Source organism: Ensifer sp. Root423, from assembly GCF_001426275.1.
Taxonomy (GTDB): Bacteria; Pseudomonadota; Alphaproteobacteria; order Rhizobiales; family Rhizobiaceae; genus Ensifer; species Ensifer adhaerens.
This window is the reverse complement of record NZ_LMEG01000006.1, coordinates 57672-114378: the sequence shown is the minus strand read 5'-3', so window position 1 is coordinate 114378 and position 56707 is coordinate 57672. Positions and strand designations below refer to the sequence as shown.

At 61.2% G+C, this 56707-nt stretch carries 50 protein-coding genes (2 of these 50 only partly in view); 28 read left to right on the top strand and 22 right to left on the bottom strand.

The window, feature by feature from the left end:
• The 3 genes in view from ASD01_RS09080 to ASD01_RS09070 are tightly spaced (at most 42 nt apart) and all read right to left on the bottom strand, a layout consistent with a single transcriptional unit that may run on beyond the window.
• Nucleotides 1–1014, bottom strand: the 5' portion of a protein-coding gene (locus tag ASD01_RS09080) for an ABC transporter substrate-binding protein (protein ID WP_060518003.1). Its footprint begins 126 nt before the window's first position; only the first 1014 of its 1140 coding nucleotides appear in the window; it begins with the start codon at nt 1012–1014; its stop codon lies beyond the left edge, outside the window.
• 42 nt (nt 1015–1056) lie between these two features.
• Entirely contained in the window at nt 1057–1893 is an 837-nt protein-coding gene (gene kynA / locus ASD01_RS09075) for a tryptophan 2,3-dioxygenase (RefSeq protein ID WP_060518000.1), read from the bottom strand.
• A 4-nt stretch (nt 1894–1897) separates the two neighbouring features.
• Nucleotides 1898–3517: a benzoate-CoA ligase family protein gene (locus ASD01_RS09070; protein WP_060643849.1), complete on the bottom strand. Its 1620-nt coding sequence runs from the start codon at nt 3515–3517 to the stop codon at nt 1898–1900.
• A gap of 328 nt (nt 3518–3845) precedes the next feature.
• Here ASD01_RS09070 and ASD01_RS09065 point away from each other — a divergent pair, with 328 nt between their 5' ends.
• A complete protein-coding gene (locus tag ASD01_RS09065) occupies nt 3846–4679 on the top strand; it encodes an alpha/beta hydrolase (protein WP_060643890.1) in 834 nt (277 codons plus the stop codon).
• Between the two features lie 159 nt (nt 4680–4838).
• Entirely contained in the window at nt 4839–5291 is a 453-nt protein-coding gene (locus ASD01_RS09060) for a DUF2721 domain-containing protein (RefSeq protein WP_060643889.1), read from the top strand.
• Between the two features lie 14 nt (nt 5292–5305).
• On the opposite strand, the gene ASD01_RS37540 is transcribed toward ASD01_RS09060, so the two are convergent.
• Nucleotides 5306–5656, bottom strand: a complete 351-nt coding sequence (locus tag ASD01_RS37540; protein WP_458574491.1) for an aldehyde dehydrogenase family protein — start codon at nt 5654–5656, stop codon at nt 5306–5308.
• On the opposite strand from ASD01_RS37540, the gene ASD01_RS36595 reads away from it, so the two are divergent.
• Together ASD01_RS36595 and ASD01_RS09055 are read left to right on the top strand one after the other, a co-directional pair.
• The gene (locus ASD01_RS36595; RefSeq protein ID WP_234824486.1) at nt 5619–5780 is read left to right on the top strand and encodes a hypothetical protein; all 162 of its coding nucleotides are present in this window, start codon (nt 5619–5621) and stop codon (nt 5778–5780) included. The two genes, ASD01_RS37540 and ASD01_RS36595, sit on opposite strands and share 38 nt — an antisense overlap.
• 238 nt (nt 5781–6018) lie before the next feature.
• Nucleotides 6019–6444: a DUF4168 domain-containing protein gene (locus ASD01_RS09055; RefSeq protein WP_156623633.1), complete on the top strand. Its 426-nt coding sequence runs from the start codon at nt 6019–6021 to the stop codon at nt 6442–6444.
• 362 nt (nt 6445–6806) lie between these two features.
• On the opposite strand, the gene gcvA is transcribed toward ASD01_RS09055, so the two are convergent.
• Nucleotides 6807–7736 carry a transcriptional regulator GcvA gene (gene gcvA / locus ASD01_RS09050; protein WP_060643847.1) on the bottom strand — a complete coding sequence of 310 codons (930 nt, stop codon included), beginning with the start codon at nt 7734–7736 and terminating at the stop codon, nt 6807–6809.
• Nucleotides 7737–7908: 172 nt separating this feature from the next.
• On the opposite strand from gcvA, the gene ASD01_RS09045 reads away from it, so the two are divergent.
• From ASD01_RS09045 to ASD01_RS34565, 4 genes are all read left to right on the top strand, one after another.
• Nucleotides 7909–9318, top strand: a complete 1410-nt coding sequence (locus ASD01_RS09045) for an amidase (RefSeq protein WP_060643846.1) — start codon at nt 7909–7911, stop codon at nt 9316–9318.
• 15 nt (nt 9319–9333) lie between these two features.
• Nucleotides 9334–10581 carry an MFS transporter gene (locus ASD01_RS09040; protein ID WP_060643845.1) on the top strand — a complete coding sequence of 416 codons (1248 nt, stop codon included), beginning with the start codon at nt 9334–9336 and terminating at the stop codon, nt 10579–10581.
• A gap of 289 nt (nt 10582–10870) precedes the next feature.
• Nucleotides 10871–11890: a phosphotransferase family protein gene (locus tag ASD01_RS34570; protein WP_082584599.1), complete on the top strand. Its 1020-nt coding sequence runs from the start codon at nt 10871–10873 to the stop codon at nt 11888–11890.
• Nucleotides 11891–12168: 278 nt separating this feature from the next.
• Nucleotides 12169–12999, top strand: a complete 831-nt coding sequence (locus ASD01_RS34565) for a hypothetical protein (protein WP_244495216.1) — start codon at nt 12169–12171, stop codon at nt 12997–12999.
• A gap of 23 nt (nt 13000–13022) precedes the next feature.
• Here ASD01_RS34565 and ASD01_RS09025 read toward each other — a convergent pair whose 3' ends face one another.
• Nucleotides 13023–14357 (bottom strand): PQQ-dependent sugar dehydrogenase, encoded by a 1335-nt coding sequence (locus tag ASD01_RS09025; protein WP_060643842.1) that lies wholly within the window; start codon nt 14355–14357, stop codon nt 13023–13025.
• Nucleotides 14358–14518: 161 nt separating this feature from the next.
• Between ASD01_RS09025 and ASD01_RS09020 the strand changes: the two genes are divergently transcribed.
• Nucleotides 14519–15811: a DUF763 domain-containing protein gene (locus ASD01_RS09020; protein WP_060643841.1), complete on the top strand. Its 1293-nt coding sequence runs from the start codon at nt 14519–14521 to the stop codon at nt 15809–15811.
• A gap of 82 nt (nt 15812–15893) precedes the next feature.
• Here ASD01_RS09020 and ASD01_RS09015 read toward each other — a convergent pair whose 3' ends face one another.
• From ASD01_RS09015 to ASD01_RS08990, 7 genes are all read right to left on the bottom strand, one after another.
• Nucleotides 15894–16391, bottom strand: a complete 498-nt coding sequence (locus ASD01_RS09015; RefSeq protein WP_034796517.1) for a hypothetical protein — start codon at nt 16389–16391, stop codon at nt 15894–15896.
• Between the two features lie 159 nt (nt 16392–16550).
• Entirely contained in the window at nt 16551–16799 is a 249-nt protein-coding gene (locus ASD01_RS34560) for a hypothetical protein (protein ID WP_082584597.1), read from the bottom strand.
• Nucleotides 16800–16928: 129 nt separating this feature from the next.
• Nucleotides 16929–17975 carry a glutathione synthetase gene (locus ASD01_RS09010; RefSeq protein WP_029742886.1) on the bottom strand — a complete coding sequence of 349 codons (1047 nt, stop codon included), beginning with the start codon at nt 17973–17975 and terminating at the stop codon, nt 16929–16931.
• 396 nt (nt 17976–18371) lie between these two features.
• Complete coding sequence (locus ASD01_RS09005; RefSeq protein ID WP_034796504.1) at nt 18372–20171, bottom strand: NAD(P)/FAD-dependent oxidoreductase; 1800 nt, start codon at nt 20169–20171, stop codon at nt 18372–18374.
• Between the two features lie 67 nt (nt 20172–20238).
• Nucleotides 20239–21312 (bottom strand): 2,3-butanediol dehydrogenase, encoded by a 1074-nt coding sequence (locus tag ASD01_RS09000; protein WP_029742884.1) that lies wholly within the window; start codon nt 21310–21312, stop codon nt 20239–20241.
• 163 nt (nt 21313–21475) lie between these two features.
• Complete coding sequence (locus tag ASD01_RS08995; RefSeq protein ID WP_060643840.1) at nt 21476–23347, bottom strand: sigma-54-dependent Fis family transcriptional regulator; 1872 nt, start codon at nt 23345–23347, stop codon at nt 21476–21478.
• A gap of 193 nt (nt 23348–23540) precedes the next feature.
• On the bottom strand, nt 23541–24206 hold the full coding sequence (locus ASD01_RS08990) for a TetR/AcrR family transcriptional regulator (protein WP_029742882.1): 666 nt from the start codon (nt 24204–24206) through the stop codon (nt 23541–23543).
• A 278-nt stretch (nt 24207–24484) separates the two neighbouring features.
• Between ASD01_RS08990 and ASD01_RS08985 the strand changes: the two genes are divergently transcribed.
• The 5 genes from ASD01_RS08985 (at nt 24485) to ASD01_RS08965 (ending at nt 30290) form a co-directional block, all read left to right on the top strand.
• Nucleotides 24485–25048, top strand: a complete 564-nt coding sequence (locus ASD01_RS08985) for a TRAP transporter small permease (protein WP_034796497.1) — start codon at nt 24485–24487, stop codon at nt 25046–25048.
• Between the two features lie 10 nt (nt 25049–25058).
• Nucleotides 25059–26339, top strand: a complete 1281-nt coding sequence (locus ASD01_RS08980; RefSeq protein WP_060517979.1) for a TRAP transporter large permease subunit — start codon at nt 25059–25061, stop codon at nt 26337–26339.
• Nucleotides 26340–26402: 63 nt separating this feature from the next.
• A complete protein-coding gene (locus ASD01_RS08975; RefSeq protein WP_034796493.1) occupies nt 26403–27419 on the top strand; it encodes a TRAP transporter substrate-binding protein in 1017 nt (338 codons plus the stop codon).
• A 91-nt stretch (nt 27420–27510) separates the two neighbouring features.
• The gene (locus tag ASD01_RS08970) at nt 27511–28371 is read left to right on the top strand and encodes a shikimate dehydrogenase (RefSeq protein ID WP_034796491.1); all 861 of its coding nucleotides are present in this window, start codon (nt 27511–27513) and stop codon (nt 28369–28371) included.
• A gap of 29 nt (nt 28372–28400) precedes the next feature.
• Entirely contained in the window at nt 28401–30290 is a 1890-nt protein-coding gene (locus ASD01_RS08965) for a bifunctional sugar phosphate isomerase/epimerase/4-hydroxyphenylpyruvate dioxygenase family protein (RefSeq protein ID WP_034796489.1), read from the top strand.
• Between the two features lie 332 nt (nt 30291–30622).
• Here ASD01_RS08965 and ASD01_RS08960 read toward each other — a convergent pair whose 3' ends face one another.
• The 3 genes from ASD01_RS08960 to ASD01_RS08950 form a co-directional block, all read right to left on the bottom strand.
• Nucleotides 30623–31696 (bottom strand): porin, encoded by a 1074-nt coding sequence (locus ASD01_RS08960; protein ID WP_034796486.1) that lies wholly within the window; start codon nt 31694–31696, stop codon nt 30623–30625.
• 149 nt (nt 31697–31845) lie between these two features.
• Complete coding sequence (locus tag ASD01_RS08955; protein WP_034796537.1) at nt 31846–33582, bottom strand: LVIVD repeat-containing protein; 1737 nt, start codon at nt 33580–33582, stop codon at nt 31846–31848.
• A 235-nt stretch (nt 33583–33817) separates the two neighbouring features.
• A complete protein-coding gene (locus tag ASD01_RS08950) occupies nt 33818–34603 on the bottom strand; it encodes a GntR family transcriptional regulator (RefSeq protein WP_060643839.1) in 786 nt (261 codons plus the stop codon).
• A gap of 165 nt (nt 34604–34768) precedes the next feature.
• Here ASD01_RS08950 and ASD01_RS08945 point away from each other — a divergent pair, with 165 nt between their 5' ends.
• The 5 genes from ASD01_RS08945 to ASD01_RS08925 all read left to right on the top strand — a co-directional run bounded on the left by ASD01_RS08945 (nt 34769) and on the right by ASD01_RS08925 (nt 40489).
• Nucleotides 34769–35755 carry an ABC transporter substrate-binding protein gene (locus ASD01_RS08945; RefSeq protein ID WP_034796482.1) on the top strand — a complete coding sequence of 329 codons (987 nt, stop codon included), beginning with the start codon at nt 34769–34771 and terminating at the stop codon, nt 35753–35755.
• Between the two features lie 139 nt (nt 35756–35894).
• Nucleotides 35895–36674, top strand: coding sequence for an ABC transporter ATP-binding protein (locus tag ASD01_RS08940; RefSeq protein WP_034796481.1), 780 nt, complete (start codon nt 35895–35897; stop codon nt 36672–36674).
• Between the two features lie 7 nt (nt 36675–36681).
• Nucleotides 36682–37605, top strand: coding sequence for an ABC transporter permease (locus tag ASD01_RS08935; RefSeq protein ID WP_034796480.1), 924 nt, complete (start codon nt 36682–36684; stop codon nt 37603–37605).
• 12 nt (nt 37606–37617) lie between these two features.
• On the top strand, nt 37618–38859 hold the full coding sequence (gene kynU, locus ASD01_RS08930; RefSeq protein WP_060643838.1) for a kynureninase: 1242 nt from the start codon (nt 37618–37620) through the stop codon (nt 38857–38859).
• A gap of 199 nt (nt 38860–39058) precedes the next feature.
• Nucleotides 39059–40489, top strand: a complete 1431-nt coding sequence (locus tag ASD01_RS08925) for an NAD-dependent succinate-semialdehyde dehydrogenase (RefSeq protein WP_034796477.1) — start codon at nt 39059–39061, stop codon at nt 40487–40489.
• 76 nt (nt 40490–40565) lie between these two features.
• Here ASD01_RS08925 and ASD01_RS08920 read toward each other — a convergent pair whose 3' ends face one another.
• Nucleotides 40566–41471 carry a LysR family transcriptional regulator gene (locus ASD01_RS08920; protein WP_060580828.1) on the bottom strand — a complete coding sequence of 302 codons (906 nt, stop codon included), beginning with the start codon at nt 41469–41471 and terminating at the stop codon, nt 40566–40568.
• Between the two features lie 143 nt (nt 41472–41614).
• Here ASD01_RS08920 and ASD01_RS08915 point away from each other — a divergent pair, with 143 nt between their 5' ends.
• The 6 genes from ASD01_RS08915 (at nt 41615) to ASD01_RS08895 (ending at nt 47638) form a co-directional block, all read left to right on the top strand.
• A complete protein-coding gene (locus ASD01_RS08915) occupies nt 41615–42571 on the top strand; it encodes a dihydrodipicolinate synthase family protein (RefSeq protein WP_034796473.1) in 957 nt (318 codons plus the stop codon).
• A 21-nt stretch (nt 42572–42592) separates the two neighbouring features.
• Complete coding sequence (locus ASD01_RS08910; RefSeq protein WP_034796471.1) at nt 42593–43135, top strand: 3-hydroxyanthranilate 3,4-dioxygenase; 543 nt, start codon at nt 42593–42595, stop codon at nt 43133–43135.
• Between the two features lie 29 nt (nt 43136–43164).
• Nucleotides 43165–43971 (top strand): aspartate dehydrogenase, encoded by an 807-nt coding sequence (locus ASD01_RS08905; protein ID WP_034796469.1) that lies wholly within the window; start codon nt 43165–43167, stop codon nt 43969–43971.
• A 779-nt stretch (nt 43972–44750) separates the two neighbouring features.
• Entirely contained in the window at nt 44751–44927 is a 177-nt protein-coding gene (locus ASD01_RS36160) for a hypothetical protein (RefSeq protein WP_167550733.1), read from the top strand.
• 102 nt (nt 44928–45029) lie between these two features.
• Nucleotides 45030–46937 (top strand): sensor domain-containing diguanylate cyclase, encoded by a 1908-nt coding sequence (locus ASD01_RS08900; RefSeq protein WP_244495214.1) that lies wholly within the window; start codon nt 45030–45032, stop codon nt 46935–46937.
• A gap of 398 nt (nt 46938–47335) precedes the next feature.
• Complete coding sequence (locus ASD01_RS08895; protein WP_034796466.1) at nt 47336–47638, top strand: alkylphosphonate utilization protein; 303 nt, start codon at nt 47336–47338, stop codon at nt 47636–47638.
• A gap of 353 nt (nt 47639–47991) precedes the next feature.
• Here the strand turns inward: ASD01_RS08895 and ASD01_RS08890 are convergent, their stop codons facing one another.
• Genes ASD01_RS08890 through mtnK form a run of 5 tightly spaced genes read right to left on the bottom strand, consistent with a single transcriptional unit; the run spans nt 47992 to nt 53416 of the window.
• Entirely contained in the window at nt 47992–49110 is a 1119-nt protein-coding gene (locus tag ASD01_RS08890) for a RuBisCO large subunit C-terminal-like domain-containing protein (RefSeq protein ID WP_060643837.1), read from the bottom strand.
• A complete protein-coding gene (locus ASD01_RS08885; protein ID WP_060643836.1) occupies nt 49110–50111 on the bottom strand; it encodes a transketolase family protein in 1002 nt (333 codons plus the stop codon). Before ASD01_RS08885 ends, ASD01_RS08890 begins: the two co-directional genes overlap by 1 nt.
• Nucleotides 50112–50113: 2 nt before the next feature.
• On the bottom strand, nt 50114–51049 hold the full coding sequence (locus ASD01_RS08880; protein ID WP_060643835.1) for a transketolase: 936 nt from the start codon (nt 51047–51049) through the stop codon (nt 50114–50116).
• Between the two features lie 4 nt (nt 51050–51053).
• The gene (gene mtnA, locus ASD01_RS08875) at nt 51054–52148 is read right to left on the bottom strand and encodes an S-methyl-5-thioribose-1-phosphate isomerase (protein ID WP_034796457.1); all 1095 of its coding nucleotides are present in this window, start codon (nt 52146–52148) and stop codon (nt 51054–51056) included.
• Nucleotides 52145–53416: an S-methyl-5-thioribose kinase gene (gene mtnK, locus ASD01_RS08870; RefSeq protein ID WP_060643887.1), complete on the bottom strand. Its 1272-nt coding sequence runs from the start codon at nt 53414–53416 to the stop codon at nt 52145–52147. The genes mtnA and mtnK overlap by 4 nt, the downstream gene beginning before the upstream one ends.
• 147 nt (nt 53417–53563) lie before the next feature.
• Between mtnK and ASD01_RS08865 the strand changes: the two genes are divergently transcribed.
• The 3 genes in view from ASD01_RS08865 to ASD01_RS08855 are tightly spaced (at most 51 nt apart) and all read left to right on the top strand, a layout consistent with a single transcriptional unit that may run on beyond the window.
• Nucleotides 53564–55081 carry a sugar ABC transporter ATP-binding protein gene (locus ASD01_RS08865; protein WP_060643834.1) on the top strand — a complete coding sequence of 506 codons (1518 nt, stop codon included), beginning with the start codon at nt 53564–53566 and terminating at the stop codon, nt 55079–55081.
• Complete coding sequence (locus ASD01_RS08860; RefSeq protein WP_051659349.1) at nt 55078–56127, top strand: ABC transporter permease; 1050 nt, start codon at nt 55078–55080, stop codon at nt 56125–56127. The genes ASD01_RS08865 and ASD01_RS08860 overlap by 4 nt, the downstream gene beginning before the upstream one ends.
• A 51-nt stretch (nt 56128–56178) precedes the next feature.
• A protein-coding gene (locus ASD01_RS08855) for a substrate-binding domain-containing protein (RefSeq protein WP_060517939.1) crosses the window boundary here: on the top strand, nt 56179–56707 show its 5' portion. It continues 515 nt past the right edge of the window; 529 of the gene's 1044 nt are visible here — the first part of the coding sequence; it begins with the start codon at nt 56179–56181; its stop codon lies off the right edge, out of view.

The following is a 56707-nucleotide window of genomic DNA, read 5'->3' as shown; positions in this document are numbered from 1 at the left end:
GTTGTTGTTGTTGAAGACGAATTTGCCGCGCACCGACTGGAAGTCTGCTGCCTTAAGTGCTGCGCGGAAGGCGTCCTTGTCTTTGACGCTTGCCTTGGACAGCGCGGCGAGGATCAGGTTTGCGGTATCCCAGCTCTGCGCCGCGTAGATCGAGGGCAGGCGCTTGTACTCGGCCTTGAAGGCTTCGACGAACTTCTTGTTGGCCTCGTTGTCGAGGTCCTTCGACCAGGTCGCCGAGTTCTTGACGCCAAGCGCCGCGTCGCCGATCGCCGGCAGGACGTCCTGGCTAAAGGAGAAGCCCGGGCCCATGACGGGGATGTTCACACCCGACTGGGCATATTGCTTCATGAAGGCGATGCCCATGCCGCCGGGCAGGAAGAAGTAGACGGTGTCGGCACCCGAGGCGCGGATCTGGGCGATTTCGGCAGCGTAGTCCGTCTGCCCGACCTGCGTGTAGATCTCGCCGGCAAGCGCGCCCTTGTAATAGCGCTTGAAGCCGGTCAGCGCGTCCTTGCCGGCGGGGTAGTTGGGGGCGAGGATGAAGGCGTTCTTATAGTCCTTGTTGGCGTATTGCCCCATCGCCTCATGGAAATTGTCGTTCTGGTAGGCGACGTTGAAATAGTTCGCATTGCAGTTCGCACCGGCAAGTGCCGAGGGACCGGCGTTCGGCGACAGATAGATCACGTCCTGTGCCACCGTGTTCGGCACGACGGCCATCGCAAGGTTCGACCAGATGATGCCCGTCATCAGGTCGACCTTGTCGCCCTGGATCATCTTCTCGGCGATCTGCACCGCAAGTTCCGGCTTCTGGGCATCGTCCTCGATCACCAGCTCGACGTCCTTGTTGCCCGACTGCTTGATCGCCAGCGTGAAGGCGTCGCGCATATCGATGCCGAGGCCGGCGCCGCCGCCCGACAGCGTGGTGATGACGCCGATCTTCACCGGCTCGGCATGGGCAAGGCTTGACGTTGCAAGTGAAAGGCCAAGAAGGCCTGCTGCCAGAATGCGGTTCATGCTGTTCTCCTCTTTGTTGGTTCCCTTTTGGGTTGTGTTCTATCAGAGACCCGTGCGCACGTGCCAGAGCTCGGGGAAAAGTTCCACTTCGAGCATCTTTTTCAGATAGGACGCGCCGGATGTGCCCCCGGTTCCGCGTTTCATGCCGATGATGCGCTCGACGGTCGTGACGTGGTTGAAGCGCCAGCGACGGAAGTAGTCCTCGAAATCGACCAGTTTCTCGGCGAGCTCGTAGAGCATCCAATAGCGCTCGGGATCGCGGTAGACGATCTGCCAGGCGGCGAAGACCTTTTCGCTTTCCGTGCGCGTCTCGCGCCAATCGCTCTTGTCCGCTTCCGCGCCGACATCGAAACCGTTGCGCGAAAGAAGCCGGATCGCCTCGTCGTAGAGCGACGGCGCTGCCAGGATCGCTTCCAGCTTTTCCATGATGTCGGGGCGGTGCGCATGCGGCCCGAGCATCGCGACATTGCGGTTGCCGGCGAGGAACTCGATCGCCCGGTACTGCCAGGACTGGAAGCCGGAGGATTGGCCGAGCGATTCACGGAACGTGGTGTATTCGCTGGGGGTCATCGTTCGCAGCACATCCCAGGCGCTGTTCAGCTGCTCGAAGATGCGGGCGACGCGCGTCAGCATCTTGAATGCGGGCTCCAGCCGGTCGTCGCGGATCGAGCGGACCGCCGCATTGATCTCGTGCAGCGCGAGCTTCATCCAGAGCTCGGACGTCTGATGCTGGATGATGAACAGCATCTCGTCATGGGCTTTGGAAAGCGGCTCCTGCGCATCCAGTACCTTTTCCAGCATCAGGTAGTCGCTATAGGACATGCGTCCCTCGAACGACATCTGGGCGCCTTCTTTCGAAGGGTCGTATGATTTGCTCATGTTTTCAGTTCTCCGACCGCAATCGGAACCGCTGGATCTTGCCCGTGGCTGTTTTCGGCAGGTTGTCCAGGAACTTTACCGATCGCGGATATTTGTAAGGCGCGATCGTCGCCTTCACATGATCCTGCAGACGCTTGATCGTTGCGTCGTCTGCCGACACGCCAGATATCAGAACGACATAGGCTTCGACAATCTGGCCGCGTTCCTGATCGGGCGCACCGACGACGGCGCATTCTGCGACCTCCGGGTGGGAAATCAGGGCAGCTTCGACCTCGGGACCGGCGATGTTGTAGCCGGCGGTGATGATCATGTCGTCCGAACGCGCGGCGAAATGGAAGAAGCCGTCCTCGTCCTGATAGAAGGCGTCGCCGGTCAGGTTCCAGCCATCGCGCACATAGTCGCGCTGTCGGCTGTCTGCCATGTAGCGGCAGCCGGTCGGGCCACGCACCGCAAGCCTGCCGATCGTGCCGCGGGGGACTTCCTGCATGTCGTCATTGACGATCCGCGCTTCGTAGCCGCCGACCGGCTTTCCGGTCGAGGCGGGCTTGCGGTCCTCGAAGCGGTTGGAAATGAAGATATGCAGCATCTCGGTCGCGCCGATCCCGTCGAGGATCGGCTTGCCGGTCTTGGCCGTCCACTCCTCGAAGACCGGACCGGGCAGGGTCTCGCCCGCCGAGATCGCGACGCGCAGTGATGAAAGATCGGCGCCGTTATCCATCGCCTTCATCATTGCCCGATAGGCGGTGGGGGCGGTAAACGAGATCGTCGCTTTGTACTTCTCGATGATCTCCACCATGTTGGCCGGCGTCGCATGCTCGAGCAGTGTCGCTGCGGCTCCAAAGCGCAAGGGGAAGATCGCAAGGCCGCCAAGGCCAAAGGTGAATGCGAGCGGCGGCGAGCCGACGAAGATATCGTCGGGCGTGACCCCGAGCACTTCGCGGGCATAGCCGTCGGCGATCGCCAGGAGATCGCGGTGAAAGTGCATGGTGGCCTTCGGAATCCCCGTCGTGCCAGAGGTGAAACCGAGCAACGCCACATCGTCGCGACCGGTATGCACCGCCTCGAAGACCACTGATTTGTCGAGCGCAATGCGGTCGAGTTCGGCGTCGTGGTTCGCGGTCCCGTCGAAACTCACGACCTGCTTCAGGAAGCGGCTGTCCTTGGCGCAGACGATCATTTCTTCCATCAGTCGCGTGTCGCAAAGTGCCAGGCTGACTTCGGCCTTGTCGACGATCTTGGCGAGTTCCCCGGCCCGGAGCATCGGCATGGTGTTGACGACGACGGCGCCGGCCTTGGTGGCTGCCAGCCAGCAGGCAACCATGGCCGGATTGTTGGCGGAGCGGATGAGCACGCGGTGCCCGGGCTTCACACCGTAATTCTCAACCAGCGCGTGGGCGAGACGGTTGGTCCAGTCGGACAGTTCCTTGTAAGTCCGGCGGCGGCCATTGCCGATCAACGCGGTATGATCGCCGAAACCCTTGGCAACCATGGCGTCCGTCAATTCGACGGCGGCGTTGAGGTGATCCGGGTAGTCAAAACCTTCGAGAAGAAACTCCGGCCATTCTTCGTGTGGCGGAAGATGGTCGCGGGTGAACGTATCGACGTGCGAAGTCGGTCCAAGCATGTGGCGGCTGTTCCCTAATTTCGTTCGTGCCTGTTGCCCAGGCATTGTTCAAAGCCGGCGGAAAGTCTTGCGGTGGTTCAAAGCCCTGGTCTGCGGACAAGCGGCAAGCGTCGCGGCACTATTCAAAGTGACACGGGCCGTCGCCGACGCGACTCCAGTTATGGCGATTGGCACAGCGAGACCTCCACTTCTCGGCTGAACATGGGGCAGCATCGCACCAGTCCAAAATTATTTCAAGCCTAAAGTTTTTTCGATTGCCGGCATTGCCTTTCCCGTTGGGGCAGGCGATTGCTATCTGTGAGGAGACATCAAAGGGAGGATGAAATCGATGCTGGAACACCGCATTTCCGACTGGGACGACGCCTATGCGAACGGCTCGAACATCGCGCGCGGCGATCGCTGGCCGGAAGCCTGGGTCAAACCGGCCGAGGCGTTCCGCAACGCCCTCTTGAGCGCCGGACGCGCCAAACTCGACCTTGCCTATGGCGATCGGCCGAGGAACCGCATGGATCTCTTTCTTCCCGACGGTTCGCCCAAGGGCCTGGTGGTCTTCGTCCACGGCGGGTACTGGCTACAGCTCGACAAGAGCTTCTGGTCGCACCTGGCGGCCGGAGCAGTGGAGCGCGGCTATGCCGTCGCGATGCCGTCCTACACGCTCTGCCCAAAGATTCGCATTGCCGGGATCGTCGAAGAGGTCGCCGCCGCTATCAGCGAGGCATCGAAACGCGTCGAGGGTCCGTTGATGCTGACCGGCCATTCGGCCGGCGGCCACCTCGTCAGCCGAATGATCACGACGACCGCGCCGCTTCCGCCTGATGTCCAGGGCCGGATCCGCAACGTCGTCTCGATCTCCGGCGTGCATGACCTGCGCCCGATCATGTCGACTGCCATGAACGAGAAGCTCGCGATCGACGAGGCCGAGGCACTTTCACAGAGCCCGGCACTGCTGCGGCCGATGCCAGACGCCCGCATCACCTGCTGGGTCGGAGGCGGCGAGCGTGCGGAATTCCTGCGTCAGAACGCGCTTCTTGCCAATATCTGGACCGGATTGGGTGCAACGACGGCTGCTGTCGCGGAGCCGGACCGGCACCACTTCAACGTCGTCGACGGCCTTGCCGACGCCAAGCATCCCCTGGTGCGGACGTTGCTGTTGGGCGTGTGAACGTCGGGCTGGGTCGCTCCCGTATTCCCTTGATAAGGGTATGAAGCGCTTCTATCTGCGCCATATCTTGGTGTTTGTATCTCTACTATATCCGTCAAAACTGACTAGAGTGCTCCTCCCGGTCTCGCCGGAAGCGAGCGACGCAAAATGAAGGCAAGCATGCAGACGCCGTCGACGGTCATCGATCTCGCTTCGATCGTCCAAACCTCGCTGGCGCCCGTCTTTCTTCTCGCCGGCACTGCCGGCTTCGTCAGTGTCTATGCCTCCCGGCTTGGCAGGGTGTCCGATCGCGTCAACGAGATCGGGGAGAAATACGAGCAGAACGACGCGCGGCGGATGCAGCTTGACTATCTGCGCCGGCGGACGCTGGCGCTGGAGATCGCCGTTGCGCTGGGGACTTTCGCGGCGATCTGCACGGGCTGCGCCATTCTCAATCTGCTCGCCGGCGCGCTTGCCTTCGGGTTTCGCGAGGAGAACCTTTTCTGGTTTTTCGGCGGCGCGATCGCCTCGCTCATCGGGTCGCTGTTGGCCTTCCTGTTCGAGATGCTGATCGCCGGGCGGAACATGCTGCGCCAGATGCGCATGGATCAGGCAGCGTCGGGCGGCGACTGATGCCGGTGCCGCAGTCAGCTTTCAGGCGAATTCAACCGTCGCCTGCGCCTCGTTGACCACCCACTCGATAAACACTTTGGCGACCGGCGCGGTCCCGGTTTCGCACACATTTCGGCGATCGGTTTGCCCATCTCCATCGTATCGAGCACCGCCAAGATGTCACGGCTCTTGGCGATCAGCTCGGAAAAACGGATGAGGACGTCTGTCCGCCGCCGGAGCGGCATGCGCGAACAGACACCCTGTCGAAGCCGCGTGGCCGCGATATCGCAGGCGGCCTCGATATCGGCGGCGTTGCCATGGCGCGTTCGATCTTCAGGGGCGTCTGACGTGGCACTCGCCGGTGATGCTTTCGATCGCGATCTGATCGCGGCCGTCAGAGCAAGCGCAAGAAAGCGCCAATTCTCCCATCGCGACATCGTTTCCGGCGCCGGCCATGATGCGTTCAATCTGACGCGCCCGCTCGACGTCACTCTGGATCGTGCGGCGTGATGGGAGGGAAGAAGTAGTCGGCCCAGGACCGGAGCGAATGCCGTTTTTGGTAGGACCGGACCTGTCGGGTGAGCCGTAAAGCTGCCGTGGAATGGTCAGCAAATGGCCCCGATACGGCCGCATCGAGCCCATTCCAGCGTTCCATCGTCGCGGCGCATTCGGTATCCGGCCGACCTCAGGGGCGATTGAAAGTCAGTATCGCTCCTGATCACGTCATGCGCATCAGAGAGGAATGAATATGATCACCGGTTACAAAACCGTCGCGTCGCTCGCGGCGGCAGTCTTTAGCTTCATGATCGTCAGTCCCGCATCCGCCCTTGAGATCGCTCAGGCCGAAACGACCCAGCCGACGCAGGGCCAGGCTGGCAGCAAGGGCCCGGACGCTGCGATCAGCGACCAGAAAATCGAGGCCTTCGCGGTTGCCTATCTTCAGGTCGACAAGGTCAGGCAGGAATATTCCGCCAAGATAGAAGCAACGTCGGACGCAACGGCGAAGAAGGAACTGGAGTCCGAAGCCAGCAAGAAAATGGTCGAGGCAGTACAAGCCTCACCGACCATTTCGATCGAAGAGTATTCGGCAATCCTTACAGCTGCACAGAGTGATCCGGCAGTCGCCAAGAAGGTTCAGGCAAAACTCAAAGACACCGCTCCGACACCGCAATAACCGGCTCGGACGCAACCAGTGTGAAAGAGACAAATGGGTAGCCCGCACCAGGTGCGGGCTACCCGCTACGAAATGGATCTTCGCCGATCTGCCTGACCAAGGTCCAACGCTTCAAGATCGCCTGATTATCCTCCTCCGCTTCCCTGTTGTCCTTTGACGATCACCTACGACCAGCTCGCGATCTCTCGCGCTGAAACCGGCAATGAGCGCGCCAGTTCGGGCGCCTGGCAAGAATTCCGGCGAGTGCTGTAATCTCGCGCTCGAGCACTTCGGGCGTTATTCCGATGCCTCGTCCTTCGAGGCTCAGAGACATCGCCATCGATCAGGATGCTGAGTCTGTCACGGTCGGGATCCGCAGCGCATCAGCCAGGATGGAGGCTGTTCTGAGCCGTGGACGTTTTGGCCAGCTGCGTCTTCTCCGCATTGAGTATCCAATCCCGGAAGGTCGCAATCTTTGGATTGTCCTGGACGTGCTCGGGACACACCAGGTAATAGGCAAACTCGTCTATCAAAGCCGCGTCCAGGAGCTTCACCAACTCACCGCTGGCGAGTTCCGCTGCAATCATTGCAGCGGGCAGCAACCCTGCGCCATGGCCGGACAGGATCGCCTTCAAAATAAGGCTGCTATCGTCAAACGACGGACCGCGGGGAGAACGGAACTCTTCCACGCCATTTGCCTGGAACCAAAGGCTCCATCCCTTGCGGTCGGCATCATGGACATGCGGCCAGCGGATGAGATCGTCCGCGCATCGAGGGACGCCGAGGCGATCGACGAGATCAGGGGCTGCCACGGCGACCATCTCGACGGTTACGACGCGGTCGCTGCGCAAGCCCGGATAACGGCCGGCACCATGACGCACCGCGACATCGACGCTGCCGCGAGAGAAATCGGCAAGGGTGCTGCTTGCGACGATTTGGAGATCGATTTCAGGGCTGATCTCCTGGAAGGAATGCATGCGCGGCAAGAGCCATGCCGATGCGAAGAATGGCGTGACGCTGACTGTCAGCATGCCGCTGTCGTTGGAGGCCATGACGCGTCGCGAGGCTTCGGCAATCTGGCGAAAGGCATTGCGGACCGCTGGCAGGTAGTCCCGGCCCGCATCGGTCAAATAGATGCCGCGTGTCACTCGTTCGAACAGCTTCACCCCAAGATGCGTCTCGAGCGATTTCAACATCTGGCTGACAGCGCCCGGAGTGACGCAAAGCTCGTCGGCCGCCATCTTGACCGAGAGATGGCGGGCGGCGGCCTCGAAAGCCTTCAGGGCATTGAGCGGGGGAAGGTGGCGGCTCATGATTTAGATTTTCTAAGTTATAAGGATGATTAAATCTGGTTTGTCGGCCGAGTATGGCGTGCTTTATCACATTAAACTGTGCTTGTCTCGCTCCTCACAAGGAACAGGAGGCGCGATTGAAGATAGATAGATTTTCTAATGCATGTCGCTCACCGCAGTCGGGAAAAATTGAATGACGATAGTTTCGGATGATTTCACTTTGCTCAGCCTCACGGAGATCGGAGACAGAATCAAAAGAGGGAGCATTTCCTCGCTGGCGATCACCGAGGCGCAGCTTCGGCGCATCGCGCGACTGGAACCGGACCTCCACGCCTATGCGCAGGTGATGGACGCAAGCGCGCTGGAACAGGCGAAGGTGGCGGATGAGGAAATCGCCGCTGGACGCCATCGCGGCCCGCTGCACGGCGTTCCGATCGCCGTCAAAGACCTGTGCTGGATCGAAGGCGTGCCAACCAGGGCTGGCACACTCGTCCATGGCAGTTTTGTTCCGGACGAAGACGCCACTGTCGTCAGACGCCTCAGGCAAGCAGGCGCGATCATTATCGGCAAGACGCAAATGACCGAGGGAGCGTATTCGGACTACCATCCGGCAATAACCCCGTCTGTCAATCCATGGAACGCGGACTACTGGACCGGGATTTCCTCGAGCGGCTCAGCTGTCGCGGCGGCAGCGGGCCTTTGTTTCGGTGCGATCGCGTCCGACACCGGCGGCTCGATCCGCTGGCCGGCGGCCGCAAATGGTGTCACGGGCCTCAAACCGACATGGGGGCGGGTCAGCCGGCACGGCGTTTTCGATCTCGCTCCCTCCCTTGACCACATCGGTACGATTGCGCGAAACGCCATGGATGCGGGGATCATTCTTGCCGCCATCGCGGGAAGTGATCCGAAGGACCCGACGGCGGCAGCGCAACCGGTGCCGGATTTCGCTTCCGCTTCGCGAAGCGGGGTCGGCGGTCTGCGGATAGGCTTTGATCTACGGTGGAACAGCGAGGACGTGGAGCCTCAGACACAGGCCGCACTCGCCGCTGCCTCGGACGTTTTTTCCGATCTTGGCGCGCACATGGTCGAGATCAGGTTCCCGGACGTGAGCCAGGCCGTTGCCGATTGGGTGCCGAACTGCGCCGTGGAGGCGGCAGCCGTTCACGCGCGAGACTTTGCTGCGAACAAAGACTTGTACGGGCCTATCCTTGCCGGCGTCATTGAAAAGGGCAAAGCCGTCTCGGAGGCGGAGTATCAGCAGATCCTTCTGCGACGCGCGATTTTCCGCCGTGACGTCGAAGCCTTGTTTGCATCCGTCGACCTGATTTTGACCCCGGTTCAGCCGTTCGCTCCCCTGACACTCGCTGCCATCGCGACACTTGGTGAGCAGCCGGATCTGATCGCTAGGCTGCAGCGCTATACATGCCCCCTCGATATGAGCGGCCATCCGGCACTGACTTTCCCTGCAGGTGTCGCAAAGAACGAGATGCCGATCGGCCTTCAATTGCTGGCTGGTCAGTTCCAGGAACTGACCCTTGTGCGCGCCGGCGCGGCATTCCAGGGGCATACGGCTTGGCACCAGAGACACCCGGGAAAAGGGTGACGGAGACGAACGATCATGAACGCTCACCGCCAGCGCCAAGGCATCTTCTACGGATGGGTCGTCGTCGCCGCGACGTTTACGCTGACATTCGTAGGTTTTGGTAGCGCCTATACCTTCAGCGCCTTCATCGAGGTATTGCAGCAGGATCTCGGGGCATCGCGTGGCTCCGTTTCGCTTGTTTTTTCTTTGGCAGGGTTTTTGTACTTCGCCCTGGGCGTGATTTCCGGTCCCCTTGCGGATCGGTTCGGAGCAAGATCGCTTTGCCTTGTCGGCATGGTGCTTGTCGGCTTCGGCCTTGCCTTGGCGGGCCAGGCGCGCACCATCGCCGAGGTCTATGCCGCCTATGGGCTCGGAATAGGTCTGGGCGTGGGATGTGCCTATGTGCCGGCCCTTGGGGCCGTTCAGCGCTGGTTCGTCGCGCGACGTGGCCTGGCATCGGGTCTTGCGGTCAGCGGTATCGGCTTGGGCACGCTTGTCATGCCGCCGCTGGCGACTTGGTTGATCGCCGCTTTGGGCTGGAGAGAGGCCTATCTGGTGCTCGGTGGAGCGGCCGCGGCCTTCGGCATAGGCGCCGCATTGCTGCTCGAAAACGATCCGGGGCGACGTGGTCTTCGGCCGGACGGAGTCTTCGTCGAACCGGGCGTCGTGAATTCGGCGGCAAAGGAGGGCGTTTCGGTCAAGGATGCGATACGGACTCGGCAATTTGTCGGCATGTATGTCGCATGCCTGTTGAGTGCGGTCGGCGTGTTCGTTCCCTTTGTTCATCTCGTCCCGTTTGCAGTCGATCACCAGATCGCTCCGACGGTCGCCGTCCTCCTCCTGAGCGCGATCGGCGTTGGGAGCACTGCGGGGCGCTTCTGCCTTGGGGGGCTTGCCGATCGTTTGGGTCGCGACACTTTCCTGGCGGCAATGTACGCGGGCATCGCCGTGTCGCTTGCGGTTTGGGTCTCTGCGACCGGGCTTTTGGCCCTTGTTGCCTTCGCTCTGTTGTTCGGATTGTTCTACGGTGGCTGGGTCGCGGTGCTGCCGGCCGTGGTTGCCGATCATTTCGGCCGCCGCAATGTGGGCGGGATCATCGGGCTTCTTTACACGAGCGTCGCAATCGGCACGCTGATCGGCCCGAGCCTCGCCGGCTTTATCTACGACGCCAGCCACAGTTACTTCCCGGCCATTGCGATCAGCGGAGGCGCCAACGCGGTGGCCGCGCTTGTGGCGATCGTGACCATCGGTCTCAAATCAAGAACGGCTGCGGAAGGGCTTTGAACTGGCGGTGCAGTTTTTTCGTCCGTTTCGCAATTGGATATCGCTGCCATGCGTTCGCATTGCTTGCGATAAATTGCTAACGATACAACCAATGAGATATGGTCGAGGGTAAGGGAACGAATGGGGTTCCAACCCTTGCGCGTTTCGCTTGCCGTCACGCATGGCCCCAATCGAAGCCGGCCGAAGATTGGGCCTCGATACTTTGTGAGGGGGCGGTTGCGCAGGTGCCAGGAGCACGAGCCCAACACCTCCCTTTAGCGGGCGTAGTGTTTCAGCCAGCCCGTCGGCCATGGATTTCGTCTCGGTGTCGGTCTTATCCGGGCCGTCATCGCGAAGGATATCGGCTACAGAATTCAGACGTGCGGCCAGGGCCTGCCGGGTGGGATTGCAAAGGACGAACGCAGTGAAGGATCTATCCCTAGAGCCAATCGCGACCGCCGCCGTTGAGAGGGAAGTCGACGCCACTCGTGGCGGTACCGATGCGATGCCCCTTCAGAGGATCGTTGCGGAACTTGGCTTGCCATCCGAGCCTCCGGCTGTCCTGATCGGCTCGGGGCAGAACTCGGTGGCCTACGAGCTTGACGGCAGGATCCTTCGATTGCCGCGTCATTGCGGCGCTGAACGCAACCTGGTGAGAGAAGCCGCGGCGCTTCGCGCGGTGCGGCCGCTTCTCCCGGTGCCGGTACCTGATCTTGAAGTGCGCCGCATCGACGGCCAATTCGTCTCGCTGCACGCCAAGATCTTGGGCGAACCGCTTTCGGACCTGACCGGCCTGAGGATAGGCGCACAGAGGGTTTTGGCCGCGGATCTTGCCGCCTTTCTAAAGGCTCTGCATTCGCTCCCCATCGACAGCGTGGAGGCCGAGCCTGCCGAGGCGTCTTCATGCGAGTGGAATGGCCTTTTGGCGCAATGCGAAGCAGTGGCCTTTCCTCTGCTTTCGCCTGATGTCGTCACCGGTCTGCGGAAGCGCTTTTCCGACTTTTTAGCGACCTGCGACGCGCTGCCGCAGTGCCTTATTCACGGGGATTGTGGGACCGGAAACATTCTCGTCGATCGCGGCAGACTTTCAGGCGTCATCGATTTCTCCGGCTGCGGCCCCGGCGACCCATCTTACGATTTTGCGAGCCTCGCGGCAGGGCTTGGTGACCCGTTCGTCGACCTGGTGCTCGCGCACTTTTCCCCAGACACGGCGGCAAGGGATCGTATGGGTTTTTATCGAATGACCTTTCCGCTTCTCGACATTCTGTACGGCGTCGAAAACTGCGACCCGGAGACAGTCCGCGCGGGCGTGCACGCCTTTGCGGCGTAGTCCGCTCATCCTCTCACCTGGATTTGCTTCGGCCCACCTCATCCGAACGCGGTTCGATGTCCGCCATTGGGCGCGATGTGGACTTCGCGCCTCGGGTTACAGCATCGAAAAAAGCCGTTCGGCGCTCGTTTTTTTGCGCAATCGGGGAACAGCGGGCCAAGCCTATTCGTTGAGTGAGACTGGAGAATGTGTCGGAACGAGGAGGGGTTCGCGAAGCAATGTCGGGTGAGCCATCAAATCGCCCCGGTGCGTATATTTCGTTTCCCTACGACCGAACCATGCTGGGAGAGTTTCGACGGGCTTTTCCCCGGGCCAGATGGAGCGATGATAGGCGCAATTGGTTTATTCCGGGCAAGACTGCCGACCGCCGGTTTACCAGATGGATGGACGGCCAATTGTCGGAACGAGATCCGTTCGGTGAATCAAAGGGCAGGGATGCTTACGACTTCGATCCCATCGGCAGTCCGTATCTGGTGGCAGGCGATGACCTTTGCCTGCGGACACCTTTCTCCCGCACCATCGTTGAGGAATTGCGACAGGTGCCGTGGGCGCATTGGGATGACAATTCCAGGACGTGGCATGTTCCGTTCCGCTCCTACGAGGAATTGCGGAAACGGTGGCCTGTGATCGAAGCGGCCGCCCGCCGCAATGAACCGGATGCACGAAAGCAACGTCGACTTGCGTCGCGGGGGTCCGCCGAGGAACTGGAAGCGAGAAGTCGCAGCGTCGAACGAAGAAGACGACGATACCCTGTTCCTACGGCTTTTCCACCGCAGCTCGGGCGTGCCGTCTCCACTGAAACTTACGGCGTCATAATATTCATCGGGATTTCACAGGAGATTGTCCCTCGAACTTTCTCCTGCTCGTATCCGTTCATGAACAATAGCCTCATGGAGTTTGTCTGGGCCTCCTGGCGGCCCGCAACACTACCGGAATTGATCTCTGTATGGCCGGCACGCACCGGTCCCGATCATCGAAGCGGCTGGTGGCTTCCAGATCTGGAGGAACTGCGGGTTTCCAGGAAACAGGCCCGAACTCAAGAGCGCCGGCGCGCGGCATCCCGTTCTCATCGGGCGATTGCCGACGCGGGACGACCAAATGCACATTGATCGCTTTTGAAACAGGCAAAAGTTCATTTTCTGCTGACACGCCACACGACATTGCCGACATCGTCGGCAACCAGCAAACTACCCATCTTATCGATTGCCACGCCGACCGGGCGCCCCATGGCGCTGCCGCCTTTGCCGACGAACCCGGTGAGGACATCTTTTGGCCGGCCGCTGGGCTTGCCATTCAAAAACGGGACGAAGATGACCTTGTATCCGCTGGGTACGCTTCGGTTCCAGGAGCCATGCTGTCCAACGAATGCGCCGTTCGAATAGGTGGGGCCGAGCGACGAGCCCCTCGAGAATACCAGTCCCAATGATGCCGTGTGGGCGCCCAGCGCGTAGTCGGGCTTGATGGCCCTTGCGACGAGGTCAGGACGCTGCGGCCTGACGCGGGTGTCGACGTTCTGGCCGAAGTAGCTGTAGGGCCAGCCATAGAAGGCGCCATCGCGCACGGATGTCATGTAGTCCGGGACGAGATCGTCACCGAGTTCGTCGCGTTCGTTGACCGCGACCCACAGCTTTCCATTCTGAGGGTTCCAGGAGAGCCCGTTGGGATTGCGCAGGCCCGAGGCGAAGGGGCGCATGTGGCCGCTTGCCTTGTCGATCTCGAGCACGGCTGCACGGTGCCGTTCGACGGCCATGCCGTTTTCGGCAACATTGCTGTTGGAGCCGACCGTAACGTAGAGCTTGCTGCCGTCCGGGCTTGCGATCACATCCTTGGTCCAATGGTGATTGAGATCGCCGGCCGGTAGATCCGCGATCTTTTGCGGCGGCGCCGTGATCCGGGTCTGTCCGTTCGAATAGGGGAAGGCGACGAGAGCGTCGGTGTTGGCGACATAGAGCTTGCCCCGCGACAGCGTCATGCCGAAAGGCGAGTTGAGACCTTCGGAGAACGTGGTCCGCAGGTCGGCCACCCCGTCGCCATCGGTGTCGCGAAGCAGCGTGATCCTGTTTGCGCTTGGTGTGGCGGCGCCAGCGCGCTTCATGGCCGCGCTCATGAAGACCTTCTTCAGGCTGAAGCCCTCGTCGTGTTTGGCCGGAGCATTGCTTTCGGCCACCAGAACGTCACCGTCGGGAAGGACGCGCAGCCAGCGCGGATGGTCAAAATTCGTCGCAAAGGCGTTGACCTTCAATCCTTTGGCAGCGAGTGGATGTTCTCCGCCCCGCCACCCGGTCGCATCGGCGATGTTGACCGTCGGGATCACGGTTGGGCGTGGTTTTGGCAGAACCGGATCCGAACCGTATCCAACCTTGCCGGTGTTGCTCGCTGTCTGCCTGGCTGAGACGTTGGCGCAACCCGCCAGTAAAGCTGCGGTTAGGAGGATGACGACTGCCGCACACGGGAAACGGTTTTGCATTGGAAGGCCTCCGCAGGGATTGGCCCATCTCATCGTGACGCAACGGCGCCTCGCAACATTCCAACCACAAAACAGCAAGGGTTGCGACTTGTTCCCGGCGGTAGGAACGTTTGAAGAACTTTCCCCTGTCACAATGCCTGTAAGCGGCCTATAAGACACGAATGGTTCAGCGAGCTGGAAGTGCAGATCTCCCTCTTCATGGCGGCAGGGTTCCCCCGTGGCTCGGCGATCGCATGACGAAGCTCGGGACGATCATCGCCGAAGCCATCGTCATCGAATACGGCCGTGACGAGTTTCTGCGCCGTCTGGCCCATCCTTTCTGGTTCCAGTCCTTCGGCTGCGTCATGGGCATGGATTGGCACTCATCCGGCATCACCACCAGCGTCATCGGCGCTCTCAAGCGCGGTCTCGCTCCTCGTTCGCGGGATCTCGGGATAAGCGTCTGCGGCGGTCGCGGACGACATTCGCGGCAGACGCCAGACGAACTGATCGCCATCGGCAACCGCGTCGGCATCGATGGTGCCGGCCTTGCGGCCACCAGCCGGCTTGTTGCAAAGGTCGATAGTGCCGCGGTCCAGGACGGCTTCGACCTCTACCTGCACGGTTTCATCGTCGCTGACGATGGCAAATGGGTGGTGGTACAGCAAGGCATGAACGGCGATAAACGCCAGGCCCGGCGCTATCATTGGTTGTCGGAGGGCGTTTCCAGCTTCGTCGACTCTCCCCATGCCGCGATCGAGGGAAAAGGTCAGGGGGAAATCGTCAATCTCGCAGACAGACGGGCTGCCGCATCACGCCACGGGCAGCTTGAGCTTTTGGCATCGCTTGGGCCTGACCGAATTGTCCGGGAAGTCGTCGCTCTGGATCCAAAGGGTAAACCGAAGGAGGCCGATCAGCCGTTGCTCCCACATCTCGTGATGCCGGCACATCACGACGTACGGGATGAAAACGTCAACATGCGACGGCTGCATGCGACACTTTCTGCGGCTGCCGATCGCGGGCCGGAAGATTTCGAGCAGCTTTTGATGGTTCCGGGCGTCGGTGCGCGTACGGTCAACGCGCTCGCGATGGTGGCTGAAGTCGTTCATGGCGCGCCTTGCCGTTTCGCCGATCCGGCGCGGTTTTCGCTTGCGCACGGTGGCAAGGACCGCCATCCGTTTCCCGTGCCCCTCAAGGTGTACGACCACACGATCGCCGTCATGCGATCGGCCGTGACGAAAGCGCGGCTCGGACTTGGCGAGGAACTGGAGGCGCTGAAGCGTCTTGACGACCAGGCACGGCAGCTTGAAAGATACGCCACCGGCCCGGACCTCAAGGAAATTGTTGCCGGAGAGTTTCGCCACTCGCCCGAATGGGGCGGTCGCAGTGTGTTTGGATGGGAGGAGACTGGCGGATCGGCCGAGCAGAAGTCCCTGGAACCGACGCCGGCGAACGCTCACCGTCAGGCACGCTAGAAAATCGAGTGGCCGGCGCTGGTTCAGCGAGGTGAGCTTCAGCCGAGGGGCGGCAGCGAGATATTCCTTGGGGAAGGATGCCTTAGCCGATCTTCTCTCCCACCTCCAATAGATAAGCATCATAGCCGAACAACAAATCCTGGCTCAGGTCCTTGCCGTCGAACCGCGCTATAAAGTCGTCAAGGTCGGCCTGACGCGAGAAGCCCATCGCCATGGCAGACATGCTTTCGATGTCGCCCTCTTCGTCCTCGTAAGTCGCGCTCATCTCCAGGACACCCAACCGATCGAAGTTCGCTTGCATGTGGAATGAAAGCCAGACCAGGTATTCCAGCGGGTAGCCGGGATTCCTCCCGTATGTCACCACAAAGGGATAAGCTGAACGGAACCGGCTGGCCAGAACTTCGCCATCGGTGGCAAAGACGAGCAGATCGCTATCCTCATCGAGGTTGTGAAGTTCGATTGTCAAATCATGCTTGCGCAACGCAACGTAGCCGCCAAGTTGGTCCCACGGCAAGGAAGTCAAGATGATCTCGCGCCATCGTGTGATGGCGACATCGAGATCGGTGCGGACCAAGAACATGAAGAAACCCTACAGCATCACGACACAATCAAGAGCTTTCAGCCTTGCATAGTGAACGCTGTAGTCAATAGATATTAGCGCCGCCTAAATTCATGGTAACGAGGGAGTTATCGTGATTTGAGAGGCGCCGGCGAACATCAGCTTCGCCGGCTGGCGGATCTATCGCCAGTATCCCCGCCCGGTATCGACCGATGACCGTCCCACGACGTAGCCGATGGTAAAGGCGAGAGCGCCGATCAGCAATCCGAGAGTGGTCGCGGTGTGAGGATGATCTGCTGCAGCAGTCGCGACAGCGCTCGTCTCTCTCTTCACTGCTTCGGTGGCTGTCTGCGCAGCTTTGCGAACGCCAGTGAGAGGTTCTTCGGGTGTGCCGGTAAAGCCGGCTTTTAGATCGTCGTCTTTGGCCATCGCCTTCTTCTCCTATCGCGTATGCAGGAGAAACCGAGGACAGCGCCATCGGTTCCGAATCCTTGGAAAGATCTTTTTTAAAGCACCAATTTGCTAGCGACCTTGTGCCCAGAGTTCTTCGGCAAAGTCCTAGTGGGTCGACAAGATCCGGTTGTTCAACGCTCCTTGATACGTCTTCCTGGTCGCAATTTTGTTCTCCAGCGACTCGAGGATGTCCTCGCAGAAGTCGACGTCGTAGAGTTCACGAATGGTCTGGAGACCACCGGGCGTGAACACGTTTATCTCAAGCAGCTTGTCGCCGACGATGTCGAGGCCGACCAGGAACATGCCATCTTCGACAAGCTTCGGGCGTAAGGTCTCGGCGATCGCCAGCATTTCCTTCGTCACATGCGCCCGTTTTGGCGTCCCACGCGCGTGAATATTGGAGCGCACGTCTCCCTTCGCGGGAACGCGCCTGAACGCAGCGTAGACGTCGCCGCGCTGCAAAGGTCGCCCGTTCATGAGAAACAATCTGGTATCTCCTTCCGACGCCTTCGGAAGGTAACATTGCGCAATGAGATAGCCGACCTCACCCACCGCATCGATGATTTGATTGAGGTTGGATTCGGTGCTGCTTCCGACCCGAAAAACGTTCTTGCCGCCAGATCCCTGTAGCGGTTTGATGATTACGCCGTCTGAATGATCGTCGATAAACGCCCTGATCTCCTCGATGTCCTTGGAAATCAAAGTGGTCGGACGAACGATGGCCGGGAAATCCTGGAAGTAAAGCTTGTCTTGCGCCAAGGCCAGACCACATGGGTCGTTGACGACGATCGTGCCTCTTTCTGCGGCAAGCCGACCAAAATTTGCACCCGCATGCGCGGCCCAGGGGCGAGTATCGGCATCCAGCGACGGATCGTTCCGTAAGAACAGAACGTCCACCTCCTCAACATTGACAAGGGCTCTTTGCTGTTCGGGCGCGATCAAAGCGCGTAGCAGTGTTTCGGACTTCTTGGGGCGTGCGTCGCCAAGATGTGCCGCCCGGATCATCAATGCGTCGTCGGGCCCAAGTATGAAATCACCCGGCGTGATGTAGAGGACCTCATGGCCACGAGCAAGCGCAGCAAGCGCCAAGGATGTTGTCGTATAGGATGGCCTTTCGGTTTCGATCGCGTTGACAAGGAAGGCGATGCGCATGGGAGCTCCTGGCTTAAGACAAGGGTGCAACCGGCCACACCCGGTACAATGGCCCCGAAGGCGACTTTAGGGGCCCGAAGCGTGTGGGGCTCGCGTTGGACCCAACCTGAAGACGACATGAAGGATCCGTTGCATTAACGCTCCTCGCTGCTACTGGTTCCTGTCAGTCTTGATTGTCTCGGCAGACGCGCCCTAACCCGATGGCCAGGGTTCCGCTAGGTGATGTCTCTAAGGTTCGGACCGGAAGGTCTGGCAAGTCTCGGACGAGGATTAAGTGCGGGCTCAGCGTCAATCTCCTGGCTATGTCCGCATGGCACACAGCCGCACTGGGGTGCCTGCACGCGGACACGACCGACAGGCAGAGGGCGCTCAAGCTCCCTCTGCCTCTTAAATGGTTCAGCGCTTGTGATGGACGCTTTGCAGACCGTAAACCGGCGTCTGAATACCCTCCAATCGTGCCTTCAGTTGCAGTGACAGGTACTGCGAATAATGGCGCGATTGGTGCAAGTTACCACCATGGAACCACAGGGCATCCTGTTGCGTGGGCTTCCACATGTTGCGCTGCTCGCCCTCCCAGGGGCCGGGGTCCTTCGGCGTATCGGAGCCAAGTCCCCAGACCTTGCCGACCCTGTCGGCTGTCTCCTGGTCGATGAGATCGGCGACCCAGCCATTCATCGAGCCGTAGCCCGTCGCATAGACGATGACGTCGGCCGGGATCTCCTTGCCGTCAGCCAGTTTTATCGAGGTTTCGGTGATCTCTTCCACCTGTCCTGCGGCAAGCTTCACCTTGCCGTCGATGATCAGCTGCGACGCGCCGATATCGATGTAGTATCCGGACCCGCGGCGCAGGTACTTCATGAAGAGACCTGAGCCATCCGCGCCCCAATCGAGTTGGAAGCCCGCCTTTTCCAGCGCCGCGTAGAAATCGGCGTCGCGCTCGCGCATCTTGTCGTAAAGCGGGATCTGGAACTCGTGCATGATCCGGTAGGGAAGCGACGCAAAGATGAGATCCGCCTTGCCCGTCGTTACGCCGTTGGCCAGCGCCTGTTCCGAATAAAGCCCACCGAGGCCGATATCCATCAGCGTGTCGGATTTGACGATATGGGTCGTCGAGCGCTGGATCATTGTGACGTCGACGCCCGCCTCGTACAGCGCGGCACAGATGTCGTGGGCCGAATTGTTTGAGCCGATCACAACGACCTTCTTGCCCTTGTAGCCATCCGGCCCCGGGTGCTGCGAGGAATGATGCTGGTCACCAACAAAGCGCTCACGGCCGTTGAAATTCGGAATGTTGGCCTTGCCAGACATGCCGGTCGCAAAGACGAGCTGCTTTGGCCGCAACACCACTTCCTCACCGTCGCGGTCAACGACGATGGTCCATTCCTTCGCGGCTTCGTCCCATTTTGCCGATTTGGCGGTGGAGCGTGTCCAGTAGTTCAGCTCCATCACCTTGGTATAGAATTCCAGCCAGTCGCCAATCTTGTCCTTCGGTGCGAAGACCGGCCAGTTCTTCGGGAAATCGATGTAGGGCAGGTGGTCGTACCAGACGGGGTCATGCAGGCAGAGCGACTTGTAGCGCTTGCGCCAGCTGTCGCCTGGCCGGTCGTTCTTTTCGAGGATGATGGTGGGCACGCCAAGTTGGCGAAGCCGGGCCCCGAGCGCAATGCCGCCCTGTCCGCCGCCGATGATCACGACATAGGGTTGCGTCTCATAGCCGAGCGTGCGCTCCTCGTGCTCGCGCTCCTCCTTCCAGGTTTTTGCGCCGACATTCTGGCCGTGCTTGGCGCCAAGCGGCCGGGTAAAGCCGGATTTCTCCTCGTGGCCCTTGAGTTCGGCCAGTGCCGTCAGCAGCGTCCAGATCAGGCCGTTCTTGATGCGCACGAGGCCGTAGCCGCGTCCGGTTGCCGTCTCGAACGAGATCCAGCTTTCAAGCACGCCATCCGCCTCGGTTGCTTCTTCGCCGGCGGCGACGCGCCAGTTGGAGGGTTTTGCCGAGGCAAGCTGTGCCTGAAGCATGTCGCGCACCTCGTCCCGGCCTTCGACGGTCTTGAGGTTCCAGGTGAAGGCGACGAGGTCGCGCCAGTAGCATTCCTCTGCAAAGAGGTTGACCGCATCGTCGATACGGCCGGTTTCGAGTGCAGCGCCAAGGGCATCAAGCTGTGCCTGAACGCGGGTGGTGGGGGTCTTCTCGAGCATCTTTTATCCTCCTGCTCTGTGATGACAAACGGAACGGCTCCTCAACCGTCCCGCAATGGGGACCGGCCTAACGCTTGAGGTCGATCAGTATTTTCAGGTGCGTACCGGCGGGATCGAGCAACTGGTCGAACCCTGCCGAAACAGCTTCGCTCAGTGAGACATGTTTGGTGACGATGCGGCGAGCCGGTATTTGGCCGCTCGCGATCAGGCGCGCCACGCGCGGCCAGTAGTGGGTCGGATAGGCCCAGGAACCGCGGATATCGATGTCCTTGAAGGTCACGTCGAACCAGTTCAGCGGATTCTCGCCTGGATGAAGGCCGGTCTGCACGACGACGCCCTGCTTGCGCACCGCGCTCGCGCAGTTCTTGAGCGCATGTTCGTTGCCGACGCATTCGATGGCGACATCGCAGCCAACGCCGCCCTCGGTTTCGGCCTGGACAACATCGCTGACCTTTTCGATCTTGGGATTGATGGTGCGGACCTCGCGGAGTGCTTCCTTCGCCAGTGAAAGCCGCGTCTCGTTGAGATCGGAGAGAAAAATCTTCGACGCGCCGGCCGCCCGCGCTGCCATGGCAACGAGAATGCCGATCGGTCCTGCGCCCGTGACCAGCACGCTGTTGCCGGCGGTGACGCTGCCGCGATCGCACGCATATACGGCGACTGCGGTCGGCTCTATCAGCGCGGCTTCTTCGTCGGATAGCGCATCGGGAATGGGCTGGACATTGTAGTCGTTGAGCAGCGCCGCTTCCGCCATTCCGCCGGAGTGCCAGGATAGGCCGGCCAGTGCCAGGTTGGCGCTCAGGTGAAACAGACCACGATCGGCATAATAGTCTCCGCGGCGCGGCATGATCAGCGGCTGGACGGAGACCCTGTCGCCCGGCTTCACATGGCTAACCCCTTCGCCGATCGCCTTCACGACGCCGCCGAATTCATGGCCGAGGATCTGCGGTCCATGAGCACCCGTGAAGGGATGCGGTTCCTTCGGGATGAAGATCGGGCCATAGGCGTATTCGTGCAGATCGGTCCCGCAGATGCCGCAGAAACGATTTTCCACCAGTACCTCACCGGGGCCAGGGGCAGGCGGAGCGTCGACATCGTCAATGCGTAGGTCCTTGGCGGCGTGAAAGCGCAGAGCTTTCATTGGGTTTCCTCCTGTTTGTTCTTGCACAGGAGAGGCAGCAAGCAGCATGCCAGATCGCAACTGCGTCTATTTTGTTTGTGATATCAAAGGCTTGAAACGTGACGGGAGCGAAAGTCACCGAAAATGCAACAGTCCGGGTGCAACAGGTGTTGCAGGCGTTGCGTCAGTTGAGCCGCTTCAGACGGCGGTGGATCGTGGAACGGTTGACGCCGAGCTTTCTCGCAAGCGCCGAAACGTTGTCGCCGCAGTCCCTGAGTGCCTGGCGTAACGCATCATCCTCGCCGGGCAACGAGTGGATGGCTTCGGAGAAGAGATGTTCCGGCAGGCACTCGCTATCGATGAGACCATTTTCGGAAAGGGCCGCGGCCACGCGCAGAACATTGGAAAGCTCACGCAGATTTCCGGGCCATTCATGCGCGAGCAAGGCCGCCCGAGCCGTCTTGTCGATGCGGTAGGACTCGTGGTTCTCCTTCTCGACACGAGCGCGTAATTGGTCGATCAGCCAGCTAAGATCCTGACGCTCTCGCAAGGCGGGGAGCGAGAGCGTTGCTGCGTTCAGGCGGTAATAGAGGTCTTCCCGGAAACGGCCCTGCTTAACCAGTTCCGCCAGATCGCGGTGGGAGGCGGAGACGACGCGCAGGCGGATTGGCCGGGCCTTCAGCGCCCCAATCGGCTGGATCTCATTTTCCGAGAGCACGCGCAACAGCCGGCTTTGCAGCGTGAACGGCATGTCGCCGATCTCGTCGAGGAACAGGGTGCCACCGTCCGCATCCTCGATCAGGCCGCGCTTACCTTTCTGGCTGGCGCCCGTGAAGGCACCGGGTGCGTAGCCGAACAGCTCGGATTCGATGAGATGTTCGGGAATGGCTGCGCAATTTACGGCGACGAAATTGCCATTGTCGCCGCAGCTGTCATGGATCGCGCGAGCAAGATACTCCTTGCCGCTGCCCGTCTCCCCTTGAATGAGAATTGGGATGCGGCGTGTGGCCAATTTCGCCGCGCGGGTCTGCACCCGTTCCATTGTCGCGTCGCCCTGGCTGAGATCGCGCAGGGCTCGGGGGAGGCGCGCTTCGGGCGCGGCGGGCGTGCGCAGGCTGACGACGGGCGCGATGGCGCTGGCGAATAGGACTAGGCCGCTCTTGGCTCTCAGCAAGCGTTCGCCGTTCGGACGACCGCGCATGAAGTTGGGCAAATCGTCCACGTCGATATCGAACACCTCCGAGAGCGGAAGGCCGAGGAAATTGCGTGTCTGGAGGCCGCGGATGTTCATCGAGCGGGCGAGGGCGCCAAAGCCACCATGGGTCATGCCGGTGATGTGACCGCTGCCGTCGAGGGCGATCGCGGCGTCCGGGTCGACATCCAGGAATTCCGGGGAGCGGGCAAGCCGCAGGACCCAGTCGTTGCGGGTGCGGGTCATGAGGTTGGCAAGCTCGATCCGCCGCGCAGTGGCGGATACCAGATGCAGCGCCAGCTGCTGGCTTGCCTTGGCAGTGGGCGACCGGAGCTGGGAGATGTCGAGCACGGCGGTCAGGTCGCCAAGCGTGTCGAAGACCGGCGCCGCCGTACAGGTCAGACCGATATGGCTCGCGTCGAAATGATCGTCCTGATGGATGATGACCGGCTGGCCGGAGACGATGCATGCCCCGACGGCACAGGTGCCCGCCCGGCTCTCAGACCACTCCGAGCCGAGATAGAGGCCCGCCTTACGCAGCTGATTGTCGAAGGTCGGATCCCCCATGAAATCGACGGTGACGCCGCGGGCATCGGACAGCAACAGCACATAGTTCTGTTCGGCGACTTGGTTGAACAGCCCTTCAAGCCCGGAACGCCCGATGCGGATCAGTTCTTCCGCCTGTTCGCGATGCTCGCGCAGCTTCGATCCCGGAACGATATAGGCTTCCTGCGCGATCGTCGGATCCAGCTTGTAATCATTGAGGCAGCGAAGCCAGGATTGGACGACGGGCTCGTCGCGTGGGCTCGCGGCCCCGGAGGCGACTCGTTCTATCTCACGAATATGCGACAGCGACGTCGACATCGAGCGCCCTCCTGACGGGAAAGCTGACACACTCTCATCGACAACGTCAAGCCAACGGTGGACGGTGACGTGCGTCAGCCAAGCGCTTGCCGACGAGGCCTATCGAAGTCTGGGCTGCACGTCGTTGAGATCGGCAGCGTTCTGGCATTAACACCCCATTGCCTGAGTGCTTCCCATCCCATGCGCGATAGCCCTAGGATATGGGGTTCGCTGCCCCTTCCTCCGTCTGGAGGTAGCTGATCACGGCGTCGGCGATCATTCGGCGATGGCGGCCGATCGTGGCCGATTCGGAAAGATCCCTGCGAAAGATAGTTCCGAATGTATATCGGTTCGAAACCCGGAAGAAGCAGAAGGCACTGATCAGCATATGCACATCTATCGGGTCGGCCTTTCGCTTGAATGCACCCTCAGCGATACCGCGTTCCAGAATGCCCGCGATCGTTTCGATGACCGAGACATTCAGATCACGGATCGCTTCCGACCGCAGCATATGCGCTGCGTGGTGGATGTTTTCGATGCTGACCAATCGCACAAAGTCGGGATTGGCCTCGTCGTGGTCGAATGTGCTGGAAATTAGCGTACGCAACGCCTCTTCCGGGGCAAGGCTTGAAAGCTTCAGGTCCTCCTCGAGCGTGCGGATCTTGCGATAGGCGCGCTCAAGCACGGACAGGTAAAGTCCCTCCTTGCCCCCGAAATAGTAATAGATCATGCGCTTGGAGGTTCGGGTCCGTTCTGCGATCGCGTCAACGCGTCCGCCCGCAAGGCCGTGTGTGGAGAACTCTTCCGTAGCGACGACAAGGATGTCTTCCTTGGTGCGTTCCGGATCGTTCTTCCGACTTGCCTCAACCCGCCCCGCCATTCTTTTTCATCACTCCCCCGGCACTCGCCGAAATTTTCCAATGAAACCAAATCGAAACGGGCGAGCGCAGAGGCTCGCCACACCGCCTCCCGTGAGATTCATATTGAGGTTACGGGGGTCTTTCAAGAGAGTCTGCTTGACATACGTACTAGTTCGTACATTTTGTAGTGGCGAAGACGACTTGAGGAGGATGTGTTCGCACCGGTGCCCTGACGCCGCCCCGTGACGCCAATGTGATGCGCGGGCGCCAAGACGGCACTCCGCTTTGGGAGGAGCGCATGATCCGCATTATCGATTTCTATTTCTTCGCGCTGAAGGTGGCGATTGCCTTGCTGCTTGCCGGCATGGTCGTCCTCGTCTTCGGCAACGTCGTTTTGCGCTATGCGTTCAATCAGGGCATCACGGTCTCTGAGGAGCTATCACGCATCTTCTTCGTCTGGCTCACGTTTCTTGGCGCCGTGGTTGCCTTGCGCGAACACGGGCATCTCGGCGTTGATACGCTCATCAAACGACTGCCGCCGGCCGCCGCGAAGGTCGCGGTGCTTCTTGGCCATGTGTTGATGCTCTACGCTACCTGGCTGATGATCAGCGGCAGCTGGACGCAGACGCTCATCAACCTGCATGTCGGCGCGCCTGCGACTGGGCTTTCCATGGGCTTCTTCTACGGGGCCGGTCTCGCCTTTGGGGTACCCGCATTCCTCATCCTGCTTGCCGACGCTTTCGCCATCGCGACCGGACGCATCGACGTGACGACGGCGGAACTGGTGCGCGACAGCGAAGACGAAGTGGCGCTTGACCCACACCCCACGGCCACGCTCGGGCCGCTGCCCGTCAAACGCTGAGGACGAGCCGATGACGGTCACCATCTTCCTTGGCGCACTTCTCGGCCCCATGGCGCTCGGCGTGCCGATTGCATTTGCGCTGATCATCAGCGGCGTCGCCCTGATGCTCTTTCTCGGGCTCTTCGATGCACAGATCGTCGCCCAAAACGTCTTGAACGGCGCCGACAGCTTTCCGTTGATGGCCGTGCCCTTCTTCCTGCTTGCAGGCGAGGTCATGAACACCGGCGGGCTTTCCCGCCGCATCGTCGCCCTGGCGATGGCCATGGTCGGTCACATCCGCGGCGGCCTCGGCTTCGTGGCGATCTTTGCCGCCTGCATTCTTTCCAGCCTCTCTGGTTCAGCTGTCGCCGACGCGGCGGCCCTCGGCGCGCTGCTTCTGCCGATGATGCTGAAGAGCGGTCATGATCCGGCGCGCGCCGGAGGGCTGCTTGCCTCTGCATCGATCATCGGGCCTATCATTCCGCCGTCGATCGGCTTCATCCTCTATGGTGTGGTTGGCGGCGTCTCGATCACCAAGCTCTTTCTTGCGGGCATTTTCCCGGGTTTGATGATCGCCGCGGCCCTTTGCATCACTTGGCTTATCGTCGCTCGCAAGGAGCAGTTCGAGCTCCCGCCAAGACAAAGCGCCCGCGTGCGGCTTGGAGCGCTGCTCGACAGTGTCTGGGCGCTTCTGTTGCCGGTGATCATCATCGTTGGTCTGAAGTTTGGTGTTTTCACGCCAACCGAAGCCGGCGTTGTTGCGGCGGTCTACGCCCTGTTCGTCTCGATGGTCATCTATCGCGAATTGACGCCAGGCCAGCTTTTCCATGTCTTCGTAGCGGCCGCGAAAATTACATCCGTCGTGATGTTCCTGGTTGCCTGCGCTGCCGTTTCCGCCTGGCTGATTACGGTTGCAGACGTCCCCGGTGCGCTTGCCGCGCTTGTCGAACCGCTGATGGACAACCAGACCCTTCTGCTCATCGCAATCATGGTCCTGATCGTCGTCGTCGGGACAGCGATGGACATGACGCCGACGATCCTCGTCATGACGCCGGTTCTGATGCCGATCATCAAACAGGCGGGGATCGACCCGGTCTATTTCGGCGTGCTGTTCATCATCAACAATTCGATCGGCCTGATCACCCCGCCAGTGGGCACCGTTCTCAACGTTATCTGCGGCGTCTCGAAACTGACGATGGAGGACCTGATGAAGGGCGTGTGGCCCTTCCTCATTGCCGAACTGATCGTCCTTTTCCTGCTCGTCCTGTTCCCAGAACTGGTGACCGTACCGGTCTCCTGGTTCGGGCACTGACGGCAACTTTTTATTGCGCTTCAACAGGCCGGCGGGATTACCGGCTCAATCTGGGAGGATAACATGTTGAACCGATTGACAAAAATGGCACTGGGCGTCGCCCTGCCGATCGTTTTGTTTGCAGCAGCGCCAACGCTTGCAGAGATACGCGACCAGACCATCAAGTTCGCGTCAGCCAACAACAAGGGTCACCCCCAAGTGACGGGCATGGAGAAGTTCGCCGAGCTCGTGAATGAAAGGAGTGGCGGCAAGATCGAGGTGAAGCTGTTCCCCGGCGGCACGCTTGGTGGTGACGTGCAGACCGTCTCTGCTCTCCAGGGCGGCGTTATCGAGATGACCGTGTTGAACGCCGGTATTCTTGCCAACAACGTCAAGCAATTCGGTGCCGTCGACCTTCCTTTCCTCTTCAATAGTGGCGAGGAGGCGGACAAGGTGATGGATGGCCCCTTTGGCGAGAGCCTCAGCAAGCTTTTGCCCGATACCGGCCTAGTCGGACTTGGATACTGGGAACTCGGCTTCCGCAATCTCACAAACAATCGCCATGCAGTGACCAAGCTTGAAGACATCAAGGGCCTTAAGATCCGCACGATCCAGTCCCCGATCCCGATCGAGCTCTTCAACACGCTCGGGGCCAACGCCGTGCCGCTGCCCTACACCGAACTCTATACAGCGCTCGAGACCGGAACGGTCGATGGCCAGGAAAACCCCGCCGCAAACATCCTGAACGCCAAGTTCTACGAAGTGCAGAAATACATGACGCTGACCCGTCACCAGTACAATCCGCAGATCGTGCTCGTCAGCAAGAAGTTCTGGGACGGCCTGAACGACGAGGAAAAGACCGTCCTGCAGGCGGCCGCGACCGAGGCCCGCGACTATCAGCGCAAGGTCTCGCGCGAGGCGGATACCGCAGCCCTTGAGGAAATCCGCAAGACAGGCATGGAGGTCAGCGAATTCAGTCCCGAGGAGACGCAGAAGCTGCGCGACGCCGTCAAGCCGGTGATCGAGAAGTTTAGCGCCGAGATCGGCGCTGACACCGTGCAGTTGTTGTTCAAGGAGATAGGTGCCGCGCGGGGCCAGTAACCGCGCGAATACTTCGGCCCGCCCGCAAAGTCGCGGCGGGCCGCAGGCTGGCTGCCCTTTGCAACGGGCTCAGAAGATGGAAACGGAAACAATGTCCGAAACGCTTGTAAGACCCTTGAAGGCGGGCCTGATCGGTGCAGGCATCCAGGCCTCGTTGACGCCCGCCATGCACATGGCCGAAGGTGCAGCTCAGGGACTCCGCTATGCTTATGAGCTTATCGATCTTTCCGAAATTGGTGCGACGGAAAATGATCTGCCGCGGCTGCTCGCCGACGCTGAGAGGCAGGGGTTTGCCGGCCTCAACATAACCCATCCGTGCAAGCAGTCGGTCATTGCCCATCTCGATGAACTCTCGCCAGACGCACACAGGCTCGGTGCCGTCAACACGGTCGTGCTCACAGGAGGGCGACGATATGGCCACAACACCGATTGGTGGGGCTTTGCGGAAGGCTTCAGGCGCGGATTGCCCGATGCAGATCTTTCCTCGGGCGTGCAACTGGGAGCAGGAGGTGCGGGCGTCGCAACAGCCTATGCCGCGCTTTCGTTTGGCCTGAAGCGTCTCATCGTTTTCGATCGCGAGCCGGAACGGGCGCGATTGCTTGCCGCGATGCTGACCGCCTTGTTTCCAGAAGCCGACATCACCGCCGGTACGGACCTTTCTGTTGCGATGCGATCGGCATCCGGGTTGATTCACGCCACGCCGACCGGCATGGCGAACCATCCCGGGATGCCGCTTGACGCCGAACTTCTCGATCCGCGGCACTGGGTCGCCGAGATCGTCTATTTCCCGCTCGAAACGCCGCTGCTTTCAGAAGCGAGGCGACGCGGATGCCGCACGCTCGACGGTGGAGGAATGGCGGTATTCCAGGCAGTTGGCGCTTTTCGCCTGTTTACAGGTCTTGAGCCCGACACAACGCGGATGCTTGCCCATTTCAAGGCAATGACCGGCTGATTCCCGAAAATTCCACCGAGGAGCAAGTGATGAAGACCTCGATAGCAACGGTTTCGCTCAGCGGCGACCTCAAGGACAAGCTGCGTGCCATCGCCAAGGCGGGCTTTGCCGGTGTCGAAATCTTCGAGAACGATTTCCTCGCCTTTGACGAGAGCCCGCGTCAGGTCGGCCGCATGGTGCGAGATTTCGGTTTGGAGATCAGTCTGTTCCAGCCGTTCCGGGATTTTGAGGGCATGCCGGAGCCGTTGAGAGCCCGAACGTTCGACCGTGCCGAGCGCAAGTTCGACTTGATGGAGGAGCTTGGCACGGACCTCGTCCTTGTCTGTTCCAATGTCTCGCCGGCTGCCGTTGGTGGCATTGACAGGGCGGCCGCGGACTTTAGCGAACTCGGCGAAAGGGCCGCAAAGCGGGGCTTGCGCGTCGGTTACGAAGCGCTCGCCTGGGGACGTCATATCAGCGATCATCGAGACGCCTGGGAAATCGTCCGACGCGTCGATCACCCGAGTATCGGGCTGATTCTCGACAGCTTTCATACGCTGTCGCGCAAGATCGAGATCAACTCGATCCGCTCCATCCCGAAGGAGAAGATCTTCATAGTCCAGTTGGCCGACGCCCCGCTGATCGACATGGATCTGCTGTATTGGAGCCGGCACTTCCGCAATATGCCGGGCGAGGGCGATCTCCCAGTGACAGACTTTACCCGCGCGGTGGCGGCAACTGGATATGACGGCTATCTATCGCTCGAAATCTTCAACGACCAATTTCGTGGAGGCAATGCCAATGCGATCGCTGTCGACGGATATCGCTCGCTGATCTATCTCGGGGATCAGGTTAGGCGCGCCGAACCGGATACTCGTTTGCCGGTCCCCATAATGCCCCCCCGCGCCGACGTGAGAGGTGTAGCGTTCGTGGAGTTCAGTGCCTCGGAAGAGGAAGCAAGCGAACTCGAAGCGTTGCTCATTTCAATCGGATTCACGAAAACAGCACAGCATCGGACGAAACAAGTGGTGGTTTATCGCCAGGGCGCCATCAACTTGGTGGTCAACACCGAGCGCGAAGGCTTTGCCAGCGCTTCCTATCTCGTTCACGGCACGTCCGCCTATGCCTTCGGCCTCATGGTGGATGATGCTGCGGCGACGGTAGAAAGGGCACGGGTGCTTGGGGCAGAACCATTCGAGCAGCCGGTTGGTCCAGGCGAGCTCGTGGTTCCGGCGATCCACGGCGTGGGCGGAGGGCTCATCTATTTTCTGGACGACAAATCCGAGCTCTCCAAGATCTGGGAGATCGAGTTTGAGCCAGTGCGCGACGGCGGCTCTGTCATCGCGGCCGGATTATGCTCCATCGATCACATCGCTCAGACCGTAAAATATGAGGAAATGCTAACCTGGCTGCTCTTCTACACATCGCTTCTTGATGCTCATAAGACGCCGATGATCGACATCGTCGATCCAGCAGGCATCGTTCGCAGCCAGGTCGTGGAAAATGACGCCGGCACGTTGCGCCTGACACTGAACGGCGCGGAAAATCGCAACACGCTGGCCGGCCGGTTCATCGCCGAAACCTTCGGTTCCGGCGTCCAGCATCTGGCCTTTGCCACCAATGACATTTTTTCGACTGCGCAGGCATTGCGCGCCAATGGTTTCAAGGCGCTACCGATTTCGCCGAACTACTACGATGACGTTGAAGCGCGCTTCGGTCTCGACGTTCAACTCGTCGAAAGGCTGAAGTCCGAAAACATCCTCTATGACCGCGACGAGGACGGCGAGTATTACCAGCTCTACAGCCCGACCTTTGGCGAAGGTTTCTTCTTCGAGATCGTCGAAAGACGGGGCTATCGCGGCTACGGAGCCGCCAACGCGATTTTTCGCATTGCAGCGCTACGAAAGTACCTGAGGCCAGAGGGGCTGCCAAAAGGCTGACAGCCTAGCGATGGTAATTCTTTCCGTTGCTAGGGAAAGTTCGCGCCCGGTTCCCGGCCGATGGCATGCCCTATGCTGAAATCCTTTGGCGCACGACCCTTCAACCGGTCAAGCCGCGTGCGAACGGACCCTGGCCGCGAGCAGTCGCCGCCTGGAATGCTCATCTTGGAGTGGTGAGATACTCGTAAGCTTTGAAACAACTGGTGGCGGGGTTCGATTCCGTTCAGGGAGTTGCACAGCGCGAAGGTTTCTCTGGCAAGGGCAGCCCGCATCGTTGCTGCAGCCGGATAAAAACCGGCAGCAAGGTCGCCGCCGGTTCCTCAACGCGAAGCTTAAAAGTTTCTTTGGAAGCGCACGACACCACCGAAGGCGTCCTCGTGTCCGCGAAACCCGCGAAAAGCGGTGTAGTCGAGCTCCGGCGTGATCTTGAAGCCCGGCGCGATCTCATAGGCAACATTGAGGGCTGCGTTCCAGGTGCCATCCTCCTCGAAGTCGATCTGGCTGTTGATGGTTGCCTTTTCGCTGACCTTCACGGAAGCACCGCCCCACATTGCCCAGTCGCCGTACCAGCTGCCGTAGTAGTTCGGCCGGCTCGGGTCGGACTGGTAGGCAGCCATGACGAACAATGAGAGCGTGTCGGTGACGTCGAGGTTGACGCGCGCCTTGAAGGCCCAGGCATCATAGCGCGTGTCATAGGCCGCCATGCCAAAAAGCGTCATCCGGTCCGCTTCGTATTTCACCCCGCCGAGGAGGTGGGGAATGCTGTCGGCCCGGAGGTCAAACCACTCGCGGCTTGCCACGCCGGACGCGTCGACCACCTCCAGTTCCCAGGAGCCATTGCCTTCCTCTGCGCCCACCATGGCGGAAAAGCCGTTGCCGAAGTCGTGGGTATAGCTCGCCTGCATCGTGCGGTCGCCCGAGTAGTAAATGACGTCGTCGTAGATGACGTTGCCGGCACCCCAGGTCCAGTTGGCAAAGAGCGAATCGGCGATGCCGACCGAGAAGCCGGCAAGCTCGATAAGCGCTTCCGAAATGTAGATGCGCTCGCCCGATGCCTTGTGCTCGAAGCGCGTCTCCAGATAGGAGCGCAGCGTACCGAATTCGGTTTCATTGCGAGCGTCGAAGCGTAGTGTCGCCCGCGCCTTGCCGGGCAAGCCATCGAGCGAGCCGCCCCAGTAGACATCGTCGCCGGCCGCAACCTCGTGGCGCAGGTAGCCGCTGATCTTCAGGCAGGTTTCGGTACCCGGAACATAGAAGAAACCGTTGCCATAGGCATCGCAGACGCGGACAGATTCGACCGGTTCCGCGTCTGCAGCCGTTGCCGCTTGGGTGGCGGCCATCAGGCAGAGCGCCGCTGCGGCACCTTTCAGGAGGAGAAGTGCCGTAGCACTGGTTGGTTTGTACATATCGAGTTCGTTCCCTTGTCGGTTCTTGAAAATTGGCAAAGCTTCGCCGGCTCCGTCCGTGGCGTGCGGGACAAGCGGGTGCTGAGCGGGTCTGTATGGAATGAGAGAAAAAAGGGCCGGTATCGTTTGCGATACCGGCCAGTCGGGGGTTACCCGCGCGGCGGCCAGACTTCGCCGGCAAGGCCGGTTTTCGGTACACCGAGAAGCGGCGTCTTCAGGGCGCGGATGCCGTCGATGCTGATCAGCCAGATGATGTTGCGGTCGTACTCGGTAAAGACCGCGAAGCTGGCGTTTTCATAGGTGTATTCGGGCATTTCCTCAGGCTTGGGGAAGCGCGGCACGTAGTAGCCGGCGATCTTCGGATCCTTCGGGTCCTTGACGTCGAAGATCTGCAGCCCGGCATTGTAGAAGGCATAAGGCAGGATGCCCTGCCGGCTGTAACCGGGCTGGTGGGTCGTGCCGGACCGCTTCGGACCAAAACTGCCGCGCCGCTGGCAATAGTCGGTGAATTCGGCCTCTGCCGGGGGTGTCGGACGCGGGAAGGTGGCGACGACCTTCGGGTCCTTCGGATCCTTGGCGTCGATGACCAGCACGTCCTTGTAGGGCTCGTAGCAGTTGGAGTTCATCGGGTAGCCGTTGGCAAAGACATAGCCGGTGCGCTCGTACTGGCTGGTATCGGCATTGTCGAATTCGGTACCGGCAAAGCTTGGCGGGATGCTCAGATGGCCCATCATTTCCGGCGTGCCGGGATTGGTGAGATCGAAGGTGTAGAAGCCGAGGCCGCCCATCGCGCCGAAGCCGATCTTGCCACCTTTTTCCACCGGCTTCGGCAGGAACAGCGGCATGCGCGAGCCCATCCAAGACGTGCGGTTGCCGGCGCGCGGGTTCATCAGGTAGGCGTCCTCGCTTGCCTTGTCGCCGACGACCTGTCCGGGAACGGTGACCTGGCTGACGAAAAGAGGATTGGCCGGGTCCGTCATGTCCCAAGCCTGGTAGCCCGGCGAATGCAGGTAGTCCGGATACTCGGTCAATGCGTAGCTGTCGTCGGGCGCCGACGAGAGGTACATGTACTTGCCGCCAAACCAGGCGGGTGCGTCGAGCGAACCGGAGCCCTGCTGCTTGCCGATGGGCGCGTCCGGGTTGTTGATGTCGGTCGTGCGGGTGGCGATCAGCGTCCAGTCACTCGGCAGCGGCCCGTTCATCTCGTAGACCTTGAAGCCCTTGAGCGAATTGTAGTGGCGTAGCGTCTCGACGATGTCGGGCTGGGTGCGCTTGTTGTCGAGAATGCCGAAGCGGCCGATCTCGTAGGAGGCTACGACGACGTTTTTCTGGAGCTTTTCACTCCAGGCAATCGTCATGCCGCCGAAATAGTCCTGGACCGTCTTGGCGTCCCAGTCTTCGCTTGAACCGTCCGGTCCCCAGACGCCGCCCTTGGAATAGACGACCTTGGCCTTGGCCGGGTCGGTGATGTCGAGCACGCGCATGTAGTCGCGGTCATGCAGGTACATGTAGCGCTTGCCGTCAAAATCCGCGACGTCGGGCCAGGCATGCCAGGGCGACGTGATGTGTGGGTAGAAGGCGATTTCCTCGACGTTGCTCTTGTAGGTTTTGTCGTCCCAATGGGTGAGCTGGCCGGGGAAGTTCGGCGATGCGCCGAGTGCTGTGGCGCGCGGCGCGTTGAACTTGCCCGTCGCCGGATCCATGCCGTAGTCCTTGCCCGGCGTCAGCGCCGGCGGCTGCTTGTCGTAGGTCAGTTCCGACCAGCGCTTGAGGTGGGGATCCTGGATGTTGATCTCCGTCGGTACTTCCTTTTCCCAACCCGCGGCAAGCGCAGTGCCCGCGGCCAGACACAAAATTGAGCACGTGATGATCAGCCTTCTCGGCATGTTGGTCTCCTCCTGGAATATCGGTGAACGGACGCGTCCAAGGCTGGCAGCGGCGCAAGCAAACGACAGCTCGGCGGCGAACACACCCCTGTGTCGCGTTCCGAATTCTTCTTTCGTCGTGTCAGTTGATCGCGCAGGCCTCCTCATGCCCGCGCAAATCACGCCGCTTCCGTTTGCTTAGGCGCCATGAAACAGGGTCGCTTTCCCCATAACAATCGCCTTAATCAGCATTAATTCATGCGGATTTCTTATGAGTTCCCGGGCGTGTTGATGGTTTGCGGGATGCAGATGACGCAGCTTCCCCTTCCTCGACGGCGTAGACTTCGAGCGGATAGCCGAAATGCTCGTCCATCAGGATCCGAGCGCGTTCGGCGTTGCGGTCGAGTACGGCCTCCATCAGCTCGGTGTGCGGACCGATTGATTGCGCCTTATGCAGCGCGGCCATGGCCTCCGCGTAGCCGGCCGTCTCTCCGTGCGCCGCGCGCAGGACTGGGGCGAAGGCGAGGAACCGGTAGTGGCGTTGGAGCTGGTCGGAGATGGTCGAGCGGAAGTGCATCAGCCAACTCGATTGCGCAGCGCTCAAGAGGGCGGCGTGAAATGCCTCGTGCCGTTCCATCCAGGTATCCACGGCAAGGTCGGAAGAATCCTCGACGATCGTCTTGCAGCGAGACAGACGGTAGTGCGCCGTGACGATCGCCGATTCCCATTCCGAGCCGCCGCGCTCCATGGCTTCCAGCAATAGAGGGATTTCGACGACCGCGCGCGCCTTCGTCAGATCCTCCAGCCCCTTGCGCGACACGGGTGCGACGGTGAAGCCGCGGTTGGAGATCGCCACTACCAGCCGCTCGGCCTCCAGCCGTGACAGTGCCTCTCGAAGAGGTGTCCGCCCGACATCATAGGTCTTGCTCAGAAGGTCGGGCCGCAACGGCGCCCCCGGTTGCAGGCGGGCCATGAGGATCTCGGTCCGCAAAATCCTGTAGGCGGCCTCTGTTTTTGTGCTGTTTTCCTGCTCGTCGACCAAAGGCACCTCCAAAATTCACCGCCCGAATGTTCGGTAATCATATATGCGAGAATAATATATGATAATCGCCAATTGCTATAATTGTATACTATATCGTTGACTTTGCCGTTGGGCTGCGCTTCCTCATCGCTCGTGCTGTCACTGCAACAGCTGGAGGAGGAACACATGGCGACGACAAAATCGAAACTCATCACAGGCCTGATGGCGGCGGGCCTGGTGCTTGCCGGCATCGGTTCGGCGGCTGCCGATCCGATCCGCATCGGCATCGCCAATTTCGGCGAACACCCACCGCTCAACGCCGCCATCGCCGGCTTCAAGGCGGCGCTCGCCGAAAACGGCTTCGTCGAGGGCAAGGACGTCGTCTACACGGAGAGCCACACCAATTTCGACGCCTCGCTGGTGCCGCAGATGATCGCCAAGCTGCAGGCCGAACAGCCAAAGCTCGTATACACCGTCACCACCCCGGTTTCGCAGATCGCCAAGAAGGCGCTCGCAGGCTCCGGCATCCCGGTGATCTTCACGGCCGTGACCGATCCGGTCGCGGCCAAGCTCGTGCCTTCCCGCGAAAGCGGTGATGACGGCATCACCGGTGCGACCGACAGCCAGGACATGGCGGCGGTGCTCGACTTCACCAGGAAGCTCCTGCCGAACGCCAAGCGGGTCGGTCTGCCTTACAATCCGGGCGAGGCCAACGACGTCGCGCTGCTCGAAGCTGTGCGCAAAATTGCGCCTGAGCAGGGCTTTGAAGTCGTCGAAGTCGGCGTCGACAACCTCAACGATATCCAGCAGCGCATCACCTCGCTCTCCGGTAAGGTCGACGTCATCTATGGCCCGACCTCCAACATGATCCAGCCGGCCATCGCAGCCGTCGCGTCGGCCGCGCGCCAGGCGGGCATCCCGGTCGTCAATGCCGTCGATACTGCCGTACAGGAGGGTTTCGTGCCGGCAAGCTTTGCCGTCAACTACGAGCAGGTCGGCAAGAATGCCGGCAAGATTGCGGCTGAAGTCTTGAAGGGCAAGGACCCGAAGTCCATTGCTCCTGTTTTCCCTGCCTATGAGGACCACCAGGCACTGATCTCGAAGAAGGCGATGGCCGCCTTCGGCGTCGAGATCCCGGCTTCGCTCGCCGACTGCAACTGCATCGTCGAGTAATCCGACGCCAGCTACGGCGGCGGCCACGACGCCGCCGTCCATGAGCGCGCCGCGCGCGCCCTGTCCATTCGTATTTACATGAATTCCGGAAGCAAGGCTGCGGAGGCGGCCTCTACGGAATTGCTCAGAGGAGGAACGGATGCTCGAAATCCGATCTGCACGAAAGGTCTTCTACAAGGGGCAGCCCGACGAGAAGATCGCCCTCAACGATCTCAGCCTGACGCTTCCGACCGGCAACTTCGCCATCGTCATCGGATCGAACGGCGCCGGCAAGAGCAGCATGCTCAATGCCATTTCCGGCGCGCTCATGCTCGATTCAGGCAAGATCCTCATCAACGGCGACGATGTGACGGCACTGCCCGTGCACAAACGTGCGACACGGGTGGCCCGGGTCTTCCAGGATCCGATGAAAGGCACCGCCGCCTCGATGACGGTTGCGGAAAACATGCTACTTGCCGAATTGCGCGGCAAGAAACTTGGCCTTGGCCGTGGCCTCAATGCCAGGCGGCTCGCAAGCTACCGCGAACGCCTCGCTGCGCTGAACCTCGGGCTCGAAAACCGACTGGACACGCGCGTCGAACTGCTTTCAGGCGGCCAGCGGCAATCGCTTTCGCTGATCATGGCGACGTGCGACCAGCCGGATCTGCTGCTCCTCGACGAGCATACCGCAGCCCTCGATCCCCGCACGGCTGACATCGTCATGCAGGCGACGGTACGCGCGGTCGAAGCCTTCAATCTCACCACGCTGATGGTGACGCACAACATGCAGCACGCCGTCGATTTCGGCCATAGCGTGGTGATGCTCGATGCCGGCCAGATCCGGCTCGAGATCACCGGCGCGGAAAAGGCCGAGGTCACGATCCCGAAACTCATTGGTCACTTCGGCATGAAGACCGACCGGATGCTGCTCGCAAGCTGAGACGGACATGGAAACGGTTTCTATGATATTTTCGAACTTCATCACGCTCGTCCCGGTCACGCTGGCGCAGAGCCTCATCCTTTCCTTCATCGTTCTCGGCATCATGCTGCCGTTCCGCACACTGAATTTTCCGGACCTGACGAGCGAGGGCGCATTCCCGCTCGGCGGCTGCGTCTGCGCGCTGTCGCTCGCCGGTGGCGCACCCGGTTGGCTGGCGATCCTCGTTGCGATGGCCGCAGGCTTCCTGGCGGGTAGCTGCACGGCCTTCGTGCATCTGCGCTTCCGCATCCACACGCTGCTTGCCGGCATTCTGATGATGACGATGCTCTACTCGATCAATCTGCGGCTGATGGGCAAGTCCAACCTCTCGGTGTACGGCACGCCAACCATTTTCGATGGCGTACCCTTTGCCGAGCCGGGTTTCCCGGTCGCGAAGATCGTCGTTGCAGGACTGCTCGGCATTGCCGTCTATTGCCTTTTGAACCTCTATTTCCGGACCGAACGCGGAACGGCCATGCGCGCCGTCGGCTCCAACCCGGATATGGCGGAAGCGCAGGGGATCAGCATCTGGGCCTTCACCATCGGTGGGGTCGGTCTAGCCGGTGCCTTCTCGGCCACCAGCGGCGCGCTCATGGTGCAGTCGCAGGGGTTTGCGGACGTCAACATGGGCATCGGTACGCTGATCAACGGCCTTGCGGCGCTGATGATCGGCGAAGCCATTGTCGGCAAGCAGACGATCCGGCGCCAGCTTGCGGCACCCTTCGTCGGAGCCATCGTCTACTACCAGCTTGTCTCGCTCTGCCTTGCCGCCGGCATGCCGCCGACCGACCTGAAACTTGCCACCGGCCTCTTCGTGCTCGCCATGCTGGCGCTCCCAACCCTCAAGCGCGCCCGCGGCCCCATGCCGGCCCGCGAAACCGTCCGTGAATAGAAGGACTGCCCCATGAACATCGATATCCATGCTGTCGAGGCGCTCGACCGCGACGACCCGCTCGCGGCCTTCAAGAAGCGCTTTGATTTGCCCGAAGGCGTCATCTATCTCGACGGCAATTCGCTCGGCGCGGCACTTCATGCCTCCTATGCCGAAATCGAGAAGGCCGCGAAACTCGAATGGGGCCGCGACCTCATTCGCAGCTGGAACACGGCTGGCTGGTTCGCCCTGCCGCTGACGCTCGGCGACCGCGTCGGCCGCCTCATTGGCGCAGCACCCGGCCAGACGGCCGTGACCGACCACACCTCGGCCAATGTCTACAAGGCGCTGCACGCCGCACTCGGCCTCAATGCGGAGCGCAAGGTCATTGTCGCGGAAAGCGAGAGCTTCCCGACCGATCTTTACATGGCTGAGGGCGTGATTGCGACGCGGCCCGGTACCGTCCTGCGGCTTGAGGGCGTCGATGGCCCGCGGATCGAAGACGTGATCGACGAGAGCGTCGCCGTGGTGCTCGTCAATCACGTCAACTACAAGACCGGCGCTCTGCGCGATATGGCGGCGCTGACCAAGCGCGCGCACGATGTGGGTGCGCTCGTCGTCTGGGATCTCTGCCATTCGGCCGGTGCGCTGCCGGTGGAACTCGATCGCTGCAACGTCGATTTCGCCGTCGGTTGCACCTACAAGTATCTGAATGGTGGCCCCGGTGCGCCAGCCTTTATCTATGTTGCCAGGCGCCATCAGGAAAAGGCCAGCCAACCGCTCAGTGGCTGGTGGGGCCACGCCCGTCCATTCGCTTTCGAGCGCAATTACGACGGCGGCGCGGGCATCTTGCGCTTCCTCTCCGGCACGCAGCCAATCTTGTCGCTGCGCACGCTTTCGGCCGCGCTCGATCTTTGGGATGAAGTGGACATGACGGCCATCCGCCGGAAGAGCATCGCACTCACCGACCTCTTCATAAAGCTCGTCGAAGCGCGTTGCGGCGCGCATGGCCTGAAGCTGGTCGGTCCAAGGGACGGCACGGTGCGCGGCAGCCAGGTCTCCTTCGAGCACGAGGGGGCCTATGAAATCATGCAGGCTCTGATCGAGCGGGGCGTCATCGGTGACTTCCGCGCCCCGGCCACCATCCGTTTCGGTTTCACACCGCTCTATACGAATTTTAAGGATGTGTGGAACGCCGTGGACGTGCTGCATGACGTGATGGAGACTGGCGCTTGGCGCGACGCCCGCTTTGCTGTCCGTAGCGCCGTGACCTGATCGCGATCGCTTGTGAAAAATGGAAAAGCGCTTTCCCTGTCCGGGAAGGCGCTTTTTTTCGTTTGGGCTGGCTCGAGACTTATCACATCTCGATATCAATTCATTCAACCTATGTGGATTGTTATATTAGACCGCTGATTGCATCCATTACCGGAACAGGAAGGCGCAGCCTCTGAAGGAATGGCGAAAAGGCAATCTCATGGCTCAGGATACGCATGCTCAGCTCTATATCGGCGGCAAATGGAGGGCGACCTCTGAGACGCTCGCCGTCATCAACCCCGCCAATGAGGATGTCATCGGCAAGGTGGCGGTCGCCCGCGAGACGGATCTCGCCGACGCAACGGACGCTGCCTGGCAGGGCTTTCAGGCCTGGAGCCGGACATCGCCGGCTGCCCGCGCGGCGATCATCCTGAAGGCGGCCCAGCTTATGCGCGAGCGCTCAGAGGAGATCGCGCGTTCGATCACGCTCGAAAACGGCAAGCCGCTTTCCGAGGCGCGGTCCGAGGTCATTCGCGGTTGCGAATTCTTCGAATGGGACGCCGGCGAATGCGTGCGTCTCTACGGCCGGGTTATCCCGAGCGCGCCGGGCATCCGCTACATCGTGCTGCAGGAACCGATCGGCCCGGTCGCGGCGTTCTCGCCCTGGAACTTCCCGATGAGCCAGCCCGCCCGCAAGATCGGCGGCGCACTTGCGGCCGGCTGCTCCATCATCATGAAGGCGTCCGAGGAGACGCCAACCGGCGTCGTGCACATAGCGCGGGCGTTCCACGATGCAGGCCTTCCTGCCGGTGTACTCAACCTCGTCTTCGGCCACCCCGCCGAAATCTCAGGCTATCTCATCCCTCAGGACCGGATCCGCATGGTCGCCTTCACCGGCTCGACCGTCATCGGAAAGCACCTGACGACGCTCGCTTCGCAAGTGATGAAACCGGCGCTGATGGAACTTGGCGGCCACGCGCCCGTCATCGTCTGCGAGGATGCCGATCCGGTTGCGGCCGGCATTGCCTGCGCCACCCGCAAGTATCGCAATTCCGGCCAGGTCTGCACCTCGCCGACGCGCTTCTTCGTGCACGAAACGCTCTACAGGCGCTTCACCGACGCCTTCGTGGAGAAGGCGCGTTCGATCAAGGTCGGTGACGGCCTCGACGCAGGGACGCAGATGGGCCCGGTGGCCAACGATCGCCGCATCGCTGCCCTCCAGGAGCTTGTCGACGATGCACGCGCAAAGGGCGCCCGCATCCTGTGCGGCGGCGGACGTCTGGACGGCAAGGGCTACTTCTTCGCGCCGACCGCGATTGCCGATCTGCCGGATGATGCCCGCGCGCTCAGCGAAGAGCCCTTCGGCCCGCTCGCGCTGATCAATCCGGTTGCCTCGATCGACGAAGCGCTTACGAAAGCGAATGCGCTTCCGTTTGGTCTTGCCGCCTATGGCTTCACCAACTCGGCCGCCAACATCGACCGCCTGATGCAGGGCATCGAGGCCGGCAATCTTTCGATCAACACGCTCGAGGCCTCCGTCGCCGAAACGCCGTTCGGTGGCGTCAAGGAAAGCGGCCTTGGCCGCGAGGGTGGCGCGGAGGGCCTGCATCACTACACCGTCGTCAAGAACGTCTCGCTGCGCACCGCCTGACGGCATCGCGCGCCGCAATGAATGGATGATCAGGCCGAAACCTCTGTCTGGGTGGTTTCGGCCTTCTTGCGTTCCATCAGCCGACAACCGGGACCATGTCGCGCAGCACCTTGCGCAGCAGTGTGCGCACCGCGAGCGTCGCGGGGGAGGGCGTGCGTTCGCGCGCCGTGATGACAGAGACATCGCGGGCAATCGACGGCTCGACCAACGGGCGGGCTGAGATCTTCCGACCGTTGAGGCCGGTAAAGGCATAGGTCGGCAGGATGGCAACCCCCGCCTCCCGCTCGACGAGCGAAAGGGCCGTGTTGATCTGGTGCACTTCGAGAGAAGGGCGCAGTGGCACGCCGGCGCTTTCGAAGCCGACCTCGGTCAGAAGACGGATATTGCTTTCGCGCGTCAGCGTGATGATCGGCTGGTCGGAAAGCGCGGACCAGGCCACTTCGGCCTTCGTGCAGATGGCGTGGCCCTCGGGCGCAAAAACCATCAGCTGGTCGCGCAGCACGCGTTGGATCTCAAGGCCGTCCTCGTCGCTGGCAAAGGTGCCGACGCCGAGGTCGCAGAGGCCACTGCGCACCCGGGGCGCGATCATGTCCGTCACGACGTCCTCGATCCTGAGTTTGAGGTTCGGATGGCTTTGAGCGACTTCCTGCAGCAGGCGCGGCAGCACGGTTGCGCCAAGGAAGGGCGGGGCGGCGATGCGCACCAGGCCCGTTCTCAGTTGCCCGAGATCGTGCACCGCATCGACGGCGCGCTCGATTTCCGCAAGGCCGGGCAGCGCGGCCGCCGCAAAGACCCGACCGGCCTCGGTCAGTTCGACGCGTCGGGTCGTGCGGTCGAAGAGCCGCGCGCCGAGCAGCGCCTCGAGGTCGCGGATCGCATGCGAGATGCCGGCCTGGCTGGTGCGCAAGCGTTCGGCGGCGCGGGAGAAGTTGCCGAGTTCGACCACGGCCTGAAAACACTTGATCTGACGGAGATTGAGCATCGCGGGATCCATACTGATTTCGGCATGAATATATACAGACTATGTGTCTTAATGAATAAAAAAATCCTGCGCTAAATGCGCCGAGAGAGAGACCGGAGCGGTTGCTTCACGCGCCACCGGACGGACATGCGACAGGGAGCGTCATGAAATACCAGCGTAAAGATGCAAAGGCCCATTCCCGTGCCACAATGCGCGGCATCTGGGCGGCGGCGAACACGCCGTTTACGGCCGATGGCGCCATCGACGAAGAGGGCTACCGCCGCAATGTCGAGCATTGGATTTCCGATCTCGGTATCGACGGCCTCTTCATTGCCGGCAAGCAGGGTGAGTTCTTCTCCATGTCGGTCGACGAGCGCAAGCGGATGTTCGATCTATCGGTGGAAGCGGCCGGAGGACGGGCGCAGACGATCATGTCCTGCTCCGACCAGAACATGGATGTGGTGATCGATCTTGCCCGTCATGCGCAGGCCTGCGGCGCCGACTACATCGTCGTGCATGCGCCGATCCTGCATTTCTTCAAGCAGCAGGACGAAACGCTGCTGCGCTACTATGAGGCCATCGCCTCAAAGGTGGATATCGGCATGGCGCTGTGGTCGCATCCCGACAGCGGCTATCTGATGAGCCCGGAACTGTGCAACCGGCTTGCCGACATCGAGACGGTGGTAGCGATCAAGTATTCGGTGCCGCGCGCCATGTACAAGGCGCTGACGGCGCTCGCCGGCGACCGCATCCTCGTCTCGACCGCTTCGGAAGAGGAATGGCTGGATAACGTCTTGGAACTCGGTTGGCAGCTTTATCTCTGCTCGTCGCCACCCTACACGCTCCAGACCAAGGCCGACCGGCGCATGGCCGAGTACACAGCACTCGCCTTTGCCGGAAAGGCCGAGGAGAGCCGCGCCGTCAGCGCGAGCCTGCAAGGGGTGCGTGACGCCTTCCGCAAGTCCAAGCCCGCGGAAAAGCCCCATGCGCACCAGAAGTACTGGCAGGAACTGCTTGGCCAAGTGGGGGGAGCCGTCCGCCAGCCACTGCTGGAGCTGACGGATGCGGAAAAGAGACTGACCAGAGCCGCCTTCGAGGAATGCGGCCTGAAACTGCGCTGAACGGGACAGGGAGGAATATCGATGACGAAGCTCAAGGCGTTCAATCTGCAAAAGTGGATCGACGAGCACAAGCACCTGCTGAAGCCGCCGGTCGGCAACCAACAGATCTGGAAAGACGCCGACCTCATGGTGACGATAGTCGGTGGCCCCAACAAGCGCACCGACTATCACGACGATCCCGTCGAGGAGTTCTTCTACCAGCTAAAGGGCGACATGGTGCTGAAGCTCTATGACGGCAAGGAATTCTACGACGTGCCGATCCGGGAGGGCGACATCTTCCTGCTGCCGCCGCATGTGCGCCACTCGCCGCAGCGGCCGATGGTGGGATCGATCGGCCTTGTGATCGAGCCCACGCGGCCTGAGGGCCTGCTCGACGCTGTCGAATGGTACTGCTTCGAATGCACGGAGCTTGTGCACCGCGCGGAGGTAGACCTCGAATCCATCGTCGACGATCTGCCGCCGATCTATCAGGCCTTCTATGCGGACGAAAAGCTGCGCACGTGCCCGAAATGCGGAACCGTGCACCCCGGCAAGACCCCGCCCGAGGGCTGGGTGACGCTCTGAACCCGGCAGCCAACCAGCAAAGGATCGTCATGTCGAAAGTCGAAGCCATCTGCCTCGTGGGCTGGGGCGCCATCGGACAGCGGGTGGCAGCACTTCTTAAGGCGCGGGGCGCGAACGCCCGGATTGTCGGGATCGCCGTGCGCGATCCCAGGGAAATCGAAGCGACCATGCCGGAAGGGGCGGTTCATGTTGCCGGTCCAGAAGCGCTGACGGCGACCGGCGCGACGTTGGTCGTCGAGGCGGCGAGCCGCGAAAGCGTCCAGCCCTTCGCCCGGGCGGCATTGGCGGCGGGCATGGATTTCGCGGTGTCCTCGACCTCGGCCCTGGTGGATGCCACCGTGCTCGACGAACTCGTGGAACTTGCGCGGCGGAACGGTTGCAAGCTTATCATACCGCCGGGCGCGCTCGGCGGCATCGATGCGCTGTCGGCGGCCTCACGGTTGGGTCTGGACAGCGTGGAGCACATCATCACCAAGCCCGCGAGGGCCTGGTTTGGGACGCCCGCCGAAGAGTGCTGTCGCCTAGGCGAACTTCAGGAAGCGGAAGCTTTCTTTGCAGGATCGGCCGCTGAGGCGGCGACGGCTTTTCCGCAAAATGCCAATGTGGCGGCGACCATCTCCCTTGCCGGCATCGGTATGGAACATACGCGTGTGCAGCTCGTCGCCGATCCCAAAGCAGTGGAAAACACGCACAGCATTATCGCCCGCGGCGCCTTCGGCACACTCGAAATCCGCCTTCAGAACCGCCCGCTCGCAACCAATCCGAAATCCTCGGAGATGACGGCACTGAACCTCGTTCGCCTGATCGAGAACAGGACAAGCGCGCTTGTCCTTTAGTCGGTAGCTGCCGCTCGACTGCTCGGCCATTGCCGTTCCGGGCAGATCTTTGTGCTGCCGGCAACCGCATGCGCCGCTTTATCCGTTGGCTCTATCGAAACCACCTTTGGCATCGTCGGTGAAACACGCGTGCGGTGGTGCTTGAACGCCCAGACGTTGCGGGGGCAGTCGCTCCGACGCGGGTTTTCACGCTCTTCCTAGCAAGCCGTCGGCCGATCCAGGAGAGGTAGGAGGTGGTTTTTCCTGCTGTCAACGGGGGATAAGCGGGACAGAATCGCATTGCGCGAAAGCTACGCGATACAGTGATGCGCGCCAATGTGCCTGCTGCCGAACGAAGGCTGGATCAACTTCTTGCCCGCCAGGCTCGTCTCGAAGGAGAGCGGAGATGGTCACCGCGGAGTTCGAACCCCGGCAAAACGTCTAGAACGCGGGTTGATGCCGCAGAGGAAGTAACGATGGCCGGCGAGCGACGTAAGCCTGCGAGTGGCTCGATGCCTGTCTTTGTGAAGCTCGTTTCGGGAACAAGAGCGAAGCGCGGCCGTTCTACGGTCAGACCTGCCTCATCGAGCCCGCACTTGGAGCAACGGCCGAAGGGAAGAGATCTGACAGTGGCGTCAGCGCAATCGCGCCCCTACCCGAAGGGACGCAGCGCGCTGCAGCACACTGCCACACCCACAGTGAAAATACGCCCGTTTCTCGCACGACCTTCGGGCAAGGTCCGCTTGCGAGACGAATGCGTTGCGATAGAGTTGCTCTGCGATTCGTCGCCTGGAGGAAAGATGCGTCAGCAGACAAAGCCGTTTATCGTTGAGATCAAGCAGTCCCGAAAGCTTAAACCCAACGGCGAAAAACTATCGATCTGGGGGAAACTGGATTTGAGCGTTGCCGAAGAGCACGTGGCATCCGAGAACCCAGTAGAGGCACCGGCCGCCATCGAAAGCGGCGACCGGCTCTAGCGCGCGATCGGCGCAAACCCTCAAAGAGCCATCTCAAACATCCGTCGTGTCCGGTTGCAGTTCATGAAGAGAGGCGGTCGCGCCCTCTTCTGGAGCGGCCGCATGGATGATTGCCCGCTTGTCGTCGTCCAGCGCCTTGCGCCAGAATTGAAGACAGGAAGTGTGAGCGGGCCGCGGTTCGCGTTCAGGCGCTATAGCAAGGTCGGCGCCTTTCGCCGAGCCGATAACAGGCGCGTTTTTGCGGCGCTTAATGGTATCGAAAGCTTCTGGCTGTATCGAAGCCCTATGCTTGGGGGTGGGTTTCGAAGTCGTGCTTTGGCAGTATTTCTGCTTTTGTTGATGCTGACGCACTTGGGCGTTGGATCGACCCACGCTGGTGATTCCAGCAACATTCGCAATTCCTGCTGGGCATCCGGCCGCATCTCAGAGAACGTGATCACCATAGCTTTGGCAGCCGAGCGGTGGTCCTGTGATGACCGGAAATTCTCGATTGATTCCGAGCGAGTGCTGCTTCGTTTCGATCTCAGGCCGGGCGAGAGCCCTCCTCGATACTTTCTCTCCAGGCGGAGCGCACTTGAGGCGGTGCATCTCCTTGCAATCGACCAGGACGGCGCGGTGCGGCAAGCCTCCGTTTCTGCAGCAGCGTTGCCCAGCTCAATGGCCGGTGGGTATTTCAAGGCTCCCCTGCCTGTAGTGACAGATGCGACGCGGCAAGTCGTCGTCGCAATCGATTTGCCCAGCCATCGGATGACACTGGAGCGAGCATATCTTGCACCAGTGGATGTCGCAGTCGATAGCATCGACGATATGCAACTCCTGACGTTCGTCGCAGGCCTAGCTGGCATGCTCGCCATGCTTCTGATCTTCAATGCGGCGTTCTATCGGATCCTGCGCGAACCTTTTGTTCTCTGGCACTCGGCTTTGACGCTGTCGTTGCTGATGACCATTATGACCTCATCAAGTTTGTCAGTCGTATTTTTCGACCCGCCGGCCATGACTTTGAGCTGGATGACCACCTTGCTCTTCGGGATGACGGTCGCATCAGGAGCGATGTTTACGTACAGCTTCATCGAACCTGGACTGATGCATCCTGCACTACGGCGTCTGCTACCCTATTGTGCGGCATCGGCATTGTTCCTGAGTGCGTTTCACGCGGCATTCCCGTTCGTTGCGCGGCCAATACAATCGACCGCGTACACGGCTGCGTTTGCACCGATCCTCATCATTTTCATACTGTCGATGGTCGACGCATTGCGCCGCGGGAGCCGCGCGGCAAAATTTCAGGCAGTCGGATACACGCCAATGATCGCGGTCGGCTTGATCCGGCTGGTGACGGGCGTCGTACCCTGGTTCGACAGCATCGACGCCACGCTCGCGTTTTATGCTGGCTGTCTATTCGAAGCCCTCTTCACCACGCTCGGCGTAGCTGATCGCTTCGTGACCATGAAGCGGGAGCGAGATCGCGCACGCATCGAAGCCGATCTGCTTGAACGGCTTTCCGAAACGGACCCATTGACGGGATTGCTCAATCGTCGAGCTATTGAGGGACAGTTCGCGCAGCTTCGAGCTGATGGCTTTGCAACACTGGCGGTCATTGACCTTGATCATTTCAAGTCAATCAATGACGTAAACGGACATGCCGTTGGAGATGCCGTGCTCAAAGCTGTAGCCAATGCTTTCCAGACAGGGCCGGACGTGCGGGCATACCGTCTTGGCGGTGAAGAATTTGTACTTCTCTTGCGCGGCAATGATGCCGCCACCCTGGCCGAACGCCGGCGACAGGCAATTCCGGTAATTGTAGCCAGTACCGTTCCGGGTCTCGAGCGACCTGTAACCGCCAGCATGGGAGTGGCGGATACCTTCGGCGATGAAGGTTTTGAGAAACTCTATGAACGGGCCGACAAGCTCCTCTACGAAGCAAAGAGCGCGGGCCGAAATCGAACTCGGAGCACCATCAAGGCAGAGACGGATCTGGAAATCTTTGTGAAAGACCAGGCTTTCGCCAACTAGAGCACTCACAGTGCTGAATGAACGGGGGCGGAGGTTGGTTGCGGGCTTGGCCATGTCTCTTTCTTTCGGGCCGAAGTGGTTCCGGCCCAGTGCCGAACCGGCGGAAGACGGCCGCTTCAATGTTCGGGCTCGGCCGGACAAGCGGAGACGATCTGCGGGCATACGAGGCAGTGCCCTGCGAAAGGCAAGCGGGTCCGCTCCGCGCGGCGACGGATGCCGGCCGCCACGCGGCGCAAATGCGGCCTTATAGCGGACGACCGACGTTTTAGACCGCAGCAAAACCGAAGGACGAGCCGTGACATTTGCGTCAGCACCGCAGAGAAGGTAGGGGTGCACCCCTATTGCAGCGATCGCGGCCGCGACCACTGCAAGATCCGAAAAACCATGCAAGGCAGACCATGAGCGACCAGAACGACGACTACGTGTACGACGATGTAACGGGTGAGTGGCGGCCAGCCTCCGAACTTGCTGCCGAGAAAGCAAGAGCCGCCGAGGTTCGCGATGCGTCAGGGACCGTCCTTGCAGATGGCGACTCAGTCGTTTTGATCAAGGATCTCAAGGTAAAGGGTGCCGGGCAAACGCTGAAGCAGGGAACGGTGATCAAGTCGATCCGGCTAACTGATAATCCTGAAGAAATCGATTGCCGCCATGAGGCGATCAAAGGTCTTGTTCTACGCACTGAGTTTGTTCGCAAACGCTAGACGTTCGAAGCGTAACAGGTGATCGGCAGTCCTGAAGCGGCGCCGACGTCTTCGGAAGCGCTCAGCTTGAGGGCCGAGGAGTTGTCGCCGCTTAGCCCAGCGGTTTGGTCGGCGTTCTCGGCCGTTGTAATGCCGACCCGCACTTCCAACGCATAGCGACAACGGAGCGCGACTAAGCGGATTGCGGCCCATGAGCTCGCAGTCGCGCTGGATGGCAGCCTGGTCGCAGGCTGCGGCCATCCGCTAGCTGCTTCTCTTGCCGCGCAACGGGAGGGCCGCCCTTTCGCCTACGGGAATACGAGGGCTGCACCATCCCGGCTCGACCCTTCCGGCTCGACCCATGGCGAGTGCGTCTAGCTATGGACCGCGGCGACCAGGCGGCGGCAGGCCTCCACGAGGTTCGGTTGCTGAAGCAGGGCGCCGCCGATCAGATACATGACGTCGTTGCCGTAGGCCTCACGCATCTCGGGAACGCGCTCGAAGGTCATGCCGCCACCGGGTGCAGCGACGATCGCCTTCGGCCCCCTCATGTCGGCCGCGCAGGCCCGAGCAATCGACAGGCATTCCTCTCGCGTGAAACCGAAGCGGCCTCCGAAGTTCGGGTAGATCACCGCATCCGCGCCCATCAGGCGATGCAGCGTGCCGAAGAACGAACGGTGCGAGAAGCCGCAATCGGCAGAAACCACATTTGCGCCGGAGAAGGCTGGGTGCGAAACGATCGGCAAGGTGAAATCGGGATCGGCCGCAAGTGTGCGCACGACATCATAGCCGGTCAATGCCGGGGCCAGCATCACGGCGCCTGCACCGGCGGCCTGCGCTTCCTTCGCCCGGTCAAGCACGGCCGAAGCCGGCCCGGTGACATTCGGCACGAAGCTTGTCCTGCCGCCGGTTTTGGCATTGGCCTCGCCGACGGCCTCGATGCAGGCCTTCAAGCGTTCATTAAAAGGCGACGTCACCTGATCGACGAGACCATGGTCGTCCTTGACGAAGTGCATGCCGCCAAGCGCGAAATCATGGGCGCGGCTCGCAAGTTCGGATGTCGAAAGCCCGACGGGCTTGATCGCCGACATCAACAGAGGGCTTTCGCCCACGCCGGCGCGGGCGCGAAGCCCGGCAATGCCGTGGCGGGGTCCTGTGCAAAGCGCAAGGATACCCGGCGAAAGACCGATATCCTCGACCTTCAGGCCGGGCTTGATGGAGCTGTTGCCGAAGATGACGTTCAAGAGCTGCAGAAAGTCGCCGCCGACATCGTCGTCGGAATAGGAGATCGAGGCAAGAAAGCCCGGCCGGCCGGCCGGATCCGGCTTCAGGTCTTCCAGCTTGCCGAGGATTTCATCCTCGACGTAGCCCTTGGGAACGGCGCTGCGCGGAATTTCGACGGTCTGCTCCAGAGCGATATCCAGCGCTCGCGCCTTAGCCTCGTCGGCGTCAGCGGCACGCACGTAGTAGGTGACGGTGAAACGCGGAGCCACTAGAGCGCCTCCGCCTTCTGCGCCGAATGCACGTGGTCGATGCGGACCTCCGTCAATTCGTCCTCGCCAATCTCCAGAGGCTTGCCGACCAATTCGCTGATGGCGCCAACGAGCGCGCCGGCGTCGAGGCCATACTTCTTCATGAGGTAGGGCTTGGACGCGCCATGGGCGAAGGTGTCGTTGAGGCCCAGCCGCTTCAGGCGAATGCCGAGGCCTTCTTCGGCCAGAATTTCCGCCACGAGCGAGCCGAGGCCACCGACGATGGTGTGGTTTTCCAGCGTGACGATCCCCTTCTTGCCCCGCGCGGCCTTCAAAAGGCCTTCGCGATCGAAGGGTTTCAAGGTCGAGGCGTGCAGATGGGTGATGCCGATGCCGCGTGCCTGAAGCGGTTGGGTGGCGCGCAGTGCTTCCTCGGTGCAGACGCCTGAGGAAACGACGAGAATGTCGTCGCCCTCGGACAGAACCCGCAGCTTGTTGAACGCGAAAGGCGTGGAGAAGAGACGCGGGACCTCGCCGCGAAGCACACGTACATAGACAGGGCCATCGATGCTGTCGGCCACTTCAAGCACGGTCTCCACCTCGGTCGCGTCACCGGTCTCGAGGATCGTCATGTTTGGTACGGCGCGCAGAACGGCAACGTCCTCGATCGCCTGATGGGTGATGCCGCCGGGCGTGGTGATACCGGGCAGGAAGCCCATCAGCCGCACCTTGCGATTGGAATACGCGATGGAGTTGATCAGCTGATCATAGGGGCGGCGATAGAGGAAAACCGAGAAGGTGTGAATGAACGGCCGGTAGCCTTCCATCGCCAGCCCGCCGGCAAAGGACAACATGTTCTGCTCGGCCATGCCGAGCGAGAGGAACTGCTGCGGATGCCGGTCGCGGAAGCCGTCGACCTCGCAGGACGAGGTCAGGTCGGCGGAAAGGCAGAGGACTTCGGGTCGCGCGGTCGCGAAGGTTTCGAATGCCTTGGCGTAGGGACGATTGACGATCTCGACCATATTCAGGCCCCTTTCATTGCGTCGGCGTCGACGCCGAGTTCGGCCGCAAGTGCCGCCTGCATTTCAAGCCGCTCTTCCTGGCTCTTGAAGCGAACGTAATGAAGCCGCGGGAAACGTTTCTTAAGGAAGTCCATGCCCTGGTAGGGCGAGGTGTTGGCGAGGATGACCAGCGGCTTGCCGGGCTCGGTGCTTCCGGCCGCGGCCCTGAGCGCTTCCAGGTCGTGCCCGTCCACCGAGCGGCAGGTGACGCCGAAGGCGCTCACCCGGGCCGCGAGATTGCCAAGGTCGAGCACCGACGACATGGCGCCGTCGCATTGCTGGCGGTTCACGTCGACGACGACGCGAATGTTGTCGATGCCGTGGTAGCTCAGCGCCGCAAGGCACTCCCAGGTTTGGCCTTCCTGGAACTCGCCGTCCGACATGTAGACCCAGACCTTGCCCGGCTCCTTCTTCTGCAGCCGCGCCCAGGCGACGCCCGAGGCCATGGACAGACCCTGCGCCAGCGAGCCCGTGGTCACTTCCATGCCGGGGCTGTGCTCGGCGCCGATCATCTCGACCGAACCGCCGTCCTTGTTGAAGTGATCGAGCGCGTGCTCGTCCATGCGCCCCATCTCGATCAGCGCCGAATAGATGACGAGCGCATAGTGGGCGGGCGAGATGAAGAAACGGTCGAACGCCGGCCCAACCGGTCCGTGATAGCCGGCGCCGGTAAAGGCGTCCGGATTGTGCGCCGAAGGAACACCGCGAAACGGCAGCGGCACCTTCGGCAACGTCGGCTCGCCGAGCGTCAGAAGCTCGTTATAGAGCAGCGCAAGGCTTTCGGCAGCCGAGCAGGCCTGGCTGAGGTAACCGCCATTGTTCTTCATCGTGTGGAAGAACACCCGTCGGCGGATGCCGAGCGCGATCTCTTCCGTTGAAACCCGGTTCGTGAGTGTCATCGTCTCAGCTCCGTTCTGGGAAAAGCGCCTTGAGGCCTTCGGGCGATGGTGTTGCGATGCCGCGCTCGGTGATCAGGCCGGTGATGAGCCGGGCGGGCGTGACGTCGAAGGCCGGATTGGCGGCAGGGCTGCCCTCCGGCGAAATGCGCACGCTGGCAATCGAGCCGTCGCTGGCGCGCCCCTGGACGAAGCTCACCTCGTCGGCGGTTCGCTCCTCGATCGGGATTTCCTTGATCCCGTCGCGGACCGTCCAGTCGATAGTCGGCGAGGGGAGGGCGACATAGAAGGGGACGCCATTGTCGCGCGCAGCTAGCGCCTTCAGATAGGTGCCGATCTTGTTGCAGACATCGCCATTGGCCGTCGTCCGGTCCGTGCCGACAATGACCATATCGACATCGCCGTGCTGCATCAGGTGCCCGCCGGCATTGTCGACGATCAGCGTGTGCGGCACACCGTGGCCGTTCATTTCCCAGGCGGTGAGATAGGCGCCCTGATTGCGCGGGCGTGTTTCGTCGACATAGACATGCACCGGAATGCCTTCCTCGACAGCCATGTAGATGGGTGCAGTCGCAGTGCCATAGTCTACGGTCGCAAGCCAGCCGGCGTTGCAATGGGTGAGGATGCGCACGGGTTCACCCGGCGCCTTCTTCGCAGCAATCTCGCGGATGACCTTCAGGCCGTTTGCGCCAATGGCGCGATTGAGTTCGACATCTTCGGCCGCGATCTCGGCGGCACGATCATAGGCCGCCTTGGCACGCCCGCCTTCCGGCAAGGGGCGCAGATGGTCGCGCATGGCGTTCAGCGCCCAGCGCAGATTGATGGCGGTCGGGCGTGTTTCGTTGAGTTCCTCCCAGACGGCGTCGAGATGGGCGTTCGACGGGTCCTTGGCCATCGCAATCGCAACACCGTAGGCGGCCGTGACGCCGATCAGCGGTGCGCCGCGCACCCACATGTCGCGGATGGCGACGGCGACATCGGCGACCGTTTTCAGCGTCACGACGCGGAACTCGTGCGGCAACCAGCGTTGGTCGATGATATCGACGGAGCGTCCGTCCTCGTTGAGCCAGATCGTATGGTAGTGGCGTTCTCCGACTTTCACGCTGATGTCTCCTTCTGAAGGCGCTCCGCGAGTGCGCGGATGTCCTTGAGGCTGTGGATATGATGCCGGTTGACGGCGAGGTGACGCCCGAGCTTCAGCGCCCTGGTTTCGCAGGCAGCACGGCGATCGGGGTCGATGATGGTTTCGAAGTCGGCGTTGTGGGCGAGCCCCAGGATGCGGCGGTGTATCTCGACACCGGCAAAGCCCAACATCTCGCGCCAGATCTCGTCGATGACGATATCGAGCGCCTGTTCGGCACCGAACGGATCGTTGCGCGCCTCAAAGAGGCTTGCCTGATAGAGAATGCCGTTACGCTCCGTGCGCCAGAGATGGGCGAATTCGGTGCGGAAGGTTTCCCAGATGACTTCGACCGTATCGAGCAGATAGGTGCGCATGCCATCTCGGGCACTGGGCGCGTTTTCGTGTCCGCTCTGCGAAAAATAGCTCATCCAGAAATTGGCAAGCAGCATGCCGACGTCGAAGCTGATCGGTCCGTAGAACGCGAACTCCGGGTCGATGACGCGGGTCTCGTCGTCGGTCACCATAACAGAACCGGTATGCAGATCGCCATGGCAGAGCGTTTCGGCTTTTGCCGAGAACAGATGTTTCAGCCGCTGTGCTTCGACCTTGAGGTCGCGGTCGGCGCGAAGCTTGGCCACGATCGGATCGAGCTGGGGCGTGGTATGACGATTGAGCTCGGCCTCGAAATAGGGATCGGAAAACACCAGGTTTTCGGTGATGTCGCAAAGCTCGATATTGTCGGCGAAAAGCGCAAGGTCCGTCTTCTTTTCTCGCGTGGCCATGGAGAGGTCGGAGCCGCGAAAGAGCGTGCGGGCGACGAAGAGGCCGAGGTCACGCCCGATTTTCGGTAGTTGCCGCCCGTCGATCAGCGCGCGCCTCAAAATGACGTGCGGCGTCAGGAATTCCATGACGATGAGCGCCTGGGATTCGTCGAAGAAATAGATCTCCGGCACCAGACCGGGGTCACGCGCTGCCTGGCGCTTCAGGGCATGATATTCGAAATAGGAGCGCTTCAGCGGCAGCGGCCAGCTTTCGCCGACAAGGCGCACATAGGGCAGCGCCTGCTTGACGATGGCAGCGCCCCTGTCGCCGGAGACGATGAAGACCAGATTGAGGTTGCCGTCGCCGACTTCCTTAACGCTCCAGCGCGAAAAGTCCGGCCCGATTTTTTCTCTCAGGACGGTGTTGCCGCCGAGTTTTTCCGGCAACGTCGCAGCGCTCAGCGCCTCGAAGACCTGCTTGTCCATATCGTTCTCCTCCAACGCATGGCGCGGGCCTCCACCGCTCGCAGCCATACCGTGTGTGGTCACAACTAAGGCGGCATGCTAGCAAATGTCAATGGCCTTGACATTTGACGGAAGCCTATCCTAACCTGCCTTCATCGGGAGGAGAGAATGAGCGAACAGGCAGTGTTTCGCATTGAGGGCGTGCGCAAATCCTTCGGGCCGGTACCGGTTCTTCGAGGGGTGGATCTCGATCTCAAGGCTGGGGCGGTTACCGTTCTGATGGGCGCCAATGGCGCCGGCAAATCCACGCTCGTGCGGATCCTGAGCGGCGTTTACACGCGCGACGCCGGCACGATCACGCTCGCCGGCATGCCCTTCGAGCCGACGGCCCCGGCCGAGGCGATCCGCGCCGGCGTTGTCACCGTGCATCAGAACATCAATGACGGGGTGGTCGCCGATCTCGACGTCGCCACCAATCTAACGCTCGACCGCTTGAACGGGTGCGGTGCGCGGCTGTTCTTCAACCCGCGTCGGGTGCGCCGAGAGGCCGCCGCGGTCGCCTCGCGCATGGGGCTTGCGATCGATCTTGCCGCCAATATCAACGACCTGACGCTTGCCGACCGGCAGATGGTGGCGATCGCCCGTGCCATGGCGCATGAGCCGAAGGTGCTGATCCTTGACGAACCGACCTCGTCGCTGTCGAGCGCGGAGGCCGACCGGCTTTTCGATCTCGTCGATCGGCTGAAGGCGCGCGGCGTCGCCATTCTCTATATCTCGCATCGCATGTCGGATATTCGCCGGCTGGCCGATAGCATCGTGGCGCTGCGTGATGGCCGCATCAGTGGCCGCTTCGAAGGGCCGGAACTGGACTATGAGGGTGCGGTCAACGCCATGCTCGGTCGCAAGGTCTTGGCTGGCGCCGTTGATCTGCGCGACGGCGGCGCTCCGGTCTTTGCGGTCAGCGGCCTGAAGTTGTCGGAACAGGCGCGCCCCTTCGATTTCACGCTCCGTGACGGGGAAATCGTCGCCGTCACCGGGCTCGTCGGCGTCGGCAAGACCGCGCTTGCCGAAACCCTGTTTGGCGCGCGCGCTCCGTTTGCAGGTGAGATGACGCTCGACGGCGCGCGTTACGCGCCGGCAAGCACCGGAAGGGCTATCGCCCGCGGCGTCTTCCTCGTCGCCAAGGACCGCGCCGAAAGCGGCATCGTGCCCGACTTCAACATCTACGAAAATATCAGCCTGCCGTTCCTGAGCCGGCTCTCGCGCTTCGGCATATCGAGCCGGCGGGCGGAAAAGACCAAGGCACGCCAGCAGATCGCCGCCCTCGGTGTCGTCTGCCGCAGCGAGCGCGACGAGTTGCAGACGCTTTCGGGCGGGAACCAGCAGAAGGTGATGGTCGGGCGCTGGCTTTCCGAGCCGTCGCGCCTGCTCATCCTCGACGAACCGTTCCAGGGCGTCGACATCGCCGCACGCCGCGACATCGGCGAGAAGCTGCGCGCCTCGGCCGCGGGCCGCGCCACGATCCTCTTCGTGACCGAACTCGACGAAGCCTTCGAAGTCGCCGACCGAATCCTCGTGATGTCGGAACAGACCATCGTCGGCGAGCACCGCAATGCCGACATCGATGTCGAGCGGCTCCTGTCGGAAATCGCCGGTCAATTCTATCAACAGGTCCATGCGTCATGAGCAGTGAACAGAGCAATTCCGCAGCACCGGTTGCGGTCCCTTCGAGCGCATCGGGAATTCGCGAGGCGGCCATCAAATACGGCTTCCTCGTGCTTCTCGCCGGGATGGTCCTCTATTTCTCGCTCGTGACCGGCGGCTTCGCCTCACCGCAGAGTGCGGTCTTCATCCTGCAATCGGTGTCGATTACCGGCATCCTGGCGCTGGGCGTGACGGCCACGCTTGTCGTCGGCGGCTTCGATCTTTCGATCGGCTCGGTCGCGACGACGGCGATGATGGCCTCGTCCTATGTGATGGTGGTGATGGGCGGCGACGCACTGACGGCGACGCTCGTGTGCCTTGCCATCGGTGTCCTGGTCGGTTTCGTCAACGGCGTCATTATCGTCTACATGCGCGTGCCTGATCTACTGGCGACACTCGGCATGATGTTCCTCTTGCTCGGCCTCCAGCGCATCCCGACGGAGGGCCGGTCGATTGCCACAGGCATGACGCTTCCCGACGGCTCGGTCGCCGGCGGCACTTTCAGCCCGGCCTTCCTGGCACTCGGCCGCCACCGCTTCGATTTCGTCCTGCCCAACCTCGTGCCGGTTTCGGTCGTGGTGTTGATCGTGCTGGCGATCGTCATCTGGTTCTTCCTCGAATACACCCGCTTCGGCCGCATGATGTATGCCGTCGGCTCCAACGAGCGGGCAGCCGGCCTCGCCGGTGCGCCGGTCAATGCCTACAAGATTTCGGCCTATATCATTTCCGGCGTCTTCGCCTCGATCGGCGGCATCCTGCTTGCCGCCCGTCTTGGTCGCGGAGACATCGCGTCGGGCAACAACCTGCTGCTCGATGCGGTTGCCGCAGCGCTGATCGGTTTTGCCGTGCTCGGCGCCGCCAAGCCGAACGCTTTCGGCACGGCGATCGGCGCGCTCTTCGTCGGCATCCTGCTGCAGGGCCTGACGATGATGAACGCGCCCTATTACACCCAGGATTTCATCAAGGGCGCCGTGCTCGTCGCTGCCCTGATCTTCACCTTTGCGCTCTCGAAAAGAGGCAAACGCTGAAGGGGTGCCCTTCAGCGGAAAACAAAAAGTTCACCAGTGGAGGAGACTGACATGAACATGACTCGCAGAAGCCTGGGCCGCTTGACGCTTGGGTTGATGGGGGCAGCCGCCTTCGGCGTGCCGTCCTTTGCAGCCGACATGCCAAAGCCGTTCGACAAGGCCGGCGATGTCAAGATCGCGCTTGTGCGCTACCTTTCGACCGGCGACTTCTTCCAGTCCTATCTCGCAGGCGTAGAGGCGCAGTCCAAGGCGCTCGGCGTGCAGCTTCAGGTCTTCGACAGCCGCCAGGATGCAGCGCTCCAGGCCGACATGGTCGACCAGGCGATCGCGCTTGGCGTGCAGGGCATCATCATCCAGCACGGCCTGACCGAATCGATGAAGGAAGCTGCCCAGCGCGCGGTTGACGCCGGCATCAAGGTCGTCGCCTTCGACGTAAACGTCGAGAACGAGAAGATCCCGCAGATCGAGCAGTCCGATCGCGACCTCGCCCGCCTCGCGCTCGAGCAGGCCGTCAAGGACAATGGCGAAAGCTTCAAGGCAGGCTACGTCTATGTCGCCGGCATCGCGCCGCTAGACCGCC

What these genes read in the sequence shown, in the direction of transcription:
- kynU (WP_060643838.1), top strand. Translation starts at nt 37,618, where the DNA reads ATGAACATCGATATCCATGCTGTCGAGGCGCTCGACCGCGACGACCCG.
- ASD01_RS08985 (WP_034796497.1), top strand. Translation starts at nt 24,485, where the DNA reads ATGATCCGCATTATCGATTTCTATTTCTTCGCGCTGAAGGTGGCGATT.
- ASD01_RS08995 (WP_060643840.1), bottom strand. Translation starts at nt 23,347, where the DNA reads ATGTCGACGTCGCTGTCGCATATTCGTGAGATAGAACGAGTCGCCTCC.
- ASD01_RS09025 (WP_060643842.1), bottom strand. Translation starts at nt 14,357, where the DNA reads ATGCAAAACCGTTTCCCGTGTGCGGCAGTCGTCATCCTCCTAACCGCA.
- ASD01_RS08920 (WP_060580828.1), bottom strand. Translation starts at nt 41,471, where the DNA reads ATGCTCAATCTCCGTCAGATCAAGTGTTTTCAGGCCGTGGTCGAACTC.
- mtnK (WP_060643887.1), bottom strand. Translation starts at nt 53,416, where the DNA reads ATGGACAAGCAGGTCTTCGAGGCGCTGAGCGCTGCGACGTTGCCGGAA.
- kynA (WP_060518000.1), bottom strand. Translation starts at nt 1,893, where the DNA reads ATGAGCAAATCATACGACCCTTCGAAAGAAGGCGCCCAGATGTCGTTC.
- ASD01_RS08880 (WP_060643835.1), bottom strand. Translation starts at nt 51,049, where the DNA reads ATGACACTCACGAACCGGGTTTCAACGGAAGAGATCGCGCTCGGCATC.
- ASD01_RS09005 (WP_034796504.1), bottom strand. Translation starts at nt 20,171, where the DNA reads ATGCTCGAGAAGACCCCCACCACCCGCGTTCAGGCACAGCTTGATGCC.
- ASD01_RS08955 (WP_034796537.1), bottom strand. Translation starts at nt 33,582, where the DNA reads ATGCCGAGAAGGCTGATCATCACGTGCTCAATTTTGTGTCTGGCCGCG.
- ASD01_RS34560 (WP_082584597.1), bottom strand. Translation starts at nt 16,799, where the DNA reads ATGGCCAAAGACGACGATCTAAAAGCCGGCTTTACCGGCACACCCGAA.
- ASD01_RS34565 (WP_244495216.1), top strand. Translation starts at nt 12,169, where the DNA reads ATGCTGGGAGAGTTTCGACGGGCTTTTCCCCGGGCCAGATGGAGCGAT.
- ASD01_RS08915 (WP_034796473.1), top strand. Translation starts at nt 41,615, where the DNA reads ATGAAATACCAGCGTAAAGATGCAAAGGCCCATTCCCGTGCCACAATG.
- ASD01_RS08910 (WP_034796471.1), top strand. Translation starts at nt 42,593, where the DNA reads ATGACGAAGCTCAAGGCGTTCAATCTGCAAAAGTGGATCGACGAGCAC.
- ASD01_RS08900 (WP_244495214.1), top strand. Translation starts at nt 45,030, where the DNA reads ATGGATGATTGCCCGCTTGTCGTCGTCCAGCGCCTTGCGCCAGAATTG.
- ASD01_RS09070 (WP_060643849.1), bottom strand. Translation starts at nt 3,517, where the DNA reads ATGCTTGGACCGACTTCGCACGTCGATACGTTCACCCGCGACCATCTT.
- ASD01_RS08975 (WP_034796493.1), top strand. Translation starts at nt 26,403, where the DNA reads ATGTTGAACCGATTGACAAAAATGGCACTGGGCGTCGCCCTGCCGATC.
- ASD01_RS08895 (WP_034796466.1), top strand. Translation starts at nt 47,336, where the DNA reads ATGAGCGACCAGAACGACGACTACGTGTACGACGATGTAACGGGTGAG.
- gcvA (WP_060643847.1), bottom strand. Translation starts at nt 7,736, where the DNA reads ATGAGCCGCCACCTTCCCCCGCTCAATGCCCTGAAGGCTTTCGAGGCC.
- ASD01_RS09015 (WP_034796517.1), bottom strand. Translation starts at nt 16,391, where the DNA reads ATGTTCTTGGTCCGCACCGATCTCGATGTCGCCATCACACGATGGCGC.
- ASD01_RS08945 (WP_034796482.1), top strand. Translation starts at nt 34,769, where the DNA reads ATGGCGACGACAAAATCGAAACTCATCACAGGCCTGATGGCGGCGGGC.
- ASD01_RS08860 (WP_051659349.1), top strand. Translation starts at nt 55,078, where the DNA reads ATGAGCAGTGAACAGAGCAATTCCGCAGCACCGGTTGCGGTCCCTTCG.
- ASD01_RS08865 (WP_060643834.1), top strand. Translation starts at nt 53,564, where the DNA reads ATGAGCGAACAGGCAGTGTTTCGCATTGAGGGCGTGCGCAAATCCTTC.
- ASD01_RS34570 (WP_082584599.1), top strand. Translation starts at nt 10,871, where the DNA reads ATGGATTTCGTCTCGGTGTCGGTCTTATCCGGGCCGTCATCGCGAAGG.
- ASD01_RS08970 (WP_034796491.1), top strand. Translation starts at nt 27,511, where the DNA reads ATGTCCGAAACGCTTGTAAGACCCTTGAAGGCGGGCCTGATCGGTGCA.
- ASD01_RS36160 (WP_167550733.1), top strand. Translation starts at nt 44,751, where the DNA reads ATGCGTCAGCAGACAAAGCCGTTTATCGTTGAGATCAAGCAGTCCCGA.
- ASD01_RS08885 (WP_060643836.1), bottom strand. Translation starts at nt 50,111, where the DNA reads ATGGTCGAGATCGTCAATCGTCCCTACGCCAAGGCATTCGAAACCTTC.
- ASD01_RS08980 (WP_060517979.1), top strand. Translation starts at nt 25,059, where the DNA reads ATGACGGTCACCATCTTCCTTGGCGCACTTCTCGGCCCCATGGCGCTC.
- ASD01_RS09010 (WP_029742886.1), bottom strand. Translation starts at nt 17,975, where the DNA reads ATGCGCATCGCCTTCCTTGTCAACGCGATCGAAACCGAAAGGCCATCC.
- ASD01_RS09065 (WP_060643890.1), top strand. Translation starts at nt 3,846, where the DNA reads ATGCTGGAACACCGCATTTCCGACTGGGACGACGCCTATGCGAACGGC.
- ASD01_RS08905 (WP_034796469.1), top strand. Translation starts at nt 43,165, where the DNA reads ATGTCGAAAGTCGAAGCCATCTGCCTCGTGGGCTGGGGCGCCATCGGA.
- ASD01_RS08935 (WP_034796480.1), top strand. Translation starts at nt 36,682, where the DNA reads ATGGAAACGGTTTCTATGATATTTTCGAACTTCATCACGCTCGTCCCG.
- ASD01_RS09055 (WP_156623633.1), top strand. Translation starts at nt 6,019, where the DNA reads ATGATCACCGGTTACAAAACCGTCGCGTCGCTCGCGGCGGCAGTCTTT.
- ASD01_RS09060 (WP_060643889.1), top strand. Translation starts at nt 4,839, where the DNA reads ATGCAGACGCCGTCGACGGTCATCGATCTCGCTTCGATCGTCCAAACC.
- ASD01_RS09040 (WP_060643845.1), top strand. Translation starts at nt 9,334, where the DNA reads ATGAACGCTCACCGCCAGCGCCAAGGCATCTTCTACGGATGGGTCGTC.
- ASD01_RS09045 (WP_060643846.1), top strand. Translation starts at nt 7,909, where the DNA reads ATGACGATAGTTTCGGATGATTTCACTTTGCTCAGCCTCACGGAGATC.
- ASD01_RS08965 (WP_034796489.1), top strand. Translation starts at nt 28,401, where the DNA reads ATGAAGACCTCGATAGCAACGGTTTCGCTCAGCGGCGACCTCAAGGAC.
- ASD01_RS08940 (WP_034796481.1), top strand. Translation starts at nt 35,895, where the DNA reads ATGCTCGAAATCCGATCTGCACGAAAGGTCTTCTACAAGGGGCAGCCC.
- ASD01_RS08960 (WP_034796486.1), bottom strand. Translation starts at nt 31,696, where the DNA reads ATGTACAAACCAACCAGTGCTACGGCACTTCTCCTCCTGAAAGGTGCC.
- ASD01_RS08990 (WP_029742882.1), bottom strand. Translation starts at nt 24,206, where the DNA reads ATGGCGGGGCGGGTTGAGGCAAGTCGGAAGAACGATCCGGAACGCACC.
- ASD01_RS08925 (WP_034796477.1), top strand. Translation starts at nt 39,059, where the DNA reads ATGGCTCAGGATACGCATGCTCAGCTCTATATCGGCGGCAAATGGAGG.
- ASD01_RS09020 (WP_060643841.1), top strand. Translation starts at nt 14,519, where the DNA reads ATGGTTCAGCGAGCTGGAAGTGCAGATCTCCCTCTTCATGGCGGCAGG.
- ASD01_RS09000 (WP_029742884.1), bottom strand. Translation starts at nt 21,312, where the DNA reads ATGAAAGCTCTGCGCTTTCACGCCGCCAAGGACCTACGCATTGACGAT.